Origin of the sequence: Myxococcus sp. AM010 (assembly GCF_013372585.1) — a bacterium.
Classification (GTDB): domain Bacteria; phylum Myxococcota; class Myxococcia; order Myxococcales; family Myxococcaceae; genus Myxococcus; species Myxococcus vastator.
Map to the genome: position 1 here is coordinate 1 of NZ_JABXEO010000030.1, position 56,507 is coordinate 56,507.

A 56,507-nucleotide genomic window follows, 5' to 3' on the forward strand; every position below is an offset into this window, starting at 1 on the left:
CCCCAGGCCCGCCCCGACTGGAAGTGGCCCCGCCTCCGCGCGCGGCCGGCGCTGGCGTTGTTCGGCTTCTGCCTGCTGCTGGGCCTGTGGATGGGGCTCACGCTGTGCCTCACCATCCTCACGGAGGGCGGCGAGGTGCCGGGGGCCCGTCCCTTCCTCTGGGAAGTCACGGGGGCGCTCGGCGTCTGGGCCGTCCTGCCCATCCTCTACACGGCGGTGCTCAACGCCCCGGGCCCTCGCGTGGGCTGGGCGCGCTTCCTGGGCATCCATGCCGCGGCCTTCGCGCTCTTCACCGGACTGCACACCGCGCTGATGGTGGGGACGCGGCACCTGCTGTACCCACTGCTCGGCTGGGGCACCTATGACGCTGGCGAGCTCGCCTTCCGCATCCCCATGGAGGCGCAGAAGGACCTCATCTCGTACACCGTCACCGCCACGCTGTGGAGCCTCCTCCAGGCCTGGAAGGAGCGTCAGGCGCGGGCGCTGCGCGAGGCGGCGCTGGAAGGCGAGCTGCGCGCGGCCCAGCTCCAGGCCCTCACAGGGCAGCTCCATCCGCACTTCCTCTTCAACGCCCTGAACACCGTCAGCGCGGTGATGTACGAGGACCTCGCGCGCACGGACCGGCTGCTCAGTGATCTGGGCGGGCTGCTGCGCGCCAGCCTGGAGCGGCGCGAGGCCACGTGGACGCTGGCCGAGGAGCGCACCCAGGCCGCGCGCTTCGTGGCGCTGCTGGCCGCGCGCTTCGGAGACCGGGTGACGGTGCGCTGGGACGTGTCCCCCGGACTGGACGGCGCCCAGGTGCCCTGCTTCGCGCTCCAGGCGCTGGTGGAGAACGCGGTGAAGCACAACCAGGACAGGACGGAGCCGCTGGAGGTGCGCATCCGGGCGCGGGTGGACGGCGCCGGGTGGCGGCTGGAGGTGGAGGACACGGGGCGCGGCTTCGGCACGCCCTCGCCCGCGTCCGGCCCCGGCGTGGGGCTGGCGCACCTGGAGCGCATCCTGGCGCTGCTGCATGCGGGGCGTGCGCGGCTGGAGCGGAGCCCCAGCCCCGAAGGCGGCGCGCGCGTGTCGCTGTGGCTGCCCCGGGAGGCCGCGGCATGACGCGCTTCCAGGTGCTGGTGGCCGACGACGAAGCGCCCGCGCGGGCGAAGGTCAAACGCCTGCTGGCGGAGGACGCGCGCTTCGCGCTGGCGGGCGAAGCGACGGACGGCCCGCAGACGTTGCGGCAGGTGAGCGCCCTGCATCCGGACCTGCTGGTGCTCGACGTGCAGATGCCCGGCCTCACCGGCTTCGAGGTGCTGGAGGCCCTGGGCCCGGAGCACTGCCCAGCCGTCATCTTCTCCACCGCGTACGACGCCTTCGCGCTGGCGGCCTTTGAAGCGCAGGCGGTGGACTACCTGCTGAAGCCCTACGACGCGGAGCGCTTCGGCCGGGCGCTCGACAAGGCGCACTCGGCGCTCCGCGGCGGGATGCCGGACACCGCGCGGCTCCAGGCCCTGCTGACGGAGCTGGGGCGGGCCCCCGCGAGCCGCCCCTTGGAGCGGCTGGTGGTGAAGGTGAACGAGGCCTGGGTGCCCCTGCCGCTGGCGGACGTCTGGCGCCTGTCAGCCGAGGACAAGTACGTGCGGCTCTACACGGGCCAGGGAGAGCACCTGGTGCGACAAACCCTCCGCGCCCTGGAGGAGCGGCTGGACTCCTCACGCTTCGTCCGGGTCCACCGGGGCGACATCGTCAACCTGGACGCGGTGGCCCGCCTGGAGCCGTGGAGCCACGGAGACGGAATCCTCGTCCTCAAGGACGGGAGCTCCGTCGTGCTCAGCCGCACCTGGCGTGAAGCGTTCCTCCAGAAGTGGGGACTGGAGGGGTAGGCGGCGCTGCTACAGGCCTGTGGCGGAAACTTGGCTGTGTCAGCCTTGCCTGTAGAGTGGGCGGGCCGCCATGGAGAATGTCCACGAGTTCAGAGAGGGTCGGAAGGTCCACGAGGACCTCGCCGCGGAGCGCGCCGTGCTGGGCGCCGTGCTGGCGGACAACACGCTCATCGCGTCGGTAGGCGAGGTCGTCCACCCAGAGGATTTCTCCAGCCCCGCACACGCCCAGATTTTCGAGGCGATGCTGAAGCTCGACGGCCAGTCGAGACAGGTGGACCACCTGACGCTGGCCGAGGAGCTGAAGGTGCTGGGCCACCTGGTGTCGGTGGGCGGCCCGGCCTACCTGATGCGGCTGGACCAGGTGGTGCCCATCGCGTCCAACGCGGTCCAGTACGCGCAGATCGTCAAGGACCAGGCCATCCGCCGCCGCCTGGCCCAGGCGGGCAGGGAGATCCAGGACCTCGCCAGCCAGGAGACGGGCGAGCTGGAGGTGCTGCTCGACGAGGCCGAGCGCAAGGTGTTCCTCCTCGCGGAGAAGAAGCGCGAGGGCGACCTGCGCCCGGTCAGCGAGCTGATGGAGCATACGCTCGACCTGCTCGACAAGATGAAGGCGGCGGCCACGGGCATCACCGGCCTGTCCACCGGCTACATCGACCTGGACAACCAGCTCACCGGCCTGCACGCCGGCGAGCTCATCATCCTCGCGGCGCGTCCCGGCATCGGCAAGACGTCCTTCGCGATGAACATCGCGGTGCACGCGGCGCTGAAGGAGAACAAGGCCGTCGGCATCTTCAGCCTGGAGATGCCCGCCGACCAGCTGCTGATGCGTCTGTTGGCCTCCACCGCGCGCGTGGACATGAAGAAGCTGCGTGGCGGCCGGCTGTCGCCGCACGACGAGGAGAAGTTCCAGGAGATGGCGGGCGCGCTCTACAACGCGCCCATCTACATTGACGACTCCGGCGGCCTGTCCCCGTTCGACCTGCGCGCCAAGGCCCGCCGCGTGAAGCAGCGCGACCCGCGCCTGTCGCTCATCGTCATCGACTACCTCCAGCTCATGCATCAGAAGGGCAAGGTGGAGAGCCGCCAGTTGGAGGTCGCCGAAATCTCCCGCGCGCTGAAGCAGCTCGCCAAGGAGCTGGAGGTGCCCATCATCGCGCTCAGTCAGCTCAGCCGAAAGGTGGAGGACCGCAAGGGTGGCAAGCCCATGCTGTCCGACCTTCGTGAGTCCGGCTCCATCGAGCAGGACGCCGACGTGGTGATGTTCATCCACCGCGAGGTGGCTGACGACGAAGGCCCTGACGCGCAGCCGGCGCAGCAGTCGAACACCGTCATCCCCGTGGAGCTCATCGTCGCCAAGCAGCGCAACGGCCCCATCGGCTCCATCGACCTGGTGTTCCTGGCCGAGTACACCCGCTTCGAGAGCCGGCTGCGGAGCGAGTAGCGCGGCGCCGCCCTACTCCGTGCCCGTCCTGAGGTAGCGCACCACCAGCGCGCGGGCCGTCCGCACCGCCGTCTCCAGCGTGCGTCCCCTGCCCAGCTCCGTGGCCAGCGCGGAGGCCAGCCGGCACCCGGTGCCCCGGCGTTCGGGAGCGCGCGCCAGCCTCCGGCCTTCCAGCACCCGCACCCGGCCCGGCGTCGCCAGCACGTCCGCCAGCCCCTGCGTGTCCGGCAGGTGCCCGCCCTTCACCAGCACCGCGCCAAAGCCGAATCGGGCCAAGGCCTCTGCCGCCTCGGCGGCGTCAGCCACCGTGCGCGCGACGGGGCGCCCCAGCAGCCAGCCCGCTTCATCCAGGTTCGGCGTGAGCACCACGCGCGGCCCCGCCAGGGCCAGGTAGGCCCGCGCGGACAGGCGCGTCAGCGGCTCGCCCCGGGAGGTGCGCACCACCGGGTCCACCACCCACCACGCCCCCGTGTCCTCCAAGGCCCGCTGCGCGGCCACGAGCTGCGCGCGAGCGGGCACCATGCCGCACTTCACCGCGTGCACCGGCCCCAGCTCGCGCGCGGCGGCCACCTGCGCGGACAGCACGCGCGGCGGAGCAGCCGTCCAGGTGAAGGTGCGGACCCCCTGCGCCGTCTGCGCGGTGGGCACCGCCACCGGCTGCCCCCGCAGCGCGCGCACCGCGGCGACGTCCGCCAGCAACCCCGCCCGTCCCGTGGGCTCCAGCCCGGCCAGCAGGAGGACGCGAGCGCTCACCGGCGGTGCTCGCGCGCCTTCTGCACGAACGCCTTGTAGAGCCCCACGTGCACGGGAATGGACGTGGACATGTATTCGGGGTGCCACTGCACGCCCACGGCGAAGGTGTGCACGGAGGACTCGATGGCCTCCACCACGCCATCGGGCGCCGCCGCGGTAATCGTCACGTCCTTGCCCACGCCGCGCACCGACTGGTGGTGGGTGGAGTTGACCATCAGCTGGCCATGCCCCACCGCCTCCGCCAGCAACGTGCCGCTCTTCACGTCCACCGGGTGCTGCGGGTGGGCGCGGTCCTGCTTCTGCTCGTGCTCGCGAGCCCCCTCCACCTCACGGCCGATGTCCTGGTACAGCGTGCCGCCCAGGATGACGTTGAGCAGCTGCATGCCGCCACAGATGCCCAGCACGGGCATGTTGCGCTTGAGCGCGCCGCGCATGAGCGCCGCCTCGAAGGCGGTGCGCCCTTCCTTCAGCGCCCCCAGGCCCTCGCGCGCATCCTCGCCGTACGCCGACGGAGGGATGTCGAACGCGCCGCCCGTGACGAGCACCCCGGAGATGCGATCCAGGTAGGACTCCACGCAGGCCGGCTCGTCCGAGTACGGCAACACGAAGGGCAGCCCCCCCGCGCGCAGGACGGCGTCCGCGTACGGCACCTTCAGCTCGTAGCGGGCAAAGGGCTGCTCTCCAGCGGGACTCCAGTCCGGGGTGATGCCGATGTTGGGGCGGCGCGGCGCCGGCCCGTGGTGACGCGGATGGTTGTTCATGGAAGCTCCTGGCTTCGAGGCTATGCCCCGGAGCCCCCCTGTTCAAACGCGACCACCAGTCGCCTCACACGCTCGGTGATATCCGCGGCGAGCAGCGCGTCGGACAGCACGGCCGCGCAGTGCGCCCCGGCCGCCGCCACGCTCGTGATGTTCGCCAGCCCTACCCCACCAATGCCCACCACGGGCAGCGGGCTGTCCCGCACCACGGCCGCGAAGGCCGCCAGGCCCAGCACCGGCGCGGGCACCTGCTTCGTCGACGTGGGGAAGAGGGGCCCCAGGCCCACGTAGTCCGCCCCCGCCGCCTGCGCCGCCCGCGCGCCCGCCACGTCTCGCACCGTGACGCCCACCAGACGGCCAGGCCCCAGCAGCGCGCGCGCATCCTGGGCGGGCACGTCTTCATCCCCCACGTGGACGCCGTCCGCGTCCGACAGCAGCGCCAGGTCCACCCGGTCGTTCACCAGGCACAGCGCGCCTCCCCGGCGGCACAGCGCCACCACCCGCCGCGCGGCGGCCAGCGCTTCACGGGCCGGGGTGCGCTTCATGCGCAGTTGCACCACCCGGGCCCCTCCGGCCACCAGGCGAGCCGCCTTGTCCACCAGTGAAACCTCCGGCAGGACGGAGTCGTCACACAGCAGGTAAAGACCGCGGGGAAGGTGCGGGCGGGACGGTGCGTTCATCGGCTCTGGAAGGCGGGACGGCGGCGTTGACAGATGGCCACCCTGCTATAAGGTGCCGCGCTGTTTTCCAAGCAATTCTGAGGATTTGAACCATGGCGGATTCGGCGGACCCGAAGTACCTCGATAAGCGCACCGCGGAGCGGTACGTGCGCTCTGGCCAGCTCGGCGAGGCGGAGTACGAGCGCCATCTCCAGGGCCTGCCCGACGTGGCGGAGAAGTCCGTCCCCGTGGAGACGCACATGCTCGACGACGACGCCGACGACGCCGACGACTTCGACGACGAAGAGGATGACTTCGACGACGAGGACGAAGACGAGGACGACGATACGTCCGACGACAGCGACGAGGCCGAGACCTCCGCCGCCGCGGAGTCGACGGATGGCGACGCCGCCGAGGCCGGTGCGGGCGACGACGAGGCTGAAAGCGACGAGGCGGAGGGCGACGCCGCCGCCGACACCACTTCGAACGAGACCCCCGACGACGAGGGGCCGGTCTCCGCATGAGCGCCGAGGACGGGAAGCGCGGCGAGACCTTCGTGATGCGGGGGGAAGCGCGCTCCGCGTCCGAGGAGTCTATCTCCTTCAGCACCTTCATCGTGGGGCTGGGCACCGCGGTGCTCATCCACCTGGGAGGTGCACCCAATCCTGAAACGGGTCAGACGGCGAAGGACCTGCCGCTGGCCCGGCAGAACCTGGACCTCTTGTCCATGCTGCGCGTGAAGACGCGGGGCAACCTCACGGCCGAGGAAGAGAAGCTCTTCGACGGGCTGCTCGCGGACCTCCGCCTGCGTTACGTGGAGGCGACCAAGCGGTGAAGCACTCTGGAAGGAAGGGCCTGCCCGGCGGCATCCGCTTCGCCGCCATCGTGGGCCTGGTGCTCTCCATCCTCACCGGCTGGGCGGCGCTGATGGAAGCCGTCGAGATGGTGAACTTCTACGAAGCGCGCTCGCTCCGGATGGAGCAGGAGCTGCCTCGGATTCCCGGCGCCCCGGCGCTCGACGCGAAGACGCTCGAGGTCTACTACGCGGCGCTGGAGCCCATGCGGGAGCCCCGCGCGGTGCTGTTGGGCCTGCTGGCCGTGGCCTGCGCCTTCGTCAGCGTGTCCGCGGCGCGCATGCTGAATCCGGAGCACCTGCCCCGCGACGCCATGCGCCGGGTCCTGAGCCGCGCGGCCATCATCGCCGCCGGGCTGCGCACCATCGACGGCGCGCAGATGTCCGTGGCCAAGCAGCGCCTGTTCGCGGCGCTGGCGGAGCCGATGAGCAAGATGCCCGAGTTCCCACCGGACATCACCGTCGAGGCCTCTCGCGAAATCCTGAGCGCGATGGGCGCGGGGAGCGCCATCTTCGGCACCGTGGTGGTGGCGGGCACCTTCGCGTTCCTGGGGCAGTACTTCCGCAGCCAGGGCGTCCGCGAGGCCGTGGCCGTGCAGGACGGGCCGCAGGAGGAGTAGCCCTCCTTTAGAGGGCGTCGGACTCCGGCAGCGTCACCTGGCTGGTCGGCAGCAGGGCCTCCAGGATGGCGGCGCCCTCGGCGTCGCGGTCCTCCAGCGACAGCTCGTGGCTCGGCGCCACGCGCGGCAGCCGCAGCAGTTCCTTGCGCGTCAGGCCGAACACGTAGGCCAGGTGTCCCACCGGCCAGCGCTCCTGCATGTGCTTGAAGGCCGCGTCGTCCATCTGGTCCAGCGGCACCGGGAGCTCCACGTCCTCGTAGACGACCCGCTCACCGCCCACGCGCCGGCCGTTGCCGTACGCGATGACCTGCTCGCCTTCGTCCGGATCGTAGACGTAGGCCTGGACCGCGGCGTTCGCCGCCCGGGACAGCAGCCGGGGGAGCGCATGGTGGGCCGCATACCAGTGCGCGCCCTGCCGCCCCACCGTGAAGGGCGCCACGTACGCCAGACGGACCACCTTGCGGCGCCGGTTGACGGACACCTTCAGCCCCGTCGCGCCCATCGCGCCGTCCAACGCCAGCGCCTCACGCGCCAGCCGGAGCAGCTCCAGGCCGCCGAAGCTTTCGATTCTCAGGAGATATCCGCCGTGCGCTTGCAGTGTCAGCCCCCCAGGGGATTGGGCGCCGCCTATACCCGGCATCATACCCGCTGGCAACTCCCGCACCTTGAAAAGCAGGTGGTTTCCAGGAGGTCAAACAAATTCAGGGCAAGCAAAATCGTCGCGCCGCGTGCGCTGCTTGCCAAGGGGTGTCCGACTCTTACGTTGGAGGCATGCGACTCGACAAGTACACAGTGAAGGCGCAGGAGGCGATCCACGAGGGTCAGAGCCTGGCCCGTCGGGCGGACAATCCCCAGTACGAGCCCGAGCACCTGGCCGCGGCGTTGCTTGGCCAGAAGGACGGCATCGTCGACCCCCTGCTCCGGAAGATTGGGGCGGACGTGAAGCTGTTCGCCGCGCGGCTCGGCGAAGCGCTCCAGAAGCTGCCCCGCATGCAGGGTGGCGAGAGCGCGATGCTCGGCCAGCGGCTGCTCAAGACCTTCGACAAGGCCGAGGACGAGGCCAAGTCCCTCAAGGACGAGTTCATCTCCTCGGAGCACCTGCTCCTGGCGCTCACCCACGACAAGGGCGCGGTGGGTGAGGTGATGAAGTCCTCGGGCGTCACGAGGGAGCGCGTGCTGTCCGGCCTCAAGGACGTCCGCGGCTCCGGGCGCGTGACGAGCCAGGACGCAGAGGCGACCTACCAGGCGCTGGAGAAGTACGGCCGCGACCTCACGGAGGCGGCGCGCTCCGGCAAGCTGGACCCCGTCATCGGCCGTGACGAGGAGATTCGCCGGTGCATCCAGGTGCTGAGCCGGCGCACCAAGAACAACCCGGTGCTCATCGGCGAGCCCGGCGTGGGCAAGACGGCCATCGCGGAGGGGCTGGCGCGGCGCATCGTCGACGGCGACGTGCCGGAGGGCCTGAAGAACAAGCGCCTGGTGTCCCTGGACCTGGGCGCCATGGTGGCCGGCGCGAAGTACCGCGGCGAGTTCGAGGAGCGCCTCAAGGCCGTCCTCAAGGAGATTGCCGACGCCGCGGGCGAGGTCATCCTCTTCATCGACGAGCTCCACACGCTGGTGGGCGCGGGCAAGGCCGAGGGGGCCATGGACGCGGGCAACATGCTCAAGCCGGCGCTGGCCCGCGGCGAGCTGCACTGCATCGGCGCCACCACGCTGGACGAGTACCGCAAGCACATCGAGAAGGACGCGGCGCTGGAGCGGCGCTTCCAGCCCGTCATGGTGGGCGAGCCGAGCGTGCATGACACCATCAGCATCCTCCGCGGCCTGAAGGAGCGCTACGAGGTGCACCACGGCGTGCGCATCCAGGACAACGCCCTGGTGGCCGCCGCCACGCTGAGCCACCGCTACATCGCGGACCGGTTCCTGCCGGACAAGGCCATTGACCTGGTCGACGAGGCCTCCAGCCGCCTGCGCATCGAAATCGACTCCATGCCCACGGAGCTGGACGACGTGCGCCGGAAGATGACGCAGCTCCAGATTGAGCGGGAGGGCCTGCGCAAGGAGACGGACCCGCACTCGCAGGAGCGCCTGGGCCAGATTGAGAAGGAGCTGGCCAACATGAGCGAGAAGTTCAACGCGCTCAAGGTGCACTGGGACGCGGAGAAGGCGTCCATTGGCGCCATCCGCACCCTGAAGGAGAAGCAGGAGAAGGCGAAGAACGACCAGGCCGCGGCCGAGCGTCAGGGGGACCTGAACCGCGCGGCGGAGCTGAAGTTCGGCGTCATCCCCTCGCTCGACAAGGAGCTGAAGGCGCAGAACGAGAAGCTGGCCGAGCTGCAGAAGAACCAGAAGTTCCTCAAGGAAGAGGTCGACGCGGAGGACATCGCCCAGGTGGTGGCCAAGTGGACGGGCATCCCCGTCTCGCGGCTGATGGAGGGCGAGGTCCAGAAGCTGGTCCACATGGAGGACCGGCTGGCGAAGCGGGTGATTGGCCAGCGCAGCGCCATTGAAGCGGTGTCCAACGCCGTGCGCCGCGCGCGCAGCGGACTGCAGGACCCCAACCGCCCCATCGGCTCGTTCATCTTCCTGGGCCCCACGGGCGTGGGCAAGACGGAGACGGCCAAGGCGCTGGCGGAGTTCCTCTTCGATGACGACTCGGCCATGGTCCGCATCGACATGTCCGAGTACATGGAGAAGCACGCCGTGGCCCGGCTGGTGGGCGCGCCGCCGGGGTACGTCGGCTACGAGGAAGGCGGCCAGCTCACCGAGGCGGTGCGCCGGCGGCCGTACACGGTGGTCCTCTTCGACGAAATCGAGAAGGCGCACCACGACGTCTTCAACGTGCTGCTCCAGATTCTGGACGAAGGCCGGCTGACGGACAGCCAGGGCCGCACGGTGGACTTCAAGAACACGGTGCTCATCCTGACGTCCAACATCGGCTCGCAGGACATCCAGGTCGGCATGGCGGGCAAGGAGGAGTTGGACGAGCGCACGCGCAACGAGGTGATGGACGCGCTGCGCGCGCACTTCCGGCCGGAGTTCCTCAACCGCGTGGACGAGGTCGTCCTCTTCGAGCCGCTGCGCAAGAAGGACATCTACCGCATCGTGGACCTGCAGCTGGCGCGGCTGTCCAAGCTGCTGGCCGACAAGCGGCTCACGCTGGAGCTGACGGAGAAGGCGCGGGAGCTGCTCGCCGAGCGCGGCTACGACCCGACGTACGGCGCGCGGCCCCTGAAGCGCGCGGTGCAGAAGAACCTGCTGGACCCGCTGGCCCTCAAGGTCCTCGGCGGCGAGTTCGTCCCGGGCGACCACATCCAGGCGGATGTGGGGCCGGACGGGCTCACCTTCGCCAAGGTGCTGGTGGACACCGCGAAGAACGTGAAGCGCTCGGCCTGAGCCCGGGCGGCCACGGAGGTGTGCCGGGGCCCGGCGTCATGGCTTGACGCCGGGCCGCCTCCGCGCGAAGAGCCCGGCCATGAAGCCCTGGGAGACGCTGGAGCGCGCAGAGGTCCCGGACGTGGGGGAAGTCACCCTGGTCCGGCGCGGAGACGAGTACGTCTTCCGCGTGCGGGGACAGACGCTGATGTCCAGCCGGCAGCACGGCTCCGAGGAGGCGCTGGCGGACGCGGGCTGCGAGGGGCTGGCGGGCCGAAGCGGCGTCCGGGTGCTCGTGGGCGGGCTGGGCTTTGGCTACACCGCCCGGGCCGTGTTGGACCGGCTGGGCCCCGACGCGCGCGTCACGGTGGCGGAGCTGCTCCCCGTGGTGGTGACGTGGAACCGGGGGCTGCTCGCGCCGCTGGCCGGGGCGCCCCTGGAGGACGCGCGCGTCACCGTGGTGGAGCTCGACGTGGGCAAGCACATGGCCCGTCAGTCCGGCGCGTATGACGCCATCCTGCTGGACGTGGACAACGGCCCCACCGCCCTCACCCACCCCGACAACCACGGCCTCTACGGGCGCGTGGGGCTGGCACACGCCGTCCAGGCGCTGCGGCCAGGGGGCGTCCTGGGCGTGTGGAGCGCCGGGCCCTCCCCTGCCTTCGAGCGCCGCATGGAGCAGGCGGGCTTCACCGTCCAGGTGCTGCGCCCGGCGGCCCATGGCACCCAGGGGACGCGGCATACCCTGTTCATGGGCAAGCGGAGGCCCCAGGGACGGCGTTAGGAGGGGCCTCATGATTCCTTTCTCCGTCCTCGACCTCTCGCCCGTCACGCAGGGCTCCACCGCGGCCGACGCGCTCCGGAACACGCTCGACCTGGCGCGGCACGCGGAGGACTGGGGCTTCAAGCGCTTCTGGCTGGCCGAGCACCACAACATGACGGGCATCGCCAGCGCGGCGACGTCCGTGGTCATCGGCTACGTGGCCGGGGGGACGAAGCGCATCCGGGTGGGCTCGGGCGGCGTCATGCTGCCGAATCACGCGCCGCTGGTCATCGCGGAGCAGTTCGGCACGCTGGAGACGCTCTACCCGGGGCGCATCGACCTGGGGCTCGGCCGGGCGCCGGGCACGGACATGCTGACGGCGCGCGCCCTGCGGCGGGACCTGGCGGCGAGCGCGGACACGTTCCCCCAGGACGTCGTGGAGCTGAAGTCCTTCTTCGAGCCCACCGAGCCGGGCCAGCTCATCCAGGCGGTGCCGGGCGCGGGCCTGCGGGTGCCCATCTGGCTGCTCGGCTCCAGCCTGTTCAGCGCGCAGCTCGCGGCGATGCTGGGCATGCCGTTCGCCTTCGCCTCCCACTTCGCGCCGGATGCCCTGCTGCAGGCCCTGGACATCTACCGGGAGCGCTTCAAGCCGTCCGAGTCGCTCGCGCGGCCGTATGCCATGGCGTGCGTGAATGTCTTCGCGGCGGAGACGGACGCGGAGGCACAGCGCCTCTTCACCTCCGTGCAGCAGCAGTTCGTCCGCCTGCGCCGCGGCACACCCGGTCAGCTCCCGCCCCCGGTGGATGACATCGACGCGGTGGCCTCTCCAGCGGACCGCGCGAGCGCGGACCATGCGCTGAAGTACTCCGTCATCGGCGCGCCCGACACCGTCCAGCAAGGCCTGGCGTCCTTCATCCGCCTCACGGGGGTCGACGAGCTGATGGTGACGGGAATGGTCTACGACCACGCCGCGCGGCTGCGCTCCTTCGAGCTGACGGCGCAGGCGCACGCGCGGCTCGCAGCGGCGGAGTAAGCCCGGCGCTCAGGCTTGTAACGGCGCTGGGTACAGCCAACGCCTGTTTGTAACGGGCCGCGCCACACCTCGGCGCGCGTCGCCCCTCTGGCACAGAGGGAGGGCACGCCGCTTTGGGAGTGGCGTGAACGGTGCATTGCAGCGGGGGGGCAACACCCCATCCACAACGCACCGAGGTAGGACATCATGGAGATGAAGATGACGAGCCGCCTGCTGGCAGTCGCGATGCTGAGCGTCGCAGCCGGATGTCAGGGAGGCGAGGCAGAGGACTCCGCGAGCATGGCCGCCGCCGAGTCCGACGCGAAGAGCGGCTGCGTGACGCGCTTCGACGGCGTCACCCACTGCCCGACGGGCGCGGCGGAGCTGAAGGCGACGGAGGCGGGCATCAGCGTCTCCGGGCTGGAGAACGTGAAGTCGGACGGCGTGGCCAGCCGCTTCCAGCGGGCGTCGTCGTGGTCGCAGACGACGGGCATCAACTTCGGCGGCAACCGCGGGGGCCTGCACCTGGCCGCGCGCTCCGGGGACCAGGTGGTCAGCACCCTGCAGGTCAGCGCGGGCCGCGAGCCGGGCTCGGTGCAGGTGACGCCGAACTTCACCGGCGCGCCGGGCGGCTCGAACTACCGGATGAACGTCTACCGTGACGGCCATCTGCAGGGCTCGACGACGAACCCCGCCGCGCAGATGATCATCTTCTACAACTGGTGGGACTTCATCCGTTACCTCGTCGCGCACGCGGACTTCTTCCAGATTGACATCATCATCTGGAAGAACGGCGTGGCGCAGATGGCGGAGCCGTCCAACGTGGGCGCCTGCGGGTGGCGGCTGCGCGCGGATGACCGCGAATTCAAGGTCCAGCTCGCGGACGGCACCACCATCAGCGGTGACGAGGTGGAGTTCATCGAGGAGATTGAGAACGGCCACTACCCGTACAACCTCTTCACGGGGATTGACGTGAACGCCGCCGCGAAGGAGTTCACCATCCTCGGCGAGACGATCGTCGCGGGCAGCAAGTAGGCTGCTTTGCCCGTGCCATACACGGGCAGTTCCCCGGGCAGGGAAGCCGTCCTGCCCGGGGCCCTTCGTGTGGTCCGTTCCATCCCGGGTCTTCTGGAGTCTCTTCGATGAAAGGGCGGCTGTACCTCCTGGGCATCTGTGTCGGAGTCGTCGTGCTCGTCGCCCTGTGGGCGAACACGAACCGGCTGCCACCGCCGCTCGAGCTGGGGGAGCTCGCGGCCAGACTGGAGCCCGGGGAGGAGCTGTCCGGCGGAGCGACCACCGTGCCGGACCCGGGACGGAACGCCTTCGGGCGCTCGCCCATGAACCTGGCGCGCGCCCGCTGGCCCGGGTTCCACGCCGGCAAGCGCATCTTCGACCGCGACTGGACCGACGTGGAGGGACCCGTCCTGGTGGGGCCGCTGTTCAACGCCGCCTCCTGCATGACGTGCCACGTGAAGGACGGACGCGGCCAGCCGCCCGCGTCCCCCCAGGAGACGCCCGTCTCGCTGGCGTTCCAGCTCACGGGACCGGAGGGCCACGGGCCCCATCCCCGCTACGGCGTCCAGCTCGACGTGCGGCACCTGGAGGGAGCGGGCGCGGAGGGCACCGTCGAGGTCCGCTATGACGAGGTGTCCGGCAGGTTCTCCTCGGGGGAGTCCTACACGCTGCTCCGGCCGCGCTACACCTTCGCCGCCCTGACGAAGGGACCGCTCGAGGCCGGGGTCCGCTTCTCGCCGCGCGTCGCGCCGGTGAACTTCGGGCTGGGGCTGCTGGAGGCGGTTCCCGAAGCGGCGCTGCTGGCCCACGAGGACCCGGAGGACCGGAACCAGGACGGCGTCTCCGGCCGGGCGAACCGGGTGATGGACGTGGAGGAAGGCCAGACGCAGCTGGGCCGCTTCGGGTGGAAGGCCAACCAGCCCACGCTCCGTCAACAGGTCGCGCACGCGCTGGTCGCGGACATGGGGTTGACCACGACGCTGTATCCCCGTGAGCAAGGACACGACACGCGGGACGCCGCCGACGCGCCCGAGGTGAGCCCCAAGGATTTGGACTCCCTCCTCTTCTATGCGCGGCTGGTGGCCCCTCCGAAGCGGCGCGACTGGAGCGCGCCCGCCACGCTCCGCGGCAAGGCGGTGTTCGAGGCCATCGGGTGCGGCGGCTGCCACCTCGCCACGCCCTTCGAGACGGCGGAGGTGCCCGGCTTCCCGGAGCTGTCGCACCAGAAAATCTACCCGTACACGGACCTGCTGCTGCACGACCTGGGCGAAGGGCTGGCGGACGGGCGTCCGGACGGGCTCGCCTCCGGCACCGAGTGGCGAACGCCGCCGCTGTGGGGCATCGGGTTGGTGAAGGTCGTGAATGGCCACACCCGCTTCCTGCACGACGGGCGCGCGCGCAACCTGGAGGAGGCCGTGCTGTGGCATGGCGGCGAGGCCGCGCCCGCCCAGGAGCGCTACACGCGCCTGCCGCTCGTGGACCGGCAAGCGCTGCTCACGTTCCTGGAATCGCTCTGAGCGGCCCCACCGCGCGTCACGTCAGGAGGCCGCGACCCCGGAGGCGTCACCGTCCCCGGCGGGACGGCGCATGGGCTGGGCCTTCCCATACGTGAGCGAGCGCCACAGCCACTCCGCGGGCCCGAAGCGGAAGCGCGCCAGCCACAGGTGGCTGAGCACCACCTGCGCGGCGAAGATGACGCAGCAGATGACCACGATGCGCGACGGGGGCAGCTTGCCGATGAAGCCCAGACCCCAGCCGTCATAAATCCAGATGCTCACCGCGGACTGCATCAGGTAGTTCGTCAGCGCCATGCGGCCCACCGGCGTCAGGACCCCCAGCCAGCGGCGCCAGCGCCCCCGCTGGAAGAGCAGCGCGAAGGCCGCCACGTAGGCCGCGCCCATGGCGATGTAGCCCGGCTCCTGCAAGCTGTTGAGGAGCATCATCCAGGGCCCCTGCGGGTCCCACTCCAGCACGCCGGCCTTGCGCAGGCGGTAGAGCACCAGCCCGCTGCCATTGATGACCAGGCCCACGGCCAGGCCCCACCCCAGGATCCGGCGCAGCAGCGCGCGGTGACGCTCCACGTCCTGCAACAGGAGCAGACGCCCCGCCAGCAACCCCAGCAGGAAGCGGCCCAGGATGAGGCTCATCCAGAGCACGCGCCGGAAGCCGCCGCCCATGTTCTCCAGGAAGAAGCGCGCGTTGCCCGCCTGCGCCGTCCAGAACGACTCGCTCGACAGCGCCAGCAGGGTGTCGGCCTTCAAGGCCATGTCCCGGGCCTGGCTGGCCTTCGCCGCCTCGGCCGCGGCCTCCGCGCCGTGCAGCAGGATGGGCGTGTAGCGAATGGCGGCGGGGACCAGGAACGGCATCACCGTGACGAGCCCCAGCGCCCAGAACAGCACCGTGCGGTTGGCGCGGGCGCGGAAGGCCAGCAGCAGGAAGCCCACCATCGCGTAGGTGTGGAGGATGTCGCCCGTCCACAACAGCAGCGCGTGCGCCAGGCCGATGCCGAAGAGCACCAGCAGCCGCCGGCGGAAGAGCGGCACGGCGGAGACGCCCCGAGCCTCCGCGCGGGCGAGCTGGATGGAGAAGCCCAGGCCGAAGAGGAACGAGAAGATGGAGATGAACTTCTGCGTCACGAAGAGCTGGTAGACGGAGCCGACCACCTGCTCCAGCAGCGGGACGTACAGCGCGGACGCGGCCTCCCTGGGCATGAAGGCCCGGCCACTCAGCCACATGAGGCTGTTGGACACGAAGACGCCCCACAGCGCGAAGCCACGCAAGGCGTCCAGCAAGACGACTCGCTCGGAGGCATCCACCGGACGCGCCCCGGGCAGCGCGGCCGCCGCGGGAGAACCAGATTCGGGCATGCGTGAAGCAGACGCGCTCTGCCTCCTTGCCGTCAATCCCACACATCCATGGGCAACGGGCCCCGCGGGCCTGTCCCCTTCCGGAACGTCAGGTGTGCTGTAGTGGCCCCCGTGAAGACCTCCCACCTGCTCCCCCTGCTGCTCCTCTCACTGGCCGCGCCCGGTGGCCTCGTGCGCGCCGCGGAGACACCGCCCGTGCTGGGTGGGCTCGACGCGCTCTACCCCACCCTGGACGCGCTCTACCGCGACCTGCACCAGACGCCGGAGCTGTCCAACCAGGAAGCCAGGACGGCGGCGAAGCTGGCCGAGCGCCTGCGCAAGCTCGGCTTCGAGGTGACACCCAAGGTGGGCGGGCACGGCATCGTGGCCCTGCTGCGCAACGGACCGGGGCCCACGGTGATGCTGCGCGCGGACCTGGACGCGCTGCCCGTCCAGGAGAAGACGGGCCTGCCCTACGCGAGCAAGCAGACGGTGAAGGACGCCGCGGGCACGACGACCTCCGTCATGCACGCGTGTGGCCATGACGTGCACATGACGTCGCTGCTGGGGACGGCCACGCTGCTGGCCCGCGCGAGGGACCGGTGGCGAGGCACGCTGATGCTGGTGGGCCAGCCCGCGGAAGAGGTGGGCGCGGGCGCTCGGCGGATGCTCCAGGACGGCCTCTACAAGCGCTTCCCCAAGCCGGACTTCGCGGTGGCGCTCCACGTCAACACCGCCGCGGCGGGCACGGTGGAGTTCACCCCCGGCTATGCCATGGCCAGCGTGGACTCCGTTGAAATCACCCTGCATGGCAAGGGAGGCCATGGCGCCTATCCCCACACCACCGTGGACCCGGTGGTGATGGCGGCGCGCGTCGTGCTGTCACTCCAGACGCTCGTCAGCCGCGAGAAGAACCCGCTGGAGCCCGCGGTGGTGACGGTCGGCGCCATTCATGGCGGCACCAAGCACAACATCATCCCCGATGACGTGAAGCTCCACCTCACGGTGCGCTCGTACAAGCCCGAGGTCCGCAAGGCCCTGCTGGACGGCATCGAGCGCATCGTCAAGGCGGAGGCCATGGCCTCCGGCGCGCCCCGCCCACCCGACGTCGCCATCACCGAGGGCACGCCCTCCACCTTCAACGACCCCGCGCTCACGCGGCGGCTGGTGGGCGCGGTGTCCCGCGTCCTGGGTGAGAAGAACCTCCAGGAGGCGCCCCCCGTCATGGGCGGCGAGGACTTCTCCGAGTACGGCCGAGCGGGCGTTCCCGCGGTCATGCTCTGGCTCGGCTCCACCGAGCCGCGGCGATACGCCCAGGCGAAGGCCGCGGGGACAGCGTTGCCCTCGATGCACTCGCCCCTCTTCGCGCCGGACCGCGAGCGCACGCTGCGCACGGGCGTCACCACGCTGACCACCGCCGCCCTGGAGCTGCTCGACAAACCGTGAAGGCCGGGAAGCGTGCAGCGCCTTGCACCCGGGCCGCCACCTGCTCGGCGGCGGGGCGCGCGAGACGCCCGCGCTGATTTGACTCAGGGGAATGCGAAACCGTAGACAGGCCTCCTCTCGCATCGCGACAGGATGTCCTCCTTGCTCAATCGCAACCATTCCCTGCGAGCCCTGCTGGGGGCTTCGCTGTGGTGGCTCGTCTCCGGCTGCCAGTCCGAGGCCTTCGTCAGCCACGAAGGCACCGTCCGCAGCGGCACCTCCGTCCCGCTGAGCCTCCAGGTCTCCTTCGGGCCCGGGGAGTCCTCCGCGCGCACCGGCCAGTTGGTGGCCTGCATCGCCCTGCCCGAGGGCTGGCAAGCGCCGGGCGGCAGCTACACCCACGCAGGCGCGGCGGCCACCGCCGCGCGGCCGGGCGCCTCGGAGCTCTCCGCCGAGGCCCGGGCCGCCTGGCCGGTCGACGGCTCCACCTGGCACTGCCTGGTGTCGGAAGACGTGACCACGACGGACCAGGAGGTCCAGGCGGCCGCGCAGCTCACGCTCCCCGTGCCCGCGGTAGCCCAGGGGGCCTACCGGGTGCGGTACCAGAGCGGGTTCCGCGAGGTGACGCCTCCGGACGGAGGGGAGCAGGCTCCGCCCTACCAGCCCACGGACTTCTCGGGGCGACTGGAGCGCCTGCTCCACGTCAACGTGGCCCCCGTCACCACCTTCGACGATTGGCAAGCAGGCGTCGCCACCGGCATCTTGGTGACGCCGTCCGTGACGCACGCCTGGCACGGCAACGGGACGTTCCTGGCGGCCGCCACGGGCAACACGGAGCTGCTGCGTTCCGCAGACGGGCGCCAGTGGACGGGCTTCGTTCCCGTATCCGAGGGGACGACGTCGCCCCTCCCGCTGGAGCGGCTGGTCTACTCCCAGCGCAAGTGGTTCGGCCTGTCGAACGGGCGCATCGTCGTCTCGTCCGACAACGCATTTACCTGGGCCCCCGCCTACCAGGACCCGGCGCCCGAGGGTGAGGCAGAGGGCCGGCGCTTCCTGGAGCTCGCGCTCAGCGGAAACCGGATGGTCGCGGTGGGCACCGCGGGCCTCATCGCCAGCTCCACGGACGGCGTGAGCTGGACCGATGAGAGCATCGACCGCGCCTATGACGTCGTGACGCTGGTACCCGGCCAGAACAGCTTCCTCGCCGTGGCCCACCCGATGGCGGGCGCGCCCTCCCAGCTCCCTGTCCTCGTGCGGCCCCAGGGCGCTGGCGCGGCCTGGGAGGTGTTCCAGCCCCCCACGCTGACCGGGCTCACCATCGCCCAGCTCGCCGCCGGCAATGGCCGCTTCCTCGCCTTCGCCCGGCCCCACCAGGCGCCTCCGCCGCCCCTGGCGCCCCAGGCGGAGGAGCCGGCGAGCGGCTTCTTCCTCTCCGAGGACCTCGGGAGCACCTGGACGCGCGTGGAGACCCTCCAGCTTCCCGCTGACGCGCCGTCGCCCACCCCGCTCATGACGTTCGTGGACCAGAGCTTCGTCGTCAGCTGGACGGCCGTCGACCCGCAGGCCGTGGAAGTACTGCCCTCGTTCGAGCTGCAGGTGTCGGCGGATGGCAAGGTGTGGACGGCGCACCCGACGGGCGCGGGCGGCAACTATGCGTCCACGGCCTTCGCCTCGGGCGAGACGTCGGTGGTCGCGGTGAGCCAGCGCCGCCTGCTGGTGGCCGCGCGCCGCCCCTGGCCGCTGCCCGAACTCCTCACGGAGACGCTGCCCCCGTTCCGGCTGGGCACGGCCGCCAACGTGGCGCTCAGCACGCGCGGCTCGGGAACCCTGACGTTCGAGCTGGAGGGCACGCTGCCCTCGGGCCTGACGTTCACTCCCACGACGGGCACCTTCACCGGCACGCCCGCGCAGTCCGGCAGCACCGCCGTCACCGTCCGGGTTCGCGACGCGCGCGGCGGTGTGGCGGCGCGCACGTACAGCGTGGACGTGGTCGGCACGCTGAGCATCTCCAGCGACGCGCTCGCGTCCGCGACCCAAGGCACCGCGTATGAGGCGCGCTTCACCGTCCAGGGCGGCCGGGCGCCGTATACGTGGAGCCTGGGCGGCGGCACCGTGCCCGGGGGCCTGACGCTTCAGCAGCGCGACGGCGCCTATGTGCTGAGCGGGATTCCGACCGCCAGCGGCACCTTCCCGCTGACGGTGCGGGTGACGGACTCTGCGAACCAGACGGCGGAGCGGAGCGTGTCGCTGCAGGTCGCGCCCACGCCTCCTCCGACGGAGGACAAGGGCGACGCGCCCAGCGGCTGTGGTTGCAGCGGCGGCGGCGCGGGCGTCCAGGCCCTGGGGCTGGCGGCGCTGGCGCTGCTGGGCCGGGCCCGCCGCAAGCGCTGACTTTGTGAGGCCCTGACGTCCTCTCCTCCCAGGAGGGGGCGTCAGGCCAACGGGCCCCTATCCCTTCTTCGGGATGTAGCGGGCTCGCGCCGCGGCGATGCGGGGCATGCTGTCCTCAATCCACTCCGCGAGCGACTCCACGCGCGTGGCGACCTCCTCCCCCAACGGCGTGAGGCTGTAGTCCACGTGCGGCGGAATCACCGGGTGGACCTCACGAAGCACGAAGCCGTCCTGCTCCAAGGCCTGGAGCGTCTGCGACAGCATCTTCTCGCTCACGCCCGCCACCTTCCGGCGCAGCTCGCTGAAGCGGTGCGTGCCCTCCAACAGCGCAATCAACACCAGCACACCCCAGCGGCTCGTCACGTGGTCGAGCACGCCTCGTGAGGGGCAGGCGGGCGCGTAGAGGTCGCCGCGCTCCACCGCCTGTTTCGCCATCATCCGGGCCAACCGCCCCGTCCGCTTGTTCGCAGCCATGCCAGTAACTTACCCCAAGGTAGGTACTTACGAAAAGTTAGCGACGCCGTTACGTTGCTCCCGCGTTTGGAGAAACCCTCCACGCCAGGAGAAGAGCACCCATGATTCTTGTCACCGCAGCAACGGGGAAGCTGGGGCGTCTGGTCGTCGCCGGCCTGCTCGAGAAGGTCCCCGCCAAGGACATCGCCATCGCCGTGCGCGACCCGAGCAAGGCCTCCGACCTGGCGGCCCGGGGCGTCCAGGTCCGGCAGGCGGACTACAGCAAGCCCGAGACGCTGGGGCCCGCGTTCGCCGGTGTGGACAAGATGCTCCTGATTTCGTCCAGCGAAGTCGGTCAGCGCGCGGTGCAGCACCAGGCCGTGGTGGACGCCGCGAAGGAGGCGGGCGTCCGGCTGCTTGCGTACACCAGCATCCTGCGCGCGGACACCTCCGGCATGGCGCTGGCCACCGAGCACAAGGCGACCGAGGAAGCGATTCGCGGCTCTGGCCTCCCCTTCGTCTTCCTGCGCAACGGCTGGTACACGGAGAACTACACGGAGAACCTGGCGCCCGCGCTGGCGCATGGGGCCCTCATCGGCAGCTCGGGCCAGGGGCGCATCGCCGCGGCCACCCGGGCAGACTACGCCGCCGCCGCGGTGGCCGTGCTCACGGGCACGGGCCATGAGGACAAAGTCTACGAGCTGGCGGGCGACTCCGCCTTCACCGCCGCCGAGCTGGCCGCCGAGGTGTCCCGCCAGGCGGGCAAGACGGTCGTCTACAAGGATTTGTCCCAGGCCGACCATGCCGGCGCGCTCATCGGCGTGGGCGTCCCCGCGGCCTTCGCCGAGGTGCTGGCGAACTCCGACGCGGGGGCGGCGCGCGGAGAGCTGAACGACAGCTCCGGCGATTTGCGCCGGCTCATCGGGCGGCCCACGACGCCGCTCGCGGACGCGGTGGCGGCGGCCGTCAAACGCTGAGCCCGACGCACCGTCATGACGACCCGGCCCGCGTGGACGCGCGGGCCGTCAGTTGCCCAGCCGCGTCAGCAGCCACTCCCGGACGTAGGCCCAGTCGCGCTTCACGGTGACGGGCGACACGCCCAGCACCGCGGCGGTGTCCAGCAGGTCCAGCCCCACGAAGTAGCGCAGCTCCAGCATGCGCGCGAGCCGCGGCTGGAACGTGTCCAGCTCCGAGAGCGCCCGGTCCAGCTCCAGCACCTCCATGCTCAAGCCCGCTGGGACATCCGCCTCCACGTCCCCCAGGCTCACCCGCTCCAGCCGGGCCTCGCGGACCTGCGCCCGGCGCAGCCGCGCCCGGTCCACCATCACCCGCCGCATGGCCTGCGCCGCGGCGCTGAAGAAGTGACGGCGCGCCTCCAGCGGGGCCCCCGCGCTGAACAGACGCAGCCAGGCCTCCTTCACCAACACGGCGGGTTGCAGCGACGGCGTCGCGTCCGCATCGGACACGGCCCGCTGAGCCATGTCCCGCAGCTCCTGGTAGGCCGCCGCCATCAACGCATCCCGCGCGCCCTGCTCGCCCTTGCGCGCGTGGTCCAGTAGCTCTGTCAGCTCCGACATGCCCACATTCACCTCCAGGCCAGACGGGTCCGCCGCCCCCACAGAAACTACGCTCTCAACGAGAAAACTTGGAAAACTGGGGCAGATACCCCTCACGGCGCAACAATGTCCCCGACCGGAGGGGTTGGGAGACGACAGAGGCCTACAGCGTGAGGCGTTCACCCGCTGACGTCGGGCCGTGGCGCGTCCCTCACGGCCCCAGCGACAGCAGCCGCTCCACCGCCGCGCGCACGTCGCGCAGCAGCGCCGGGTCCGTCACCGCGACGAAGATGGTGTCGTCCCCCGCCACCGTGCCCGCGAGCCCCGGCAGCTCCCGCTCCTTGTCCAACGCCAGCGCGAGCACCGGCGCGAACCCCGGCGACGTCCGAATCACCAGCAGGTTGGGCGGCGCCTCCAGGATGGTGACGCGGGGCCGCTCCGGCATCACCGCGGGCGTGGCCGGCGCGCGCTGATAGCGCCCACCCACCTTCAACACGCCCAGCTTCTTCAGCCGCCGCGACAGCGTTGACTGGCTCGGCGCCTGGCCCTCTGCGTCCAAAAGCTGCTGCAGCACGGCCTGATCGCCGATCTCCCGCTCGGCGATGAGCCGCAGGATGGCCTCGTCCAGATTCATTCCCACCAACATGCATCCCCGTGAATATTCATGCAAGAACATGCATGCGCTTGTTGCGAATAATACGCTTGCGCGGCGCGTCTTTCTGCATAATATCCGCCGCCTTTTCGCGGCAATGCACGCGTTTTCACGCATATTCATCACGAATATGCAGGCAGCCGCTGCCGGGGAGGACAGGCCCATGAAGCACGTCACGCACATCAAGGATCTGGGGCCCGAGGGCGTGGAGGCGGTGCTCGCGCAGGCGGCCGCGTGGAAGCAGAAGGGCCCGGAGCACGCGCTCTTCGCCAACACGCTGCTGGGGATGGTGTTCTTCAACCCGTCGCTGCGCACGCGCACCTCGTTCGAGGCCGTCATGCTGCGTGGCGGTGGCAACGCCATCATCCTGGACGTGGGCGCTGGCGTCTGGAAGCTGGAGCACCGCGAAGGCGCGGTGATGAACGCGGACCGGGCCGAGCACCTCAAGGAGGCCGCGCCCGTCCTGTCGCGCTTCGTGGACGTGCTGGGCGTGCGCACCTTCTCGCAGGGTGGCGGTGACGAGGAGGACGAGCTGGACCCCGTCATCAACGCGTTCCGCAAGTGGTCCACCGTGCCGGTGGTGAGCATGGAGTCCGCGCGCGAGCACCCCTGCCAGGGCCTGGCGGACCTGCTGACGCTGCGCGAGACGTTCGGCGGCACGAAGAAGCTGCCGGTGACGCTGACGTGGGCGCCGCACATCAAGCCGCTGCCGAAGGCCGTGCCCAACTCCTTCCTGTTGAGCGCGGCGGCGGCGGGCTGTGAGATTCGCGTGGCCCACCCTCCCGGGTTCGACCTGCACCCGGCCGTCCGCGCCGAGGCGGAGGCGTATGCCAAGGCCACGGGCGGCAGCGTCACCTATACGCACGACCAGGACGAGGCCCTGGCCGGCAGCCGCGCCGTCTACGCCAAGTCGTGGGGCCCCACGGCCGCGGCGGCGTTTTCGCCCAATGACGTCAACGCGCTGCTCGCGTCCTACTCCGGTTGGATGCCCACCCGCCTGACGATGTCGCGCGCGCAAAAAGACGCGGCCTTCCTCCACTGCCTGCCCGTGCGCCGGAACGTGGAGGTGGCCGATGAGGTCCTGGACCATCCGAGCAGCCGCGTCGTGGACGAGGCCGGCAACCGCTACCACGTCCAGCGGGCGCTGCTGCACTGGCTGCGTTCGCGCTGAGCGGTCCCTCCGCATACTTCCTTTCCTGACTTCGAGGTCTCACGTGCCCCTTTCGCCCGACCCCTACTCCGCGCTTCGCAACGCAGCGAAGTACGTGCAGCAGTTCCGCCGCAAGACGTTCGTGGTGAAGCTCGGCGGCGCCATGCTGAGCGACCCGCGGCTGCGCCGCGCCGCCTGCGAGCAGATTGCCCTGCTGTGGACCTTCTCCATCCGCCCCGTCGTGGTGCACGGCGGCGGTCCGGAGCTGGACACGCTGTGTGACGCCCTCCACCTGCCGGTGGAGAAGGTGGCGGGCCGCCGCGTCACCTCCGCGCCCGTGCTGGACGCGGCGAAGATGGTGCTCGCGGGCAAGCTGCACACGGACCTGCTGGCGGACCTCCAGGCGGCGGGCGTGCCCGCGGTGGGCCTGAGCGGCGTGGACGCGGGCCTCATCAAGGCGCGCAAGCGCCCGCCCGTCATGGTGACGGAGGCCGGGGCCACCGAGGGCAGGCTGGTGGACTACGGCCTGGTGGGTGACATCGAGCAGGTGGACACCCGCGTGGTGGAGCACCTGCGCTCGGCCGACTACGTGCCCGTCATCGCGCCCCTCTCGGGTGGCGCTGACGGCGCCGTGTACAACACCAACGCGGACACCGTGGCCGCGGCGCTGGCGGTGGCGCTGTCCGCTGAGAAGCTCTTCTTCCTGGTCCAGGTGCCGGGCCTGCTGAGGAACGTGAGCGACCCGTCGTCGCTCGTCACGCTGGCCAACCTCACGGACCTGGGCACCATGGAGAGCACCGGCGCCATCGCGGGCGGCATGAAGCCCAAGGCGCACGCCATCCGCCACGCGCTCGTGGGCGGCGTGGGCAGCGTGCACCTGGTCAGCGGCGTGCAGCCCAACGCGCTCCTGGAGGAGGTCTTCACCAACGAGGGCAGCGGCACCATGGTCGTCCGGGAGAACGCCCAGAAGCCCGCGGGGTCGGTGGGATGACGGCGGCGGAGCTGCTCCAGGCGCTGGTGGCCATCCCCAGCGTGTCAGGTGACGAGGGCCGCATCGCGGACACCGTGTCCGGGTGGGCGGCGGGCTGGGGCGCGCGCGTCCAGCGGCAGGGCCACAACGTGTGGTTCTCCGTGGGGAGCGGGCCGCGCCGGCTGCTCGTCAACTCGCACCTGGACACGGTGAAGCCGTGCGCCGGGTGGACGTACGAGCCCCACGCGCCCGTGTGGCGCGAGGACCGCCTGTACGGCCTGGGCAGCAACGACGCCAAGGGCTGCGTGACGGGGATGCTGCTCGCCGCGAAGGCGCTGCTCGCCGAAGGCGCGCCCATGGGCGCGGAGGTCGTGTTCGCGTTCACCGCGGAGGAAGAGACGGGAGGCCAGGGACTGGGGACGCTGCTGCCAAGGCTGGGCCCGCTGGACGCCGCCATCGTCGGCGAGCCCACCAGCCTCAAGCCCTGCACCGCCCAGCGCGGCATGCTGTTGCTTCGCTGCACGGCGCACGGCAAGAGCGCGCACGTCGCGCACGCGCACGCCACGGAGGCCGTCAACGCCATCCACCTGGCGGCCACGGACATCGCGGTGCTGGCCGAGCTGCGCTTTCCGCCCCACCCGCTCCTGGGCGAGGCCCGGGCGCAGGTGACGCAGGTGTCGGGGGGCCTGGCGCGCAACCAGGTGCCGGACCGGTGTGAGTTCTTCGTGGACCTGCGCACCACGCCAGGCATGGAGCACGCGATGGTGGCCCGGCAGGTGGCGGGCGCGCTGAAGAGCGAGGTGAAGGTCCATTCGGAGCGCTACCTGCCGAAGGCGACACCAGCGGAGCAGCCCATCGTCCGCGCGGCGGTGGCCGCGTCGGGCGCGCAGCCGGTGGGCTCCAGCACGGCGTCGGACTGGGCCTTCCTGGGGGATATCCCCGCGGTGAAGGTGGGCCCTGGCGACACGCTGCGCAGCCACCTGGCGGACGAGTTCATCACCCGGGCGGAGCTGGAAGCCGGCGCCGCCTTCTACACGCGACTGGTTCGGGGTTACTTCGAGGAGGTGGCTCGTGGCTGACACGCTGTGGGGCAAGGGCCTTCCCCTGGACGCGGCCATCCACCGCTTCACGGTGGGCAACGACCCGGTGGTGGACCTGGCGCTGGCGCCGCATGACGCGCTCGGCTCGGCCGCGCACGCGCGGATGCTGGCGCGCGCGGGCCTGCTGAAGGACGCGGAGGCCGAGGCCCTGGTGACGGCGCTCAAGGCGCTGCACGACGAGGCCCGCGCGGGCGCGTTCGTCATCCGCCCCGAGCAGGAGGACGGCCACACCGCCCTGGAGGCGGCGCTGGTGGAGCGCGTGGGCGAGCCGGGCAAGCGCATCCACCTGGGGCGCTCTCGCAACGACCAGGTGCAACTGGCCCTGCGCCTGCTGCTGCGCGAGGAGGTGCTCACGCTGGGCGCGCGGGCGGCGGAGCTGGCGGGGGCCTTCCTGGACTTCGCGCAGGCGCACCAGGACGTGGCGCTGCCGGGCTACACGCACCTGCGCCGCGCCATGCCGTCCACCTTCGGCCTGTGGGGCATGGCCTTCGCGGAGGGGCTCCTGGAGGAGCTGGAGGCCCTGCGCGGCGTGTGGGCTCGGCTGGACCGCTGCCCGCTGGGCGCGGCGGCGGGCTTCGGCGTGCCGCTGCCCATCGACCGGGAGTACGTGGCCGCGCTGCTCGGTTTCTCGCGCGTGCAGCGCAGCCCCATCGACGTGCAGAACGGACGCGGCCGTCACGAGTCCGCGGTGCTGGGCTGGGCGTGCTCGGTGGCGGGCACGCTGGAGAAGTGGCTGTGGGATGTGCAGCTCTACAGCATGGACGAGTTCGGCTTCCTCGGGCTGCCGGACGCGTACACCACGGGCTCGTCCATCATGCCGCAGAAGAAGAATCCGGACGTGGTGGAGCTGGCCCGGGGCCGCTGCCGCGAGCTGCGCGGGCTGGCGCATCAGGTGGAGGCCGTCGCGGGCGGACTGCCCTCCAGCTACCACCGCGACTTCCAGCTGCTGAAGTCCCCCACCTTGACGGCGCTGGGCTCCACGAAGGAGCTGCTGGACGTGCTCACCCGGCTGGTGCCGGCGCTCCAGGTGAAGGCGGACGCGGCGGCGCGCGCCAGCGACGACACGCTGTACGCGGCGCACCACGCCTATGCGCTGGTGGCCCAGGGCCAGGCCTTCCGTGACGCCTACAAGCAGGTGGGCCGCGAACTGGTGGAAGGAACGTTCCATCCAGACCGCGGCGCCCTGACGGCCACCCACCTGGGTGGCGCCGGCAACCTGGGCCTGCCCCAGGCCCGGGAAGAGCTGGCCGCCTCGCGCGCCTGGCTCGATGAGACGCACCGCTCGGTGGCCGACGCCGCCGGGCGCGTCTGGACGGACTGAACGGCATCCCCGTGAGGAGCGAATCATGAGCAACAAGAAGAACGTGGTGCTGGCCTTCTCCGGCGGACTCGATACCGCTTTCTGCGCCGTCTACCTGCGCGAGCAGGGCTACGCCGTCACCACCGTCACGGTGGACACCGGCGGCTTCCCGCCCGAGCAGTTGGAGCGCATCGCCGCGCTGTCCAAGCAGCTGGGCGCGGTGGAGCACGTGACGGTGGACGCGCGCGAGACGCTCTTCCAGGGCTACCTGCGCTACCTCATCGCGGGCAACGTGCTGCGCGGCCAGGTCTACCCCCTGAGCGTGTCCGCGGAGCGGGCCTGCCAGGCGGTGGAAGTCGTCCGCGTGGCGCGCGAGAAGGGCACCCAGGCGCTGGCGCACGGCAGCACGGGCGCGGGCAATGACCAGGTGCGCTTCGACGTGGCCTTCCGCTCGCTGGCGCCGGAGCTGGAGCTGCTCACGCCCATCCGCACGCTGGCCCTGAGCCGGCAGCAGGAGCTGTCCTACCTGGCCGAGCGCGGCGTCCACCTGCCGCCGAAGCTGGGCGCCTACTCCGTCAACGAGGGCATGTGGGGCACCTCCGTGGGCGGCAGCGAGACGCTGGACTCCTGGAAGGCGCTGCCCGAGGAGGCCTTCCCCGGCGGCGAGCTGCCGCAGGACTTGAAGCCCCGTCCCCTCACGGTGTCCTTCGAGAAGGGCGTCCCGGTGGCGCTGGACGGCGAGAAGCTGGGCCCCGTGAAGCTGGTGGAGGCGCTCAACGCGCTGGGGCGCACCTACGGCATCGGCCGGGGCGTGCACCTGGGTGACACGATTCTGGGCATCAAGGGCCGCGTGGGCTTCGAGGCGCCGGCGGCGCACCTGCTCGTCACCGCGCACCGCGAGCTGGAGAAGCTGGTGCTCTCCGGCAAGCAGCTCTTCTGGAAGGAGTCGATGGGCAACCTCTACGGCTCGCTGCTGCACGAGGGCCACTTCTTCGACCCGCTGGTGAAGGACCTGGAGGCGTTCCTCACCTCGTCGCAGGAGCGCGTGACGGGTGAAGTGCGGCTGGTGCTGCACCCGCGCACGCAGGTGGTGGAGGGCGTGCGTTCGCCGCACTCGCTGATGGACGCGAAGGTGGCGACGTACGGAGAGGCCAACGTGTTGTGGAACGGCTCGGAAGCCGCGGGCTTCGCCAAGCTGTACGGCGTCGCGCAGATGCTCTCGCATCGCGCGAAGTGAGGGTGCCATGAAGGTTTTCGTCGACAAGGTAGGCAGCGTCACCCGCAACCTCGGCCTGGGCCGGACGGTCCACCTCGCGTCCGAGGTGAAGGCCGAGGAGGGCGCGGTGGTGGCCGTGCGCATCCACGGAGAGAAGAGCGCGTACAACCAGCTCGAGGACGTGCACGGGCGCCTGGTGACGCTGCACGCCGGGGACATCGTCGTGGGCGCGCTGGGCCACCGCAACGCGCTGCACGGCTACGAGGGCGTGGTGCCGGCGTCCGTCACCGTGGGCGAGCGGCTGCACGTGCTCAACATGGGCGGCGTCATCGGCAAGTGCACGTCGCACAACCACGGCGTGGGCCTGCCCTTCGAGGCGGAGGTGCTGGGCCAGGTGCTGGAGTTCCCGGAGCTGATGTCGCGCACCGGGCAGCCGGCGCACGTGTCCTCCGGCGCGCTGAAGGGCACGACGGCGCCGGTGAAGTGCCCCGTCGTCTACGTGGTGGGCACCTGCATGAACGCGGGCAAGACGTTCGCCGCGGCGGCCATGGTGCGCAAGCTGGCGCAGGCGGGCTTCCGCGTGGGCGGCGCCAAGCTGACGGGGGTGTCGCTGATGCGCGACACGCTGAGCATGCAGGACTCCGGCGCGGACGTGGTGATGGACTTCACGGACGCGGGCATCGTCTGCACGGGCCCCCGCACGGGCGCGCGCGTGGCGCGGGTGCTCTTCTCCGAGCTGGCGGCGGAGAACGTGGACGTCATCGTCGCGGAGACGGGCGACGGCATCATGGGTGAGTACGGCGTGCAGGGCATCCTCGCGGACCCGGAGCTCAAGAGCCTGGCGGGCGCGTGGGTGCTGTGCGCCAACGACCCGGTGGGCGCGTCCGGCGGCGTGCGCCACATGCGCGAGACGTACGGCATCGAAGTGGACGTGGTGGCCGGGCCGGCCACGGACAACGCGGTGGGCGTGCGCTTCGTGGAGCAGGTGGTGGGCATCCCCGCCCGCAACGCCCGCGCGGACGCGGCGGCGCTGGGCGGACTCATCCTGGAAAAGCTCGCCCCCAAGCTGGGCGCGGGGAGGAAGTCATGACGCAGGTCAACATCTACATCCTGGGTGCCTCCGGCTTCGGCGGCGGCGAGCTCTTGCGCATCCTCTCCGGCCACCCGGCGGTGGGCAGCATCCGCGCGGTGTCGCGGCACCACGCCGGCGAGCCCATCCACAAGGTCCACCCGCACCTGCGCGGGCTGGTGGAGGGCCGCTTCGAGGGCGAGCCCGACTGGAAGTGGCTGGCGGACTGCCAGCAGCCCGTCGTCTTCAGCGCGCTGGGCCACGGCGACCTGGCCCGGCAGTTCGCGGGCCTGGAGAAGCAGTGGGCGGAGGTCGGCATCGCCGAGCGCCTGCTGCTGGTGGACCTGTCCTCCGACTTCCGCCTGGACCACCCGGGCCGCTACGCGGGCGCCTACGGCCGGCCCCACCCGTCCCCCGAGCTGCTGGGCACCTTCACCTACGGCCTCACCGAGTGGAAGCGCGACGCGGTGAAGACGGCGAAGCGCATCGCCAACCCGGGCTGCTTCGCCACGGCGGTGCAGTTGGCGCTCCTGCCCATCGCCTCCACGCCGGGACTGGGGCTGCTCGCGGTGTCCGGCGTCACGGGCTCGTCCGGCTCCGGCTCGCTGCCCGGTGAGGGCACCCACCACCCGACGCGCGCGCACGACTTCCGCGCCTACAAGCCGCTGGAGCACCAGCACGAGGCCGAGGTGGAGGTCATGCTGGTGGCCCACGGCGCGCAGCGGCACCGGCTGGCCTTCGTGCCGCACTCGGCGCCCATGGTGCGCGGCATCTTCGCCACCGTGCAGTTCGAGTGGCCGGAGCACGGCGGCGCGGTGGTGACGGCGTCGCTGATGGAGAAGTACCGCCGCTACTACGAGGGCTCCAGGTTCGTGCGCATCGTGGAGGGCACGCCGCGCATCGCCGCGGTGGCCGGCAGCAACTTCTGCGACATCGCGGTGGCCACCAAGGGCCGCTCGGTGGCCGTCATGGCGGCGCTCGACAACCTGGTGAAGGGCATGGCCGGCCAGGCGGTGCAGAACTTCAACGTCGCGCTGGGGCTGCCGGAAGACACGGCGCTGCGCCAGGCCGCCTGCTACCCGTAGGGCGCGCGTCCCCCGGGCCTGGGCGCACGCGCCCGGGCTCGCCACTCGCGAGGGGCGCCTCCTTCGCGAGCAACTGCCGCATCAGCTTGCGTCCCAGGACGAGCCCCAGCAGCAGGCTCACCCCCATGCCGGTGGCGGACACGGCCGTCATCCACGTCTTCCCCTGCCCCAGCGAGCTGCCGAAGAGCGCCGTCAGCAGCGTCCCGGGGACGGTGCCCACCACGGCGCCCAGCGCCAGGGGGACGTAGCGGGCGCCTGACGCGGACGCCGTCGCCAGCATCACATCCGCCGGAATCACCGAGTTGACGCAGGCCAGGAAGCCCAGCTGGAAGCCGTGCTCGCGCGCCGCGCGCTGGAACAGCGGGTGCTTGTCCCCCGTCAGCCGCCGCATGGGCTTGCGGCCCAGCCCGCGCGCCAGGGAGTGGATGAGCCCCGTGGCCAGCAGCGTCCCGACGAGCGCATAGGCCGTGCCCGCGGCCATGCCGAAGAGGATGCCGCCCACCGCCGTGAAGAGCTGCCCAGGCAGCAGCGTCACCGGGCGCACCGCGAGGAGCAGGATGAAGGCCAGGGGCGCCAGCGCGCCCAGGGGCCGCAGCCAGCCCGACAGCGTCTGTTGATCCAGATACTGCGGCCCCAGCAGCCGCAGCCCCACGAGCAAGCCAACGGAGACGCAGAGCGGCCCGATGAGCTTGAGACCCGCGCTCAGCCGTCCTCCCTTGGAGCGGGGGTGCCTGGACATGGCTCAAAGCTGGGAAGCCCCACGCGGGAAGGCAAGAGCAGCCAGGCGGGGCGATGCCGCCTTGCATTCCGCCTCACCCTGGCGTTTCGCAATGCCTTCCCCGAGAGCGGCACCCGGCGCTGCTCAGCGCACCTGCGCTATGGTCCGGCGCTTCGATTCAAACAGGTAAGGGACCATGCACTTCGAGTTGGCCTTCGTACTGGTTTTCGCCGTCGCGACCGCCGTGGCCATCGCCGCGCGGTACTTCAAGTTCCCCTATACGGTGGCGCTCGTCGTCGCGGGTGTGCTGTTGGGTGCCTTCAAGGCGTTCGAGCCGCCGCACCTCACGAAGGATCTGCTCTTCGCCATCATCCTTCCAGGGCTGCTCTTCGAAGCGGCCTTCCACGTCGAGTTCCGGAAGTTCTGGAAGAACAAGCTGGCCATCCACGCCATGGCCATCCCCGGGCTCGTCGCCGCGGCTGGCCTCACGGCCTTCTTCCTCACCCGGGTGGTGGAGGGGCTGCACTTCGTGCAGGGCTTCGGGATGCTGTCCGCGCTGGTGTTCGCCTCCGTCATCGTGTCCACGGACCCCATCGCCGTGGTCGCGCTCTTCAAATCCCTGGGCGCGCCCAAGCGGCTGCTGCTCCTGGTGGAAGGTGAGAGCCTGCTGAACGACGGCGCGGCGGTCGTGCTCTTCACGCTCATCGTGGCGACGGCCACCGGCAGCCAGTTCACGATGGGCGGCGCCCTGTTCAACTTCATCAAGGTCTTCGGCATGGGCGTGCTCGTGGGCAGCGCGGTGGGCTACGCCGTCTCCCAGGTCATCAAGCGCGTGGACGACGCGATGGTGGAAATCACCCTCACCGTCATCGCGGCCTACGGCTCGTTCGTGGTGGCCGAGCACTTCCACTACTCGGGTGTGATTGCCACGGTGGTGGCCGGCATGCTGTGCGGCAACTGGGCGTCGCACCAGGGCATGAGCCCCGCCACCCGCATCGCGGTGGCGAGCTTCTGGGAGTACCTGGCCTTCGCGCTCAACTCCGTGGTGTTCCTCCTCATCGGCCTGGAGGTGCACCTCGGCTCGCTGCTGGCGTCGTGGAAGCCCATCCTCGTGGCCTACGTGGTGGTGCTGGTGGCCCGGGCGCTGGTCGTCTACGGCGTGTCCGCGCTGCTGCGCTTCACCTCGGAGCGGATTCCGTGGGCATGGAGCGCGGTGCTCACCTGGAGCGGCCTGCGCGGCGCCATCTCCATGGTGCTGGTGCTCGGTCTTCCGTCCGACTTTGCGCACCGCGAGCTGCTGGTGAACATGACGTTCGGCGTGGTGGTGCTCTCCATCGTCTTCCAGGGCCTCACCATGGCGCCGCTGCTGCGCAAGCTGCGCATCACCGGCCTCAAGGACGAGTTCCAGGAGCAGTACGAGCTGGCCCGAGGCCGCCTGGGCACCATCCACGCGGCGCTGGCCGCGCTGGAGGGCATGCGCCGCACCCGGGAGATTCCGGGAGACGTCGCGGCGCGATTGGAGAAGGACTACCAGGAGAAGGAGTCCATCGCGGAGAAGGAGCTGGCCGCGCTCAAGCAGCAGTCGACGCGCTTCCACGAAGAGGAGCACCAGGAGGCCATCCGCCGCGTCCTGATGGTGGAGAAGGCCTCGCTGCTCAAGGCCTACCAGTCCGCCACCATTGGCAAGGAGTCCTTCGAGCGGCTGACCGCGGAGCTGGATGACCGCATCGCCGCCGCGGACGCCGCCGAGAGCCACGTCCCGGCGGACGAGGGGGCTCCCGCGAGCGCCGCGAGCGCCTGATTCACCCGGGACCTCAGGCGGCCACGGGCTGCTGGACCTGGGGCTGGGCGCGCTCCTGGTTGAGCATCGCCCACTCCTGGCGCAGCCGTTCGTAGAGGGCGTTGAGCGGCTGGCCCGGGCCTTCGTATTGGCCGGCGTGGTGTTCGATGAGGTGGCGCAGCAGCACGTAGCAGAGGGTCGCCGCGCCCGCGGACTCCACGACGGTGAACTGGCTGTCGTCCGTGAACCAGAGCGTGGTGGGCATCTGGCAGGCCTGCGTGCCCAGGGCCACCAGGTGCGGGCCGGGCTTGAGCCAGGGGTGCTTCGCGAACAGGTGAGGCCGGTCCACCGTGAGCGCGGTGATGAGGTTGGACACGCGCCGGTCCTTGAAGCGGCTGTCCTGATACAGCTGGCTGAACACCAGCCCGCGCACGCGCTTCATGAACACCTGCGACGTCAGCGCCAACAGGGACGTGCCGCGCAGGACGAGCATCTGCGCGAACTCCAGCACCGTGAGCTGCTTGAACGAAGGCCAGACATCCAGGTCCATCTGCCGCTTGAGCAGCGCCATGACGTCGTTGAGCCGTCCCCGCGCCCAGACCAGCGACGTGGCGACCGCCGCGGTCAGCACGCCGGGGATGAGGTACAGGAAGGAGTCGCGAGGCGCCCACCTGCCCTGGCTGGCCGTCTCGAAGCCGCGCCACGCGAGGATGGCCGCGGAGGCCAGCGTCAACGCGAACAGCCCGTACGCCATCCACGAGACACCGTTCAGCGTCACCCAGCCGCGCTTCGTCGGGTTCTCCGGGACGTCGTACATCCGGGGGCTCTGCGTGCTCACGTCGGAGATGATGAGCGTGGGCGGGGATTCGGAGGCGGCGTACGCCAGCATCAGGCTGTCGATGCCCTGGTTGTCGTAGATGCCGCCATCCATCAGCGGCAGGCCGCCCTGGAACTTCGCTCCCAGCTCCTTCTCCGCCGAGTCGAGCGGGAAGTCCTGGGGCCAGTGGAACTGCTGGGGGAACACCAGCGGTTCAAAGCCGCCGGGGAAGCATGACGACGCGGCCGTGATGTCCGCCAGCCGGATGTGCTGGCCCACGGTGCGCGGCAGCCGGTAGGCGTTGTTGCCCAGCAACGCGCCGGGCTTGTCGCCGCGGCGGAAGCGGAAGTCCAGGCCGGTGTGGAACTCGGTGGTGTTGAAGATGGCTTCCCGCAGCTGCACGCGGTCCGAGTCCAGGATCTCTCCCAGCCGCCGGTCTCCCAGGAAGTCGGGCCGCGCGTAGAGGTCCGCGGCGGAGCGGATGAGGCTGGCCCAGGACTGGCTGCCGTGGTCGCGGTTCGACGTCAGCCCCGTCAGGGCCTCGGCGATGACGTTCGTCTGCTTCAGGTAGCGGGAGTAGCTGGCGTGGAACGCGTGGAATGGCTTGCCCTCCAGTTGGCTCGTCACCCACGCCATCCCCGTAAGGGTGCCTCCGGACACGGTGGACAGGCCGACCACATCAGGCAGCAGCCCCACCGTGTCCAGGAGCCGCAGGGCCCCCAGGTGGAAGGCCGCCGCGCGGTAGCCCCCACCCGACAAGGCCAAGGCAAGCGGTCCGAGCGAACCGGAGCTGGGAGGCATGGCTTCTTGACTCATGGGGCGTGTCTTTGAGCAACGCCCATGCCATGCGAGGTCACCTGGGCAACATCCTTGGAGGGGCCTCCACCGCCGCGTCCCTGGAGAACGCGGCGCGTTCCGTCGGCACGAGACAGCCTGCTAGATTCTCGCGGGTGAGACCACGAAAGCAGGCGTTCCCGCGGCGACTTCGCAGAGTGCTGCTCGCCACGGACTTCTCGGAGGCGAGCACCCACGCGGTGGGCAGGGCTGGACACCTGCCACTCGCGGACGGCGCGAAGGTGCTGGTGACACACGCCCTCCCCAGCCGCATGCCCGCGGAGCTGGGCACCCGCGCGCTCCAGGCCACCGCGCGCGAGCTGGAGCGGGTCGCCGAGCGGCTGCGCAAGGCGCTGCGTGCCGAGGGCCGCTCCGCCACCGTCGAGACACGCATCGCGCGAGGAAAGCCCGTGGAGGCCATCCTGCGGCGGGCCCGTGCCTTTGGCGCGGAGCTCATCGTCCTGGGCCGGCATGGCGACAAGCCGCTGCGCAACATGTTCCTGGGCTCCACTGCGGAGAACGTCATCCGCGGTGGCGATTTGCCCGTGCTCATCGTCAACCGCCGCGCCCCTGGGCCCTACCTCCGGCCCGTGGTGGCCGTGGACGCGGACGAGACGTCCAAGCGCGCGGCGAGCTTCGTTCCCTCGCTGATGACGCCCGGCTCCGAGCTGACGCTGGTGCACGCGTATGACGTGCCGCTGGAGTACGCGGTGTTCCCCGGGCTGACGACGAAGGAGCACAAGCACTACCAGCAGACGTTCAAGGCGTCCGCGGAGCGCAAGCTCAAGGCGTTGCAGCAGGAGCTCGACGCGGTCGACATCCCGTACCACCTGGTGATGGAGAACGGCGGCTCACGCTCCATCGTCCTCGAGTTCGTGGACGACCAGGGCGCGGACCTGCTGGCGCTGGGCACCCGGGCGCGCTCCGGGGTGGCGTTCGCCTTGCTCGGCAGCGTCGCGACGGACCTCATTCGTGAGGCGAAGTGCGACGTGCTCGTCGTCCGCGAGGCCGAGTCCGGCGAGTAGCGTGAAGGCCCTCCGCCCGCGCGGACTCAGGCGGAGGGCGCCTTGTCCACCTTGATGTCGGACTCCGAAGCGCCAGTGGGCTGCGCCTGCGCGGCGCCTGTCCCCTCCGCCGTGATGGGCTCCGCGCCACCAGGGTCCTGCGCCTGCGATGCAGCGGCGTTCGCACCGCCGGCGGGCGGCTGAGCCGCCTCGGGAGGGACCGGCGCAGCGTGAGCCGCGCCCGTGAGCGCGTCTCCAGCCACGGCAGTGGACTGGGCTTCCCGCTGCTCCAGCCGCGCCCCGCCCTGCTCCGCCGCGCGGAGGAACTCGTCGTACTCGGACTTGCGCTCCTCTGCCTTGGCCTGGGTTTTCACCGACTGCTGTGCCGCGGCGCCCCGGCCCATCATCACCGCGCGCGCGCTGAGCACGACACCTCCGGCGAAGGCCGCCAGGCTGAACAGCGAGCCGACATCCCCGGCCCACAGCCCGTACACGCCACTCTGGATGAAGGCCATCGCGTTCAGGAAGACCGCGCCCGTGAGCGCCGCGCCGCCCGCCGTGGTCCACGGACGCAGCTCCATCACCCGCGCGGCGCCGTAGCACAGCACCGGCAACACCCCGAGCACCCACAGGTTCTCCAGCAGCACCGCCAGCGCCAACCGCAGCACGCCCACGGGCACCGCCTGGATGCGCACGCTCAGCCGGAGCGTCAACGCCACGCTCAGAATCGACCCCGCGATGAGCGCGATGAACCCCAGTCCCATGATGAACTGGAAGCGACGGACACGGACGCGCAGCGGTTCGAGGACACTCGTCTTGGAGCTCACGGGCAGGCAGCCTACTCCACTTCAGCCCTCATCCTCTTCCAAGTCGGCCGTTCCCCTCGACGTGCGGGCAGGCGGGCCGTCCCCGTAGAAGACCGCCTCCAGCACCAGCCCCTGGGGCGGAGCGGTGGGCCCGGCGCGCTTGCGCTCCTTGGAGGCCAACACCTCCGCCACCCAGGACTCGGGCCGCCGGCCCTTCCCCACCTCCACCAGCGTCCCCGCCAGGTTTCGCACCATGTGCTTCAGGAACGCGGTGCCCTCCACCACGAAGGACACGGCGTCCCCCGAAGCGCCCTCCACCGTCAGGCTCCGAAGCTCGCGCACCGCGTGCTTCGCCTGGCAGTCCGCGGCCCTGAAGGCGGAGAAGTCGTGCCGCCCCAGCAGGTGCGCGGCCGCCCGCCGCATGGCCTCCACATCCAACGGCGCGAAGACTTCCCAGTGCGTCATCCGCCGCAGGGGCGAGCGCGTGCGCCGGTTGCTCACGCGGTAGCGGTAGCGCTTGCCCCGGGACCAGCGGCGCGGGTCGAAGTCCTCGGCCACCTCCACCGCGTCCACCACGGCCACGTCGGGCGGCAGCAGGCCATTGAGCCCCATGACGTAGGCCTTCATCGGCAACACCCGGGGCGCGTCGAAGCAGGCCACCTGCCCGGAGGCATGCACGCCCGCATCCGTGCGCCCCGCCGACGCCACCGACACCCGCGCCCCCAACAGCCGCTCCAGTCCCGACTCCAGCACCGACTGGATGGAGGGCCCGTTGGGCTGCACCTGCCAGCCCACGTAGCGCGTCCCTTCGTATTCGAGCGTCAGCTTCAGCCGGGGCATGGGTCAGCGGTACTTGAGCCAGGACTCGAGCAGCTCGGCCACCATGCGGCCCGCGGGCACGTTGTTGCGGCGGGCCACCGCCTCCAGCGCCTCCGAGACGGCGGGGCTCAGCGGTACGGCCAGGGTGCGCGGCTCGGTGCGGTCATCTTGGGCCGGGGGCTCCGGGTCCGGAGCGGGCAGGGCCTTCGCGGTGTCGAGCGCGTCCGCCACCTCCGACAGCTCCAGGGCCTCCTCCGACGTGGGCGCGGCGGCGGCGCGCACGGCCAGGCGGCGCTGCTCGGCGGCCAGCTCCTCCTCGAAGAGCTGCTTGATGAAGTTGGACAGATGCAGCGCAGTGGGCGTGAAGTCGTAGGCGTCCAGGAAGGCGTCCAGGTCCTTCTGCATCTGCGCGGCCGTCTGGTAGCGCTTGTCCCGGTCGCGCTCCAGCGCCCGCATCAGGATGCTCTCCAGGCGCTCCGGCAGGTCCTCGCGGAAGTACGACGGTGCGTAGATCTTCCCGTCCGTGATGCTGCGCATCACCGCGGCCTCGGACTCGCCGGTGAAGAGCTTGAAGCCGGTGAGCCACTCGTAGAGCACCACGCCCAGGGAGAAGACGTCGCTGCGGCAGTCGAGCGGCTTGCCCAGACACTGCTCCGGGCTCATGTAGCTGAGCTTGCCTTTGATTTCGCCGTTGCGCGTCTGCTCCATCTGGTTGGCGGCCTTGGCGATGCCGAAGTCCAGAATCTTCACCGAGCCATCGAAGGCGACGACGATGTTCTCCGGTGACACGTCCCGGTGGACGATGTTGAGCGGGTTGCCGTACAGGTCCACCTTGGTGTGCGCGTGGTGCAGGCCCGCGCAGACGCACGAGGCAATCTTCACCGCGTACACCAGGGGGAAGGGAATCCCCAGCGCCTCCGCCTTGGGGACGACGCGGCGCATGTCCCGGCCGGACACGTACTCCATGGCGATGAAGTAGCTGTCGGCGATCTTTCCCAGGTCGTGAATCTGCACCACGTTGGGGTGATTGAGCTGCGCGGCGAGCCGGGCCTCGTTGAGGAACATCTTCACGAAGGCCGTGTGCTTGGACAGATGCGGGCGGATGCGCTTGATGACGACGGGGGACTCGCGGCCGTCATCCTGCTGCTGATGCGCGAGGAAGATTTCGGCCATGCCCCCCACGGCGATGCGGTCGATGAGGCGGTACTTTCCAAAGCGGCCGGTGTCGCGCTGCGGGGCGGCGGGAGGCATGGCCCGGCGAGCCTACCTGTGCCGAGCCGCGGAGTGGCAACAAACTTGGGCGGCGCACGCCCCGTCCAGCCCTTCCCTGATGGACCGCCGTCGTCGACGCTCGCACGCCTGCTACCGGACCTGAACCCGGTGCACCTTCAGCGCCGGTTCCTGTCCAGGCGGCGGAGGGAAATCCAACGCGGACGGCCCCAATGAGCCCAGCGCCTTCCCCTGCCGTCCCGCCTGGGAAACCCCTTCGAGCACCATGGCCTCGAAGCGGCGAGCAGGTAGCCCGGCGTGGTTGCAGCACGCCACCAACTGCCCGCCCGGACTCACCACGCGCGCGGCGGCCTCGGCCAGCCGAGCGTAGTCCCGCGCCGCGGAGAACCGGCCGCTGCGCGTCGTGGAGAACGACGGCGGATCCGAGATGACGATGTCGAAGGACTCCCCCTTCTTCGCCAGGCGCTTCAGCCAGTCGAACACGTCGCCGGCCACGTAGTCGTACCGGTCCACCGTCTGGCCATTGAGGCGCGCGTTCTCCTCGCCCCACTCCAGCACGCGCCGGCTCGCATCCAGGTTGAGCGCCCGCTTCGCGCCGCCCGCCATGGCCACGACGCCAAAGGCACAGGTGTATGAGAAGAGGTTGAGCACGGTGAGGCCCCGCGCCTGCGACAGCAGCCACGCCCGCGTGTCCCGCATGTCCAGGTACAGCCCCACCGACAGCCCCTGCGCCGGACGGATGAGGAACTTCAGTCCGTTTTCGAGCGCGGTGAAGGACTCCACCGCCGCGCCCCGGGCGGGGGCCTCGGGCGCGAGCGACTCCTTCGCCACGTTGGCCAGGACCCGCGCCTCCCGGGGACGACGCTTGAGGTAGAGGCTCCGAGGCGCCCAGGCGGCCACGGCCGCGTCGAGCAGCGTCTCCTCCTCCGCCGGCGTGAAGTCCCGATAGAGGCTGATGACGTACACGTCACCCAACACGTCCGCCGTCACCTCCGGCACGCCGTCCGCTTCGGCGTTCACCACGCGCCAGGCCGTGGTCCGCGCGTCGCCCAGCAGCGGCCCACGCCGGCCGCGCGAGGCGCGCAGCGTCTCCACCAGGGAAGAAGGCAATGCGCTCATGCCGCCGCTCAACTGCCCAGACGCGCGCGCGTCCAGACACGCTCCAGCGCCTGGGTCGCCGCGCGGGAAAGCGCCACGTAGTCAAACCCCAGCACCTGGCCCTCCCGCACGCAGACCCGGCCATTGACGATGGTCCACCCCACCGGTGAATGCGCCAGCTGCCCTATCAGATAGGGCGAATAGCCCGTCTCCGGGTCCGCGGTGGGCACGACGTCATAGACGACGAGGTCCGCGATGCACCCCTCCTCCACATTCCCGGAGGGCAGGCCGAACAGCCGCGTGCACAGCTCCGCCGGGCCGTTGACCAGCAGGTGCGCCACCGCGCCATCCACGTCCGGCATCCGCCCCGAACGGGAGATGCGCAGCACGCCCACCAGCGCGGCGAGCAGCTCGTCCTGGAGGCTGCCGTGGCCCCCCGTGCCGAGCCCCAGCAGGTGGACCCGCGACAGCACCGCGTCCATGGGGTCCGCGCCCCGCTCCAGCGTGCGCACGCCCCGGGCCGCCAGCGCCACGAAGGCCCCGCTCTGCTCCAGCAGCTCCGCCTCCGCGCTGTCCAGCACGCGCGCATAACCCGCGATGGCCCGCGGCCCGAGCAGCCCCAGCGCATCCAGCCGCGGAACCACGCGCTTGCCGTGCTGCGAATAGGTGGAGGAGAGGTCGTCCTCGCTCTCCGCGAGGTGGAAGACGGTGGGCGCGTCCAGCACCCGGCTCAGCTCCGCGATGCGGCGCAGCAGCGCGTCATCACACGTGAATGACGCATGGAAGCCGAGCGCGCCCCGGACCAGCGGGTGGTCCCGCTGCGCGCGCGTGAAGTCCGCGTTGGCGTCCAGCCACGTCTGCGCCTGCGCCGCGCCGTCCAGCCCGTGGGTGGAGTGGCTCGTCACCAGCCGCAAGCCCACCGCCTCCGCGGCGCGAGCCTGGGCGGCGAGCCCGCCGGCCACGTCCTGGCAGGACAGGTGCTCCACCGCCAGGGTGACGCCATGGCGCAGGGCCCGGGCCGCCGCGTAGCGGGTGAGGGCCTCCACGTCCTCGTTCGTGAGGAGGCGCGCCACGCTCCGGAGCCGGTCCAGGCGCTCGCGGGGCGGCAGCATCAGGAAGTGCCCCGTGGGCGGCAGCAGCTGGCCGTTGACGAGGTGCGTGTGGCAGTCCACCAGGCCCGGCGCCACCAGCCGGCCGTGACAGGCGACCTCCCAGTCCCCGGGCAGCACGGGCACCTGGGCGTCCGGAGCTACGCGGCGGATGGTGTTGCCTTCCACCACCACGGCCATGCCATGGCGGACGCGTCCGTCCGCCCTGAACACGGCACAGTTTTTCAGAAGCAGGCGGCCTTCCATGAAAGCCCTGTTCTACCACGGGCCCGGCGCGGCGCGAGCGGCGCGGCGGCCAGGCCAGCGAGCATGTTAGGGTCCGTACGGTATGACGCCGCTGAGCCCCGCCGTGAACTCCCCGTCCCCCGTGACGGCTCCCTCGCAGCGAGGGGCGCTGGCCTTCCGAGGCTTGTGGCTCTTCTCGCCGCGGGCGGATGCCCTCATCGTCGCCCTGCCCCTGGCCCTGGCCCTGTGCACGGCGGCAGCCAACGTCTGGCTGGCCCCGGGCGCCGCGGAAGGCGCGCACCGCCTCTCAGCCTGGACGGCGCAGAACCTGCTCGGCAACGCCACCCACGTCATCCTCACGTTCCTGCTCTTCGCGGTGCACCGGGACGTGCTGACGTCCGCTCCGGGCCAGCCCCGGCAGGTGCTGGCGGGCTCGCTGGCCATGCTCGCGGTGGGCACGGTGCTCTTCTTCACCTTCTACGCGGAGCGCACGGCGCACACGTATGGCGTGGCGGTGATTTTCAACGTCTTCGGCACGCACCACACCCTGTCCCAGCACCGGGGCATCTGGTCCCTCCACGGGCTGCGCGCGAGCAAGGCGGGCCTGCCCGGCGCGTCGGCGCTGGAGCGCAAGCTGCAGCAGATGTACGTCCCGCTGCTGCTCACGCTGCTGCTGGTGCGCATCTTCTTCGTGCCGGAGGCCCCCGGTCCCGACGCGCCGGCGTACCTGGACGTGGGCCAGGGCCACGTGCTGCCGCACGGGGCGCTGGGGGTGCTGCTGGCGGTGTGGCTGGGCTACTTCATGCTGCTGTTCCGCGCCGTGCTGCGCGCGGAGGCCGTCAGCGGGCCCAAGGTGCTCTACCTCCTGGCCATGGCGACGGCGACCGGGCTGGTGCTGGTGGCGCCCACCTGGGGCTACGTCATGCTGCCCGGCATGCACGGCCTGGAGTACTACATGCTCACCGCGCGGATGCTGGAGCCGCGCGAGGGTGACGCGCCCCGGCTGCCGCGGAAGTTCATCGTCCCGGCGATGATTGCGTCCATGCTGCCCCTGCTGGCGCTAGGCGCGGTGCACGGCCTGCTCCAGCAAGGCGTGGTGCGCGGCGCGCTGGGCAGCAACATGGGCATGGCGGAGACGCACCCCCTGCTGCGCGTCATGACGTCCCTGGGCTTCGCGTGCGTGCTGGCGCACTACTTCGCGGACGCCCTCATCTATCGCTTCCGGATTCCCTCCATCCGCGCGGTGATGTTGAAGCGGCTGGGCTTCAGCTAGCCGCGGGGAGCAGCGGCGGCCGCCTGCCGCTCCGCGTTCGCCGCGAAGGCGTCCCGCAGGAACAGCGACAGGCCAGGGCGCACCTTGTCGATGTTCTCCATGAAGCGCGTGTCCGCCACGTACAGCTCCCCCAGGCCTCGGTGCATGGCGGGCGGGCACGCGTAGAACCACGTACCCAGGTAGCGCCGGTGCGCCTCGGCCAGGTCCATGGCCGCGGCTGACGCGGCGCTGGTGCCCGCCGCGAGCAGGTCCGCCAGCGACTGGAAGAGGGCGTCCCCCTCCTCCTTGATGCGCTTCCAGTCCTCCTTCTTGTAGCGCGCCGTCCTCCGGGCGGACTCCTTGTAGGCCTCCGTGTTCCCCCAGCGCTGCTTCGCCTCCTCCTCGTACTTCGAGGGGTCGAAGTCGCCGAAGGCCTCGAACATCGCGTCCTTGTCCACGTGCGTCCCCTTCTCCAGCGCGTCCAGCGCTGAGTCCACGGCATGCACCAGCGCGTCCAGACGGGCGGCCCGCTCCGTCAGGAGCCGCCGCTGCATCCGCAGCGCGGTGCGCAGGTCGAAGGTGGGGTCGCCCAGGATGCGGCGGATGTCCTCCAGCGGGAAGCCCAGCTCCTTGAAGAAGAGCACCTGCTGGAGCTTCTGGAGGTCCGCCCGCGAATAGAGCCGGTAGCCGGCCTCGCTGCGGTCCGAAGGACACAACAGGCCCAGCTCGTCGTAGTGGTGCAACGCGCGGATGCTGATTTTCGCCAGCCGGGCGACCTGGCTCACCGTCAGGGCCATCTCCACCTCGTGATGAGGAGGTGTAGGGCCTCACGTCGCGTGAGGGTCAACCCCCTGGGCGGGGGTGCTGCCACTTCCGGCCGGGCACCGGGCTGAAGACTCAGCCCTCGACCTCGGCCGCCCGAGAGGAGCCACCCGCACGAGGCAGGTTTGGCTCCCCCCGGAAGGACACGGCTCAGTACGCGTTGTTCTGGCCGAACGTCTTGATGGTCTTCTTCTCGAGGTTGCGCTGACGCTCGGTCGCCTCGGACTCGACGGCGGCGTTACCGGCCAGCGCGTCGGCGGAGGCGCCGAACAGCTTGCGGATGTTGTCGCCGAACAGGGTCACCACGCCGATGGCGGCGATCGCGATGAGGGCGACGATGATGATGTACTCGGTCATGCCCTGGCCACGAGCCTTGCGGAGCTGCTGCTTCTTCGAGATCGCCTTCATGGAACTCTCCGGGGATTGCAGTGGTGGAAAAGACACCCTGCTGCTTGGTTGATTCGTACCCTAGGGTAGATCCCACCTGCACCTCCATCCGTCATCGGGAGGATGCCAGGAATTCTCAGTGATTCCGGGCAATTGGCCCGATTTACTGATCCACGGCCCCCATTTCAGGGGCCCCCAGGGGCGGCGACGGGCGCCTGGGCGGTCCCTTCGCAGCTCGAACGGGGCAGCGCCTCGCACAGCGAGCGCAGCGCCCGGGCCAGGTGCTCGTCGTCCGGGTGCCGGGCCGCGACCTCGCGCCCCAGGGCCACGGTGTCGTGCAGGGCACCGACAGGCGTCCACATCGTACGCGAGGCCCAGGTCCGCGCCGTGACGAGCCGCAGGTACGCCGTCACCAGCGCGGGCTCGCGGCCACCCCGCGCCACCTCGGGCTCCAGGAGCGAGGCGGCCAGCGTCACGTCCTGCTGGGCCAGCGCCGCCTTGCCCAGGGCCAGGGCGGACTCGGGGCTGTCGGGGGCCAGCCGCCGCCACTGGGCGGCCGCGCCGCGCACCATGGGGTCATTGGGCGCGTGGTAGCGCTCGATGTTCCGGTACAGCCCGGCGGCCTGCTCCGCGGTGGGGGGGTGCTGCTGGACGTAGTCGTGCAGGAAGAGGCGGTCCGCCCCTTCCGGCGCGCGCCGCTCGTCCCGCACCCGCACGTCCAGGTTCGACACGAAGAAGGCGATGGGCGACGCGTACTCCAGCAGGTTGTGGTCATCCGTGTTGATGGGACCCTCACCGGCGAACTCGAGCTGGCCGGCCTCGCTGTGCACCTGCTTGGACAGCAGCGCGAACACGTCGTTGATGCCCACGCGGGCCAGGTCCTTGCGCACCTCCGGATGCCCCATGCGCTCGGCCAGGCGCGCCGCGTCGAAGGCCAGGGGCTTGCGGCTGGCCACCATCACCAGGTCATGCGGCCCCAGCCAGGTGGTGGCGTGCGGGAAGGTGCCGCGCAGGGTGCGGACCACCAGCTTGATGAGGTCCTCGTTGCTCTCGTAGGTGTGAATCCACTGCACCAGCACGCCGTCGTCCGCCAGGTGCCGGTCCACCGTCTGGAAGAAGTCCCGCGTGAAGAGGCCGGACACGCCCGCCACCCACGGGTTGGAGGGCACGCTCACCACCAGGTCGTACTTGCGCGGAGACAGCGCCATGAACGTCTTGGCGTCGTCCACGTGCACGTGCGTGCGAGGGTCGTCCACCGCGTTGCGGTTGTCCGCCTTGAACAGGCGCGCCGCGTCGATGACGGCCGGGGCAATCTCCACCATGTCCAGGTGCTCCACGGGGTGCGCCAGCACGCTGCCCGCGGTGATGGCCGCGCCAGCGCCCACCAGCAGCACCGTCTTCGGCTCGCGTGGATGCAGGAGCGCGCCCAGGTGGCCGGCCACGACCTGCGTCTCCGCGTCCCCGCCGTTGGACGCATCAATCTTCCCGTTGAGCTTCATGAACCGCAGGTTCTCCACGGGCGCGTCCGCCACCATCACCGTGGCGAAGGTGTCGTCCTGGTAGAAGATGGGGCGGATGATGGCCTCCGTGTCCGCCACCAGCTTCGCGTAGCTCTCCGGCGGCTTCTCATGGGAGCGGATGGAGGCGATGCCCGACAGCCGCACCGCCCAGCCGCTCATCCCGCCCAGCACCACCAGCGCCAGCACCGCCGTGGCGGCCACCGGCCACAAGGCGCGCGCCGGCTGCGCGGGACGGCCCGGAGCCGCGTGGAAGGCCAGCCCCGCGCCAACCAGGTTGGCCGCCACGCCCGCGATGAAGTTGCCCTCCATGCCCCACCACGGCATCAGCACCAGCACGCCCAGCGCCGAACCGGTAATCGTGCCCACCGTGTTCCACAGGTAGACGCCGCCCAACTGGCGCCCCACCTCGGACACCTTGGCCGTGGCCACGCGCGCCGCCGCCGGGAAGGCCGCGCCCATGAAGAAGGTGGGCACCAGCAGCACCAGGCAGCAGAAGCTGAAGGTCAGCACCTGGAACAGCGGCCAGGTGTCCAGCGAGCGCGTCATCATCCACTGCGCCTTGCGGAACAGGTGCGGCAGCCGGACGTAGAGCGGCAGCGCCACGCAGATGCTGGCCACCAGCGCGACCTGGAGCCGGCCGAACAGGCGCAGCGAGTCCACCTGTCCCTTGCGCGTCATCAGCCAGAAGCTGCCCAGGCCGATGCCCATGATGAACGCGGTGAGGATGAGCGTGAAGGCGTAGGTGGACGCGCCCAGGACGATGGACAGCAGGCGGATCCACGTCACCTGGTACAGCATGGAGGTGAAGCCCGACAGCAGCACGCCGATGAGCGCCGCCCGCACCGCCACGCGCGGATAGGACACCTCCGCCTCGCCCGCTTCCGGAGGAGGCGTCTGTCCCGGCATCAGCGCGGGTGGGAAGCGCCGGGCCAGCGCCAACGCGGCCAGCGCCAGCAGGATGTTGAGCCCCGCGGCCAGCCCCGCCGACGAGGACAGGCCGATGGCGGGCACCAGCTTCGTCCCGGCGATGAACACGCCCACCGCCGCGCCCAGGCTGTTGACGGCGTACAGCCGCGCCAGCTCGTAGCGCACCCCCGACAGGCTGGAGGCGAAGTGCCGCACCAGGGCCGGCAGCGTGCCGCCCATCAGCAGCGTGGGAATCAGCAGCGACGTGGCGGAGACCACCAGCCGGGGCCCCAGCCGCCAGCCCTCCGGCACGGACGGGGCCACGCTCAGCCACAGCGCCCCCAGCACGTCGAGCACATACGGGAAGGCGAGCGCGTACAACCCCACGCCCAGCTCCAGCAGGCCGTACAGGGCCAGGGGGTTCCTGGCCCGGTCGGCTGTCCGCCCGAAGACAAATGCCCCCAGCGCCTGCCCGCCCATGAACGTGGCGAGCACCACGGCATGCGCCTGGCCGCTGTTCCCCAGGACATTCCCGAGGTACTTGGACCAGACGAGTTCGTAGACGAGCGCAGTGCCCCCGGACATGAAGAGGAGGCAGGCCACAAGGTTCTTAGGAAAACGCGCCGTAGATGACATGGGGACAGCGCGGAACCTTAGTCGGTATGTTTCAGGCCCATCAAATGAACACCCATCTCCTGCAAGCCGCGATGCTCGCCTGGACTCCGAGCCTGCGGGTGACACGCGCCGAAGGCGACCTCTCCAGCATCCTGCGCCGCCCCGTGGGGGCCCTGTTGGAGCAGCCGCTCCATGAGGTCCTCGGCGTGTCGCCCAGGCGCGCCCGTGAGCTGGACGCCCGCGCCCGCGAGGACCGCCGCGCGGTGGAGTTCGTCTCCGCCCACCTCGGCGGCGAGGACGCGTCCCCCCTCCGGCTGTCCCTGGGACTGGACGGCGGCGAGGCCAGCGCCACCGTGCTGGACCTCAACGCCGTGCTGGACGGCGCCCCCCCGGTGCAGATTTCACGGCTGTCCTCCTCGCTCAGCCACGAGATTCGCAACCCCCTCTCCTCGGTGAAGATGGCGGTGCAGACGCTGGCCCGGAACACCGGCCTCAATGAAAGGGACAAGCGGCGGCTCACCATCGCCAACCGGGAGATTCGCACCATGGAGCGCATGCTCTGGCTCCTGTCCGAATACGGCCGCGACACCAGCCCGAAGCTGGACGCCCACCCGCTGCGGGGGGTGGTGCAGGAGGCCACGGAGATGGTGGCCCCGAGCTGGCCGAGCGGCGCGTGGAGGTCCGGGTGGACGAGGAGCCCGACCTGCCCCGCGTCCGGGTGGACCCGACGCGGCTGCGGCCCGTGCTGGCCCAGGTGCTGCTCAACGTCGCCATGGGCCAGGCGGAGGGCAGCCCGGTGGAGGTGGCCCTGCGCCGGAGCGGTCCCCACCAGGTGAAGATGGTGCTCCACGACCCCGCCGCCGCCCTGCCCCCGGAGGAGAACGGCTCCCTCTTCGAGCCCTTCGGCTCCCGGCTGGCCCGGGGCGCCGGCCTGTCCCTGGCCGCCCTGCGCCGGGTGATGATGGGCGTGGGGGGAGACGTGGCCGCCCGGGGCAGCGCCGAGCCGGGCGTGGTGCTGACGCTGACGTTCGCCACCTGAGAGCGCCATGGAGACCCTTCTCATCGTCGACGACGACGTCTCGCTCCTCGAAACGCTGAAGATGCACTTCGAGGAGATAGAGCACGACGGCCAGCCGCGCTATCAGGTGTCCACCGCCACCAGCGCGGCGGCCGGGCTGCGCGCCGCCCAGGAGGCCATGCCCAGCGTGGTCATCCTCGACATGATGCTCCCGGACCGCACGGGCCTGGAAATCATCGAGGAGATGAAGGGCCTGTGCGGGGACGCGCGCATCATCCTGGTCACCGCGTACCACGACATGGAGACCACCATCCGGGCCATGAAGGCCGGGGCCTTCGACTACATCCACAAGCCCTTCCCGGACCCGGCCGCCCTGGATTTGGTGGTGGAGCGCGCGCTGGAGTACCGCCAGCTGTCGCGCCGCGCGGACGAGGTCCACCGGGAGAACGCCGCCGCCCGCCTGGGCGACATCGTGGGCACCAGCCCGCTGATGCAGCAGCTGGTGAAGGAGATTGGAAAAGTCACCGGCAGCCACGCCACCGTGCTGATTACGGGAGAGAGCGGCACCGGCAAGGAGCTCATCGCCCGCGTCATCCACAACTACTCCTACGACGAGCCGCGGCCCTTCATCGGCATCAACTGCTCCGCCATCGTCGACACGCTGCTGGAGAGCGAGCTCTTCGGCCACGAGAAGGGCGCCTTCACCGGCGCGACGGCGGGCAAGCCGGGCAAGTTCGAGGTGGCAGAGGACGGCACGGTGTTCCTGGACGAGATTGGCGACATGTCGCTGATGCTCCAGGCCAAGCTGCTGCGCGTGCTCCAGGAGCGCGAGTTCGAGCGCGTGGGCGGCGTCAAGCGCATCAAGCTGCGCGCCCGCGTCATCGCCGCCACCCACCGGGCCCTGGTGGAGGAAGTGGAGGCCGGCCGCTTCCGCGAGGACCTCTACCAGCGCCTCAAGGTCATCACCCTCCAGATTCCGCCGCTGCGCGAGCGGCGCGAGGACATCCCCCCGCTGGTGAAGCACCTGCTCGAGCGCATCAACGAGAAGGTCCACAAGCGCGTCACCCGCGTTCCCGGCGAGGTCATGGAGCGCCTCACCCGCCTGCCCTGGCGCGGCAACGTGCGCGAGCTGGAGAACGTGCTCATTCGCGCCGTGGTGCTGGCCCCCGGTGACGTCCTGCGCGGTGACGACCTGCCCGCCCTGGAGTCCCCCCTCCCCTCGCCGGAGCCGGGCCGCGCGGCCTCCGCCCACACCGCCGGGGCCATGTTCGCCGCGCCCGCCGAGGACGACGCCAGCCTGATTCCCACTTTGGAAGAGGCCGAGCGCCAGCTCATCGCCCGTGCGATGACCGTCACCAAGGGGCACAAGGGTCGCACCTGCCAGATCCTTGGAATCAGCCGCCCCACCCTGGAGCGCAAGCTCCAGAAGTACGGTCTCTCACAGGGCCAGAGCCCTCAAGTGCACACCTTCCCCGTGAAGGATGCGTCCTGAGCACTCCTGGACAGTGTCGCTGCTCCGACACTCACGCCCTCGAATTGAACGTTTCGTTCAAATTGATCAGACTGTTTGAACGTTCTGTTTCAGGTTTTGGACACAGAACGGGGGTTGGTGCGGGCCTGTAGCGCTAAGTACCCGGCATTTCAGGAGGTGTTGTCCCGGCGGCATTTCAATTCCCACTGGCACGAACCTTGGAGAAGGGAAGTCCCGTTCGCCGCTGAAGCAGACGGCCCGACTTCCCCACCCTTCCTTCCCAGGAGTAATGCCATGCACGGATTCAACCGCCCCCTCGGCCCCATCGGTTCCAACGTCGTGGCGCCGCTGCAGACGACCAGCTCCGGGATGATGGTCACCGCCAACAAGCTGGTGCCCGGCCAGGAGGCCATCGACTTCAAAGGGTACTTCAAGGTCGAGTCCTTCCCGCACAACTCGACCATCTACCGCCCCGGTGACAACACCGACCGCGTCTACCTGCTGAAGTCCGGCCGCGTGCGCCTGATGCGCATCGGAAAGAACAGCACCCGCTCCGTGGTGTCCATCCTCCGCCCGGGTGACCTCTTCGGCGAGCTGTTCCGCCCCGAGGGCACGCCGATTGAAGAGATGGCCATCGCCGCCGGTGAGGCCGAGGTCTGGAGCATCGAGGGCCGCGACTTCCGCGCCCAGCTGGAGGCCCGCCCGGCCCTGGCGGTGGACGTGGTCCGCGCCTACGCCGAGCGCGTGCGCGCCCTGCGCAAGCGCGTGCTGGGCCTGACGTTCAAGGAGGTCCCGGCCCGCCTGGCGGACACCCTGCTCACCCTGGTGGAAGCGCACGGCGAGCGCTGCCCGCATGGCGGCGAGACGGACCTGCGCGGCATCACCCAGCAGGACCTCGCGGACCTCGTGGGCGCCTCCCGCTCCTTCGTGTCCACGCTCATCAACGAGATGAAGCGCGAGGGCGTGCTCGGCAACGTCGGCCGCATCCTCTGCGTGAGGGACCAGAAGGCCCTGCGGAAGATCGCCGGCAAGGAGAAGTAGTCCGCGTGGCCGGGCCCGTGGTGTTTCCGGGGAACGGTGCACCTTCGGGTGTGCGTAGGATGGCGCGCGAATGTCCCGCGCCATTGACTCCATCCTCGCGCTCCAGGAGCGCCTGAAGCACGAGCGGGAGCTCCCGCTCAAATCCGTGTCGCTCACGCCGGTGCCCTCCCAGGACCTCCACATGCTGGAGTCGTCGCTGGGCGCGCTGCTTCCCCAGGCCTACCTCGACTTCATCTCCCGGCACGGCCTGTTCTCCGCGGTGGATTGGCGGGGACAGGAGCGCGCCCGGATGTTGAGCCCCACCGAGGTGCTGGAGACGCTCCAGTGGTCCAAGGCGTACGTCGAGGAGGGCGCCTTCGGCGACAACGAGGACGAGCTGGAGGCCGCGCTCCTCGAGCGGAAGCTCCGCGGCCGGCTCATCCCCTTCCAGTACATCGCCTGGTCGAACGTGAGCGACTACTACTACTTCGACACGGGGATGCGCCGTGACACCGGGCCGCTCATCTTCCCGGCGCGCCACGACGACTTCGACCTGTCGACGTGGCTGCTGGACGGAGCGCCCGATGTCTCGGGCTGCACCTTCGACTTCGACGAACACCTCCGCTGGGTCCTCCGGGCGAGCCTGGAGGAGAAGGACTGGGGGCGCTGACTCAGACGCGGCGGCGCAGCTCCTCCACCTCGGCGCGCAGCAGCCAGTCGTCCGGGAAGTCCGTGGCGGCCGCGGCAATCTGGCTCAGCCGCTCCGGCCTCACGGCGTGCGTCTCCCGCATCTTCCGGACCTCGCGGTAGAGCGCGGCCAGCGCCGGGTGCAGCGCCAGGGACTTGCGCGTGCGGGCCTTCTCCTCACCGTCGCCTTCCGCGAAGGCGCTCAGCTCGCCGTACCAGCAATCCCACGTCTCCGGGTCCGCAGGCCCACCCGCCACCGAGGGCAGGTGCGTGCTGACGAAGAGCTTCGCCACCGCGGGCAGCGCCAGCTCGCGCCCCGCCAGCCGGCCGCGCAGCGCGAGCACCTGACCGCCGTCCGTGGCGAAGCCCTCCAGCTCCAGCCCGCTCTCCAGCGACAGCTTGAAGGGCCCGCGCTCCGGCAGCTTCCCCTCGCCGAACGCCACCAGCGCCGGCCCGCTCCACGGCTTGTCGTCCAGGGAGCGTCCGCCACGAGAGGCCATGATGGGCCCCTCCATGCAGACGAGCGCGGTGCCCAGGCCCGGCGCCACCGCGCGCGGCGCGGCCAGCAGCTCCAGCACCCGGCCCGTCACCTCGCGGCCATCCGCCAGCACCAGGTGGTTGACGGTCCTCGCGCGCAGCGCCTCCGTCAGGCCGAAGTCGCCGCCCCGCTTCCACGACAGCGTGGACTCGAACTCCGCCAGCACCTCGAACAGGTGCTCGAAGTCCCGCGCCACGAAGAGCTGCGGCTGCATGCGGGTGATGTCGTAGTCCATGTCCGCGCAGGCCACGCTCAGCGGCAGCTTCGTCACCGCCGGCGTCAGGCAGTGCTGCGCCTCGCCGATGCTGGACAGCAGCCCCGCGCCGTAGATGCGCGGCGACGCCACGCTCCCGATGAGGCCGTACTCCGCCGTCCACCAGTAGAGGCGGCTGGCCCGGGTGCTCTCGCTGACGTAGCGGCGGCTCGCGCTGGCCGCCTCCAGCCGGGCCTGCGCGTGCGCCACTTCCTCCTCGCTGGCCTCCGGGTCCTCCTTCACCACCGACAGGTTCCGGATGGCCTCGAAGACGGCCTGGTCCTCCACGCTGGCAATGGCCTTGAACCCCACCAGCCCGCACGCCTTGAGGTACTCCGCGTAGCGGCGGTTGGCGATGATGGGCGCGTGCCCGGCGCTCTCATGGACGATGTCCGGCGCCGGCGTGTACTCGATGTGCTCGTGGGTGCGGATGTCCGCGGCAATCGCCAGGACGCCCATCGCCTGGAGCTCCGTGAAGACGGCGGGCGGAATGAAGCCACGCACCCCCACGCAGGCCCACCCCAGGCCCGCGAGCTTCTCGTTCATCTCGTCCAGGCTGGGGATGCACTCCGAGCCGATGCCCGTGGCCTCCAAGCCCTCCAGGTAGACGGGGTGCGCCTTGTCCGCCAGGTGGCCCCTCAGGGAGCCCAGGATGTTCCGCCAGACGGCCTGGTCCCGCGACGTATACGCCGCGTAGTCCTGGCTCACCACGTAGCGACGCAGATGCGCAGGCAGGCGAGCAATCGTCCGTTCCGTGGAAGTCGTCATCGTTCACCCCAGGCAGAATCTTCTAGTCTTTGAAGATATCCCTTCTTCGGCCGAACGGAAATCCGACATAAATCGACACCTTCGTCGTTTTAGCGTCGAACTAACCTGACGGGCGGCGAAGTCCGTCCAGCACCAGACGGGCGCCGGGGCTGAGCGCGCCGGAGGGCCACAAGGCGACCACCTCCACGGCCTGGGGCTCCTCTTCCAAGAGGGGCCAGGCGTGGAGGTCTGGCGGGAACGGGTGCATGGGGCGCAGGTCCGGAGTGATGGCGCAGGCGCGGAACGCGCGCAGCAGCTCGTAGAGGAGGAGGAAGCTCTCCGCGCGCCCCACTTCCTCCACCGCCACGCCGTGGGCGGCGAAGCGGGCGCTGTTGGCGCCGCCGTAGGGGTCATCGCGCAGCCAGTCCACGAAGCGCTGCCCCTCCAGGTCCTTCACGCGCAGCGACTTGCGGGCCGCGGCCTGCCGCGTGAGCGCGTTGTCCGGCCCGGCGAGCACCACGAAGGGCATGCGCAGCAGCGACTCCGACTCCACGCCTTCATGGGTGGGCAGGGGCGTGAAGTCGAGCGCCAGGTCGAGCTGCCGCGTCTGCACCTGGCGCGTCAGCTCATGGGGCCCTCCGAAGCTGAGCACCAGCTTGAGGTCCGCGGCGGCGGCGTCCCGCGCCACGTCGCCCACCAGGGACAAGGACAGCGTCGGGTTGAGGCCCAGGCGCACCACGGGCTCGGCGCTGGCCAGGTCGCGCAGCCGCTTCATGTCCAGTTGATGCAGCGGCGTCTGGGTGCCCGCGAAGAGCCGCTCGCCCCGAGCGGTGAGCTGCAGGCGACGTCCGGGCCCGCGCTCCAACAACGGTGCGCCATCCGCCAGCGCCAGCTCCAGCGCGCGGACGTGCTCGCTCACCACCGAGCGCGCCACGCCCAGGTGCTCGGCGGCGGCCTCGATGCTGCCCGACTCCACGGCGGCGGCGAAGGACTCCAACCAGACCAGGTGCCGGACGAGCTTGCGCGGAGGCATGCGCCGCATCCTCGCACGCCGTCTTCAGCGGGACGCGCCGCCGAACTTCATTGAGGCTTGCGAAGTTCTGTCATCCGGAATATCTGCACCGCCCAATGTCACGGATGTCTGACGCGGCGGCCACCGCGGTCGCCAGCTCTCTTCAGCGATTCGAAGCAGCGCGGCCCTACCTGAGCACCGCGCTGACCTGGTGCGTGCTCCACGGGCTCGTCGCCTTGATGTACTTCGGCGGCGCGCTGCGGGTGGCCGTGGAGCGGCTGGCGCCGGGGCTGCGCCCCCTCCTGCTCGCGGGGAGCTTCGCCCAGGCGCTGTTCCTGGGGCTGGTCGCCTTCGTTGGAACCCTGCCCCTGGCGTTCCTGCTCGGGCACCGCTACCGCTTCGCGCTCCCGTTGCTGACGGCGGTGGGCGGCGTGCTGCTCGGGCTGGACGCGCTGGTGCTCAACTCGCTGGGCTTCCACATCAACGGCCTGGTGCTGGCGGTGGCGCTCCAGCCGCACGCCCTGGCGGAGACGGGGCTGTCTTCTTCGGAGATGGCGCTGTTGGCCGCGGCGATGGTGGCCACCCTCACGCTGGACACGGCGGCGGGCATCTGGTTCCTGCGCCGGGGCTTTGGTCCTCGCCGGGTGGCGCGCACGGTGGTGCTGATGGCGGCCCTTTGCACCGCGGAGCGGCTGGTCAGCGCGTCCCTCGTCTTCGCCCATGGCGGCGCCGTTCAGCACGCCACCACCACCCTGCCCCTCCAGGCACCGGTGCGGATGAACACGTTCCTCACGCGCGTCACCGGCAAGGCGCCCGCGTCCGGCCTGCGCCTGGGTGTGAGCCCCGAGGCGGGCGTGCCCGCGGCGAGCATCGACCCGGCGTCGGTGCACTTCACCCGCCGTCCCGACATCGTCGTCGTCCTGGTGGAGAGCCTGCGTGACGACTTCTTCACCGCCGACGTCATGCCGAACATGTGGCGCAGGGCGCAAAGCGGCACGCGCTTCCTGCATCACCACAGCGCGGCCAGCTCCACGGACTACTCGCTGTTCAGCATGTTCTTCGGGCTGGAGGCCCAGCGCCGCAACGCCGTGGTGGGCGCGGGCCGCACGCCCCTCCTCTTCCCCGCGCTGGCCCAGAACGGCTACCAGCAGTCCTTCTTCGCCGCGTCCTCCGTTGACTGGATGGGCCTCAAGGACACCGTCTTCCGCGACGTGAAGGGAGGCCTGCGCACGGACTACAAGGGCCGCAGCCACGTGCGGGACGAGGCCATGGTCCGCGACGCGCTGGCGGCCGTGGAGGCCACGCCCCATGACACGCCATTGTTCCTGTTCGTGTTCTTCGCCGGCACGCACTTCGACTACGACTACCCGCCGCGCTCCGCGGTCTTCTCCCCCGCGTGGAATGGCAAGGGCGGGCTCTCCACGGCGCGCGTGCCCCCCGAGCATCTCAAGGCCCGCGCGTGGAACGCGGCCTACGAGGTGGACACCAAGGTCGAAGCGCTGCTGACGCGCATCGAAAGCCTGCGCGGCACGCGTCCGCTGATTCTCTTCACCGGCGACCATGGCGAGGAGTTCCGCGAGCACGGCCGCGTGGGCCACGCCAGCGACGTGACGGCCTCCCAGCTCCACGTGCCCATGCTCGTGTTCGACGAGCAGCTTCCCGTGGGCCAGGTCGACGCCGTCACCGGACACATCGACGTGGTGTCCACGCTCTTCGACCTGCTGGGAGACACGCACAGCCCGGCGATGCTGGGTGACGGCACCCCCATGACGAGACCGGACCCGCGGCGCTACCTCCTCACCACCGTGGGCTGGGAGGCGCGCTACGCGCTCATCAGCCAGGAGCTGAAGGTCCACTTCGGCGCGGGGCGGCCCGGCACCGTCATCACCGACCTGCGCGACCGGCCCCTGGCCGATGGCAAGGAGCGCCTCGCGGCCGAAGCCCCGCGCATCCTTCGCCGGCTGAGAGGGACGTCGGAGACGACGCTCCCCGATGCCGCCACGGCCACGGACATGCCCTGACGACACCTCGTCGCAGGCCCTGGGGCGGCGCTCGCACGCGCCGCTTCAGAACCGGAGCTTCACGCCCAGAGCGAGCGTGAAGAGTTCGATATTCACCGTGGCGGGATTGCGGACGAACTGCACCAGCCGGTAGTCGGTGGCGACGAGCTCGAAGTACCCCTCCACGAGCCGCAGGTTCAGCGCCTCCACCGGGCGCCCCGCGCTGGCCCCCAGCAGCAGCGCGGGGCGGAGGGCGGTGCGGAACCAGTAGTAGCCCCGGTCGTAACGGCTGGGCAGGCCCGCGAAGTAGTCGTCGCCCACCGTGTAGCTGAGCATCGCGCCCACCATGAGCGGGCGGACGGACCACCCCGCCGCGTCGAGCCGGAAGGGCCGCCACTGTCCCTTCAGCGTGAAGGTGAAGAAGTCCTCCCCCGCCAACGCGGGCGGCGCCCAGCCCACCAGCAGCGCGGTCTCCACGGTGTCGTCGCGAAAGCTCCAGCCCGGCCCCACGGAGAGAAAGCCGATGGAGCCCGCGAGCTGCATCGCCGCATGGTCGGGCACGTACCAGGGTGACGCGTTGTGCGCCGGCTCCGCCCGAGCCTCCCGCGCCGCCAACAGCAGCGCCGCCAGCAGCGCGGCTTGGAGACTCTCGGGCGCGGCCATCAGAAGGTGGCCCTCCGCACCTGCACCGAGGCGCCATCGACGTCCACCCAGAGGTAGCTCCGGCCCTTCATCGAATCGGTGGTGACGTACCGGACACCGTGCGCCTGGACGTCGTGGTACTGGTGGACGTGGCCGTGGAACGAGATGGCGACGCCCTGCCTCTGCTGGAGCTTCACCAGGGGCTCGACGAGCGCATCGTCAAAGTCCCCGTTCCCTGGAGGCACGTGGGAGAAGGTGAAGGTGTTGTGCACCGCGGGCTCCGGCGCGAGCGCCGTCTTCAGCCACTGCAGGTCCGGGATGTCGCCCGGGAAGTCGTACTCGCGGGAGTTGGAGTCGAAGAAGACGAAGCGGGTGCCCGAATACGTGAAGGAGAAGGACTCCGGTCCGAAGGTGCGCCGGTAGAGCTTCTGCCCCATGCCCAGCGCGTCATGGTTGCCCATGACCACGAAGAACGGGACCTTCAAGCGGGACAGCAGCTCGACGCCCCACTCGTACTCCTGCGTGCTGCCGAACTCCGTCAGGTCGCCCATCTGCACCACGAAGTCGACGCCGCGCTGCTCCAGGTCCCGCATCGCCGCCGCGGAGTCATCCAGGAACAACTGCATGTCGCCCACCACCGCGAAGCGAAAGGCCTGCTTCGGCTCCGCTCCGAGCAGCCGCTCCAATGAGCGCGCATGCAAGTCCCGGTGGGTCCCCCGGAGCTCATAGGGGTGGAACTCGAAGGCGCCACAGCCCGCGCACACCAGCAGCAATGTCACCCAGACGCGCACGGACGCACGCTAACGTCGGCCTCCTGATGCTTCCACGGAATGCGCCGCCGGATTTCG

General features: G+C 70.7%; 50 protein-coding genes and 1 pseudogene. 29 read left to right on the forward strand and 22 right to left on the reverse strand.

Annotation, left to right across the window (positions count from 1 at the left end; translation table 11 throughout):
• From HV826_RS15940 to dnaB, 3 genes are all read left to right on the forward strand, one after another.
• Positions 1-1,101 (forward strand): sensor histidine kinase (locus HV826_RS15940; RefSeq protein ID WP_176417882.1); only part of this gene is annotated, 1,101 nt, incomplete at its 5' end.
• Positions 1,098-1,868, forward strand: a complete 771-nt coding sequence (locus tag HV826_RS15945; RefSeq protein WP_176417883.1) for a LytTR family DNA-binding domain-containing protein — start codon at positions 1,098-1,100, stop codon at positions 1,866-1,868. The genes HV826_RS15940 and HV826_RS15945, both read left to right, overlap by 4 nt.
• Positions 1,869-1,938: 70 nt before the next feature.
• Positions 1,939-3,309 carry a replicative DNA helicase gene (gene dnaB / locus HV826_RS15950; RefSeq protein ID WP_176417884.1) on the forward strand — a complete coding sequence of 457 codons (1,371 nt, stop codon included), beginning with the start codon at positions 1,939-1,941 and terminating at the stop codon, positions 3,307-3,309.
• 12 nt (positions 3,310-3,321) lie between these two features.
• On the opposite strand, the gene HV826_RS15955 is transcribed toward dnaB, so the two are convergent.
• Genes HV826_RS15955 through thiE form a run of 3 tightly spaced genes read right to left on the reverse strand, consistent with a single transcriptional unit; the run spans position 3,322 to position 5,500 of the window.
• Positions 3,322-4,062, reverse strand: coding sequence for a bifunctional hydroxymethylpyrimidine kinase/phosphomethylpyrimidine kinase (locus tag HV826_RS15955; protein WP_176417885.1), 741 nt, complete (start codon positions 4,060-4,062; stop codon positions 3,322-3,324).
• On the reverse strand, positions 4,059-4,823 hold the full coding sequence (locus HV826_RS15960; protein ID WP_176417886.1) for a gamma-glutamyl-gamma-aminobutyrate hydrolase family protein: 765 nt from the start codon (positions 4,821-4,823) through the stop codon (positions 4,059-4,061). The genes HV826_RS15955 and HV826_RS15960 overlap by 4 nt, the downstream gene beginning before the upstream one ends.
• Positions 4,824-4,843: 20 nt before the next feature.
• Positions 4,844-5,500 (reverse strand): thiamine phosphate synthase, encoded by a 657-nt coding sequence (thiE, locus tag HV826_RS15965; RefSeq protein ID WP_176417887.1) that lies wholly within the window; start codon positions 5,498-5,500, stop codon positions 4,844-4,846.
• A 92-nt stretch (positions 5,501-5,592) separates the two neighbouring features.
• Here thiE and HV826_RS15970 point away from each other — a divergent pair, with 92 nt between their 5' ends.
• Genes HV826_RS15970 through HV826_RS15980 form a run of 3 tightly spaced genes read left to right on the forward strand, consistent with a single transcriptional unit; the run spans position 5,593 to position 6,952 of the window.
• Positions 5,593-6,003 (forward strand): RNA polymerase subunit sigma, encoded by a 411-nt coding sequence (locus HV826_RS15970; RefSeq protein ID WP_176417888.1) that lies wholly within the window; start codon positions 5,593-5,595, stop codon positions 6,001-6,003.
• Entirely contained in the window at positions 6,000-6,314 is a 315-nt protein-coding gene (locus HV826_RS15975; protein ID WP_176417889.1) for a DUF1844 domain-containing protein, read from the forward strand. The genes HV826_RS15970 and HV826_RS15975 overlap by 4 nt, the downstream gene beginning before the upstream one ends.
• The gene (locus tag HV826_RS15980) at positions 6,311-6,952 is read left to right on the forward strand and encodes a hypothetical protein (RefSeq protein WP_176411331.1); all 642 of its coding nucleotides are present in this window, start codon (positions 6,311-6,313) and stop codon (positions 6,950-6,952) included. The genes HV826_RS15975 and HV826_RS15980 overlap by 4 nt, the downstream gene beginning before the upstream one ends.
• Before the next feature lie 7 nt (positions 6,953-6,959).
• On the opposite strand, the gene HV826_RS15985 is transcribed toward HV826_RS15980, so the two are convergent.
• A complete protein-coding gene (locus tag HV826_RS15985; protein ID WP_255207842.1) occupies positions 6,960-7,595 on the reverse strand; it encodes a hypothetical protein in 636 nt (211 codons plus the stop codon).
• A 128-nt stretch (positions 7,596-7,723) separates the two neighbouring features.
• On the opposite strand from HV826_RS15985, the gene clpB reads away from it, so the two are divergent.
• From clpB to HV826_RS16010, 5 genes are all read left to right on the forward strand, one after another.
• Entirely contained in the window at positions 7,724-10,348 is a 2,625-nt protein-coding gene (gene clpB, locus HV826_RS15990; RefSeq protein ID WP_176417890.1) for an ATP-dependent chaperone ClpB, read from the forward strand.
• Positions 10,349-10,427: 79 nt separating this feature from the next.
• Positions 10,428-11,111: a hypothetical protein gene (locus tag HV826_RS15995; RefSeq protein WP_176417891.1), complete on the forward strand. Its 684-nt coding sequence runs from the start codon at positions 10,428-10,430 to the stop codon at positions 11,109-11,111.
• Between the two features lie 10 nt (positions 11,112-11,121).
• Positions 11,122-12,123, forward strand: a complete 1,002-nt coding sequence (locus HV826_RS16000) for an LLM class flavin-dependent oxidoreductase (protein WP_176417892.1) — start codon at positions 11,122-11,124, stop codon at positions 12,121-12,123.
• A gap of 186 nt (positions 12,124-12,309) precedes the next feature.
• Positions 12,310-13,137: a hypothetical protein gene (locus tag HV826_RS16005; RefSeq protein ID WP_176417893.1), complete on the forward strand. Its 828-nt coding sequence runs from the start codon at positions 12,310-12,312 to the stop codon at positions 13,135-13,137.
• A gap of 107 nt (positions 13,138-13,244) precedes the next feature.
• On the forward strand, positions 13,245-14,633 hold the full coding sequence (locus tag HV826_RS16010; RefSeq protein ID WP_176417894.1) for a di-heme oxidoredictase family protein: 1,389 nt from the start codon (positions 13,245-13,247) through the stop codon (positions 14,631-14,633).
• A gap of 21 nt (positions 14,634-14,654) precedes the next feature.
• On the opposite strand, the gene HV826_RS16015 is transcribed toward HV826_RS16010, so the two are convergent.
• The gene (locus HV826_RS16015; protein ID WP_176417895.1) at positions 14,655-15,983 is read right to left on the reverse strand and encodes a DUF418 domain-containing protein; all 1,329 of its coding nucleotides are present in this window, start codon (positions 15,981-15,983) and stop codon (positions 14,655-14,657) included.
• A 111-nt stretch (positions 15,984-16,094) separates the two neighbouring features.
• On the opposite strand from HV826_RS16015, the gene HV826_RS16020 reads away from it, so the two are divergent.
• Positions 16,095-17,408 carry an amidohydrolase gene (locus HV826_RS16020; protein WP_176417896.1) on the forward strand — a complete coding sequence of 438 codons (1,314 nt, stop codon included), beginning with the start codon at positions 16,095-16,097 and terminating at the stop codon, positions 17,406-17,408.
• 132 nt (positions 17,409-17,540) lie between these two features.
• Entirely contained in the window at positions 17,541-19,778 is a 2,238-nt protein-coding gene (locus tag HV826_RS16025; protein ID WP_176417897.1) for an Ig domain-containing protein, read from the forward strand.
• Positions 19,779-19,835: 57 nt separating this feature from the next.
• Here HV826_RS16025 and HV826_RS16030 read toward each other — a convergent pair whose 3' ends face one another.
• On the reverse strand, positions 19,836-20,252 hold the full coding sequence (locus HV826_RS16030; RefSeq protein WP_176417898.1) for a helix-turn-helix domain-containing protein: 417 nt from the start codon (positions 20,250-20,252) through the stop codon (positions 19,836-19,838).
• 101 nt (positions 20,253-20,353) lie between these two features.
• Here HV826_RS16030 and HV826_RS16035 point away from each other — a divergent pair, with 101 nt between their 5' ends.
• Positions 20,354-21,208 carry an SDR family oxidoreductase gene (locus tag HV826_RS16035; RefSeq protein WP_176417899.1) on the forward strand — a complete coding sequence of 285 codons (855 nt, stop codon included), beginning with the start codon at positions 20,354-20,356 and terminating at the stop codon, positions 21,206-21,208.
• Between the two features lie 48 nt (positions 21,209-21,256).
• Here the strand turns inward: HV826_RS16035 and HV826_RS16040 are convergent, their stop codons facing one another.
• Together HV826_RS16040 and HV826_RS16045 are read right to left on the reverse strand one after the other, a co-directional pair.
• A complete protein-coding gene (locus HV826_RS16040) occupies positions 21,257-21,808 on the reverse strand; it encodes a sigma-70 family RNA polymerase sigma factor (RefSeq protein WP_176417900.1) in 552 nt (183 codons plus the stop codon).
• Positions 21,809-21,998: 190 nt separating this feature from the next.
• Positions 21,999-22,433 (reverse strand): arginine repressor, encoded by a 435-nt coding sequence (locus HV826_RS16045; RefSeq protein WP_176417901.1) that lies wholly within the window; start codon positions 22,431-22,433, stop codon positions 21,999-22,001.
• A gap of 169 nt (positions 22,434-22,602) precedes the next feature.
• Here HV826_RS16045 and HV826_RS16050 point away from each other — a divergent pair, with 169 nt between their 5' ends.
• The 7 genes from HV826_RS16050 to argC are packed head-to-tail and all read left to right on the forward strand — an operon-like array spanning position 22,603 to position 30,329.
• Entirely contained in the window at positions 22,603-23,610 is a 1,008-nt protein-coding gene (locus tag HV826_RS16050) for an N-acetylornithine carbamoyltransferase (protein WP_176417902.1), read from the forward strand.
• A gap of 43 nt (positions 23,611-23,653) precedes the next feature.
• Positions 23,654-24,580, forward strand: coding sequence for an acetylglutamate kinase (gene argB / locus HV826_RS16055; RefSeq protein ID WP_176417903.1), 927 nt, complete (start codon positions 23,654-23,656; stop codon positions 24,578-24,580).
• Positions 24,577-25,638 carry a M20/M25/M40 family metallo-hydrolase gene (locus tag HV826_RS16060; RefSeq protein ID WP_176417904.1) on the forward strand — a complete coding sequence of 354 codons (1,062 nt, stop codon included), beginning with the start codon at positions 24,577-24,579 and terminating at the stop codon, positions 25,636-25,638. Before argB ends, HV826_RS16060 begins: the two co-directional genes overlap by 4 nt.
• Complete coding sequence (gene argH / locus HV826_RS16065; protein ID WP_176417905.1) at positions 25,631-26,980, forward strand: argininosuccinate lyase; 1,350 nt, start codon at positions 25,631-25,633, stop codon at positions 26,978-26,980. Before HV826_RS16060 ends, argH begins: the two co-directional genes overlap by 8 nt.
• A 25-nt stretch (positions 26,981-27,005) precedes the next feature.
• Positions 27,006-28,196 (forward strand): argininosuccinate synthase, encoded by a 1,191-nt coding sequence (gene argG, locus HV826_RS16070; RefSeq protein WP_176417906.1) that lies wholly within the window; start codon positions 27,006-27,008, stop codon positions 28,194-28,196.
• Between the two features lie 7 nt (positions 28,197-28,203).
• Entirely contained in the window at positions 28,204-29,265 is a 1,062-nt protein-coding gene (locus HV826_RS16075; protein WP_176417907.1) for a hypothetical protein, read from the forward strand.
• On the forward strand, positions 29,262-30,329 hold the full coding sequence (argC, locus tag HV826_RS16080) for an N-acetyl-gamma-glutamyl-phosphate reductase (protein WP_176417908.1): 1,068 nt from the start codon (positions 29,262-29,264) through the stop codon (positions 30,327-30,329). Before HV826_RS16075 ends, argC begins: the two co-directional genes overlap by 4 nt.
• Here argC and HV826_RS16085 read toward each other — a convergent pair.
• Positions 30,268-31,068, reverse strand: a complete 801-nt coding sequence (locus HV826_RS16085; RefSeq protein ID WP_176417909.1) for a TVP38/TMEM64 family protein — start codon at positions 31,066-31,068, stop codon at positions 30,268-30,270. The genes argC and HV826_RS16085 overlap by 62 nt on opposite strands.
• A 175-nt stretch (positions 31,069-31,243) precedes the next feature.
• On the opposite strand from HV826_RS16085, the gene HV826_RS16090 reads away from it, so the two are divergent.
• Positions 31,244-32,848 (forward strand): Na+/H+ antiporter, encoded by a 1,605-nt coding sequence (locus tag HV826_RS16090; RefSeq protein WP_176417910.1) that lies wholly within the window; start codon positions 31,244-31,246, stop codon positions 32,846-32,848.
• 13 nt (positions 32,849-32,861) lie between these two features.
• Here the strand turns inward: HV826_RS16090 and HV826_RS16095 are convergent, their stop codons facing one another.
• Positions 32,862-34,445, reverse strand: coding sequence for a patatin-like phospholipase family protein (locus tag HV826_RS16095; protein ID WP_255207844.1), 1,584 nt, complete (start codon positions 34,443-34,445; stop codon positions 32,862-32,864).
• A 191-nt stretch (positions 34,446-34,636) separates the two neighbouring features.
• On the opposite strand from HV826_RS16095, the gene HV826_RS16100 reads away from it, so the two are divergent.
• Positions 34,637-35,503 (forward strand): universal stress protein, encoded by an 867-nt coding sequence (locus HV826_RS16100; RefSeq protein WP_368670936.1) that lies wholly within the window; start codon positions 34,637-34,639, stop codon positions 35,501-35,503.
• 26 nt (positions 35,504-35,529) lie between these two features.
• Here the strand turns inward: HV826_RS16100 and HV826_RS16105 are convergent, their stop codons facing one another.
• The 5 genes from HV826_RS16105 to HV826_RS16125 form a co-directional block, all read right to left on the reverse strand.
• Positions 35,530-36,309: a hypothetical protein gene (locus tag HV826_RS16105; protein ID WP_176417912.1), complete on the reverse strand. Its 780-nt coding sequence runs from the start codon at positions 36,307-36,309 to the stop codon at positions 35,530-35,532.
• Between the two features lie 21 nt (positions 36,310-36,330).
• Positions 36,331-37,128, reverse strand: coding sequence for a tRNA pseudouridine(38-40) synthase TruA (gene truA, locus HV826_RS16110; RefSeq protein WP_176417913.1), 798 nt, complete (start codon positions 37,126-37,128; stop codon positions 36,331-36,333).
• A 3-nt stretch (positions 37,129-37,131) separates the two neighbouring features.
• The gene (locus HV826_RS16115; protein WP_176417914.1) at positions 37,132-38,358 is read right to left on the reverse strand and encodes a serine/threonine-protein kinase; all 1,227 of its coding nucleotides are present in this window, start codon (positions 38,356-38,358) and stop codon (positions 37,132-37,134) included.
• Between the two features lie 111 nt (positions 38,359-38,469).
• On the reverse strand, positions 38,470-39,456 hold the full coding sequence (locus HV826_RS16120; RefSeq protein ID WP_176417915.1) for a class I SAM-dependent rRNA methyltransferase: 987 nt from the start codon (positions 39,454-39,456) through the stop codon (positions 38,470-38,472).
• An 8-nt stretch (positions 39,457-39,464) separates the two neighbouring features.
• A complete protein-coding gene (locus HV826_RS16125; RefSeq protein ID WP_176417916.1) occupies positions 39,465-40,790 on the reverse strand; it encodes an amidohydrolase family protein in 1,326 nt (441 codons plus the stop codon).
• A 103-nt stretch (positions 40,791-40,893) separates the two neighbouring features.
• On the opposite strand from HV826_RS16125, the gene HV826_RS16130 reads away from it, so the two are divergent.
• The gene (locus tag HV826_RS16130; RefSeq protein ID WP_368670937.1) at positions 40,894-42,042 is read left to right on the forward strand and encodes a hypothetical protein; all 1,149 of its coding nucleotides are present in this window, start codon (positions 40,894-40,896) and stop codon (positions 42,040-42,042) included.
• On the opposite strand, the gene HV826_RS16135 is transcribed toward HV826_RS16130, so the two are convergent.
• The 3 genes from HV826_RS16135 to HV826_RS16145 form a co-directional block, all read right to left on the reverse strand.
• On the reverse strand, positions 42,039-42,818 hold the full coding sequence (locus tag HV826_RS16135) for a MerR family transcriptional regulator (RefSeq protein ID WP_176417918.1): 780 nt from the start codon (positions 42,816-42,818) through the stop codon (positions 42,039-42,041). The genes HV826_RS16130 and HV826_RS16135 overlap by 4 nt on opposite strands.
• A gap of 175 nt (positions 42,819-42,993) precedes the next feature.
• Positions 42,994-43,251: a hypothetical protein gene (locus HV826_RS16140; RefSeq protein WP_176411347.1), complete on the reverse strand. Its 258-nt coding sequence runs from the start codon at positions 43,249-43,251 to the stop codon at positions 42,994-42,996.
• Between the two features lie 164 nt (positions 43,252-43,415).
• Positions 43,416-46,292, reverse strand: a complete 2,877-nt coding sequence (locus HV826_RS16145; protein WP_176417919.1) for a fused MFS/spermidine synthase — start codon at positions 46,290-46,292, stop codon at positions 43,416-43,418.
• Here HV826_RS16145 and HV826_RS16150 point away from each other — a divergent pair.
• The 4 genes and pseudogenes from HV826_RS16150 to HV826_RS16165 all read left to right on the forward strand — a co-directional run bounded on the left by HV826_RS16150 (position 46,286) and on the right by HV826_RS16165 (position 50,450).
• A pseudogene (locus HV826_RS16150) lies at positions 46,286-47,310 on the forward strand (sensor histidine kinase). The gene HV826_RS16145 and the pseudogene HV826_RS16150 sit on opposite strands and share 7 nt — an antisense overlap.
• 7 nt (positions 47,311-47,317) lie before the next feature.
• Entirely contained in the window at positions 47,318-48,781 is a 1,464-nt protein-coding gene (locus tag HV826_RS16155) for a sigma-54 dependent transcriptional regulator (RefSeq protein WP_176417920.1), read from the forward strand.
• A gap of 273 nt (positions 48,782-49,054) precedes the next feature.
• On the forward strand, positions 49,055-49,801 hold the full coding sequence (mrpC, locus tag HV826_RS16160) for a Crp/Fnr family transcriptional regulator MrpC (protein ID WP_002634092.1): 747 nt from the start codon (positions 49,055-49,057) through the stop codon (positions 49,799-49,801).
• 70 nt (positions 49,802-49,871) lie between these two features.
• On the forward strand, positions 49,872-50,450 hold the full coding sequence (locus HV826_RS16165; RefSeq protein WP_176417921.1) for an SMI1/KNR4 family protein: 579 nt from the start codon (positions 49,872-49,874) through the stop codon (positions 50,448-50,450).
• Between the two features lies 1 nt (position 50,451).
• Here the strand turns inward: HV826_RS16165 and HV826_RS16170 are convergent, their stop codons facing one another.
• Positions 50,452-52,026 (reverse strand): aromatic amino acid hydroxylase, encoded by a 1,575-nt coding sequence (locus HV826_RS16170; protein WP_176417922.1) that lies wholly within the window; start codon positions 52,024-52,026, stop codon positions 50,452-50,454.
• Between the two features lie 100 nt (positions 52,027-52,126).
• The gene (locus HV826_RS16175; RefSeq protein WP_176417923.1) at positions 52,127-53,047 is read right to left on the reverse strand and encodes a LysR family transcriptional regulator; all 921 of its coding nucleotides are present in this window, start codon (positions 53,045-53,047) and stop codon (positions 52,127-52,129) included.
• A gap of 86 nt (positions 53,048-53,133) precedes the next feature.
• Between HV826_RS16175 and HV826_RS16180 the strand changes: the two genes are divergently transcribed.
• The gene (locus tag HV826_RS16180) at positions 53,134-55,038 is read left to right on the forward strand and encodes a sulfatase-like hydrolase/transferase (RefSeq protein WP_176417924.1); all 1,905 of its coding nucleotides are present in this window, start codon (positions 53,134-53,136) and stop codon (positions 55,036-55,038) included.
• Positions 55,039-55,083: 45 nt separating this feature from the next.
• Here HV826_RS16180 and HV826_RS16185 read toward each other — a convergent pair whose 3' ends face one another.
• Together HV826_RS16185 and HV826_RS16190 are read right to left on the reverse strand one after the other, a co-directional pair.
• Positions 55,084-55,680: a hypothetical protein gene (locus HV826_RS16185; protein WP_176417925.1), complete on the reverse strand. Its 597-nt coding sequence runs from the start codon at positions 55,678-55,680 to the stop codon at positions 55,084-55,086.
• On the reverse strand, positions 55,680-56,450 hold the full coding sequence (locus HV826_RS16190; RefSeq protein WP_176417926.1) for a metallophosphoesterase: 771 nt from the start codon (positions 56,448-56,450) through the stop codon (positions 55,680-55,682). Before HV826_RS16190 ends, HV826_RS16185 begins: the two co-directional genes overlap by 1 nt.
• Positions 56,451-56,507 lie beyond the last annotated feature (57 nt).

Bases quoted from the DNA above. Each gene is read 5' to 3' on its own strand.
- HV826_RS15945 (WP_176417883.1), top strand. From the start codon at position 1,098: ATGACGCGCTTCCAGGTGCTGGTGGCCGACGACGAAGCGCCCGCGCGG.
- dnaB (WP_176417884.1), top strand. From the start codon at position 1,939: ATGGAGAATGTCCACGAGTTCAGAGAGGGTCGGAAGGTCCACGAGGAC.
- HV826_RS15960 (WP_176417886.1), bottom strand. From the start codon at position 4,823: ATGAACAACCATCCGCGTCACCACGGGCCGGCGCCGCGCCGCCCCAAC.
- thiE (WP_176417887.1), bottom strand. From the start codon at position 5,500: ATGAACGCACCGTCCCGCCCGCACCTTCCCCGCGGTCTTTACCTGCTG.
- HV826_RS15970 (WP_176417888.1), top strand. From the start codon at position 5,593: ATGGCGGATTCGGCGGACCCGAAGTACCTCGATAAGCGCACCGCGGAG.
- HV826_RS15975 (WP_176417889.1), top strand. From the start codon at position 6,000: ATGAGCGCCGAGGACGGGAAGCGCGGCGAGACCTTCGTGATGCGGGGG.
- HV826_RS15985 (WP_255207842.1), bottom strand. From the start codon at position 7,595: ATGATGCCGGGTATAGGCGGCGCCCAATCCCCTGGGGGGCTGACACTG.
- clpB (WP_176417890.1), top strand. From the start codon at position 7,724: ATGCGACTCGACAAGTACACAGTGAAGGCGCAGGAGGCGATCCACGAG.
- HV826_RS15995 (WP_176417891.1), top strand. From the start codon at position 10,428: ATGAAGCCCTGGGAGACGCTGGAGCGCGCAGAGGTCCCGGACGTGGGG.
- HV826_RS16000 (WP_176417892.1), top strand. From the start codon at position 11,122: ATGATTCCTTTCTCCGTCCTCGACCTCTCGCCCGTCACGCAGGGCTCC.
- HV826_RS16005 (WP_176417893.1), top strand. From the start codon at position 12,310: ATGGAGATGAAGATGACGAGCCGCCTGCTGGCAGTCGCGATGCTGAGC.
- HV826_RS16010 (WP_176417894.1), top strand. From the start codon at position 13,245: ATGAAAGGGCGGCTGTACCTCCTGGGCATCTGTGTCGGAGTCGTCGTG.
- HV826_RS16015 (WP_176417895.1), bottom strand. From the start codon at position 15,983: ATGCCCGAATCTGGTTCTCCCGCGGCGGCCGCGCTGCCCGGGGCGCGT.
- HV826_RS16025 (WP_176417897.1), top strand. From the start codon at position 17,541: ATGTCCTCCTTGCTCAATCGCAACCATTCCCTGCGAGCCCTGCTGGGG.
- HV826_RS16030 (WP_176417898.1), bottom strand. From the start codon at position 20,252: ATGGCTGCGAACAAGCGGACGGGGCGGTTGGCCCGGATGATGGCGAAA.
- HV826_RS16035 (WP_176417899.1), top strand. From the start codon at position 20,354: ATGATTCTTGTCACCGCAGCAACGGGGAAGCTGGGGCGTCTGGTCGTC.
- HV826_RS16040 (WP_176417900.1), bottom strand. From the start codon at position 21,808: ATGTCGGAGCTGACAGAGCTACTGGACCACGCGCGCAAGGGCGAGCAG.
- HV826_RS16045 (WP_176417901.1), bottom strand. From the start codon at position 22,433: ATGTTGGTGGGAATGAATCTGGACGAGGCCATCCTGCGGCTCATCGCC.
- HV826_RS16050 (WP_176417902.1), top strand. From the start codon at position 22,603: ATGAAGCACGTCACGCACATCAAGGATCTGGGGCCCGAGGGCGTGGAG.
- HV826_RS16060 (WP_176417904.1), top strand. From the start codon at position 24,577: ATGACGGCGGCGGAGCTGCTCCAGGCGCTGGTGGCCATCCCCAGCGTG.
- argG (WP_176417906.1), top strand. From the start codon at position 27,006: ATGAGCAACAAGAAGAACGTGGTGCTGGCCTTCTCCGGCGGACTCGAT.
- HV826_RS16075 (WP_176417907.1), top strand. From the start codon at position 28,204: ATGAAGGTTTTCGTCGACAAGGTAGGCAGCGTCACCCGCAACCTCGGC.
- argC (WP_176417908.1), top strand. From the start codon at position 29,262: ATGACGCAGGTCAACATCTACATCCTGGGTGCCTCCGGCTTCGGCGGC.
- HV826_RS16085 (WP_176417909.1), bottom strand. From the start codon at position 31,068: ATGTCCAGGCACCCCCGCTCCAAGGGAGGACGGCTGAGCGCGGGTCTC.
- HV826_RS16090 (WP_176417910.1), top strand. From the start codon at position 31,244: ATGCACTTCGAGTTGGCCTTCGTACTGGTTTTCGCCGTCGCGACCGCC.
- HV826_RS16095 (WP_255207844.1), bottom strand. From the start codon at position 34,445: ATGCCTCCCAGCTCCGGTTCGCTCGGACCGCTTGCCTTGGCCTTGTCG.
- truA (WP_176417913.1), bottom strand. From the start codon at position 37,128: ATGCCCCGGCTGAAGCTGACGCTCGAATACGAAGGGACGCGCTACGTG.
- HV826_RS16115 (WP_176417914.1), bottom strand. From the start codon at position 38,358: ATGCCTCCCGCCGCCCCGCAGCGCGACACCGGCCGCTTTGGAAAGTAC.
- HV826_RS16120 (WP_176417915.1), bottom strand. From the start codon at position 39,456: ATGAGCGCATTGCCTTCTTCCCTGGTGGAGACGCTGCGCGCCTCGCGC.
- HV826_RS16125 (WP_176417916.1), bottom strand. From the start codon at position 40,790: ATGGAAGGCCGCCTGCTTCTGAAAAACTGTGCCGTGTTCAGGGCGGAC.
- HV826_RS16135 (WP_176417918.1), bottom strand. From the start codon at position 42,818: ATGGCCCTGACGGTGAGCCAGGTCGCCCGGCTGGCGAAAATCAGCATC.
- HV826_RS16140 (WP_176411347.1), bottom strand. From the start codon at position 43,251: ATGAAGGCGATCTCGAAGAAGCAGCAGCTCCGCAAGGCTCGTGGCCAG.
- HV826_RS16145 (WP_176417919.1), bottom strand. From the start codon at position 46,292: ATGTCATCTACGGCGCGTTTTCCTAAGAACCTTGTGGCCTGCCTCCTC.
- HV826_RS16155 (WP_176417920.1), top strand. From the start codon at position 47,318: ATGGAGACCCTTCTCATCGTCGACGACGACGTCTCGCTCCTCGAAACG.
- mrpC (WP_002634092.1), top strand. From the start codon at position 49,055: ATGCACGGATTCAACCGCCCCCTCGGCCCCATCGGTTCCAACGTCGTG.
- HV826_RS16165 (WP_176417921.1), top strand. From the start codon at position 49,872: ATGTCCCGCGCCATTGACTCCATCCTCGCGCTCCAGGAGCGCCTGAAG.
- HV826_RS16170 (WP_176417922.1), bottom strand. From the start codon at position 52,026: ATGACGACTTCCACGGAACGGACGATTGCTCGCCTGCCTGCGCATCTG.
- HV826_RS16175 (WP_176417923.1), bottom strand. From the start codon at position 53,047: ATGCGGCGCATGCCTCCGCGCAAGCTCGTCCGGCACCTGGTCTGGTTG.
- HV826_RS16180 (WP_176417924.1), top strand. From the start codon at position 53,134: ATGTCACGGATGTCTGACGCGGCGGCCACCGCGGTCGCCAGCTCTCTT.
- HV826_RS16185 (WP_176417925.1), bottom strand. From the start codon at position 55,680: ATGGCCGCGCCCGAGAGTCTCCAAGCCGCGCTGCTGGCGGCGCTGCTG.